The organism is Bacillus sp. FSL K6-0138 (genome assembly GCF_037982765.1).
In the GTDB taxonomy this organism is placed as follows: domain Bacteria; phylum Bacillota; class Bacilli; order Bacillales; family Bacillaceae; genus Bacillus; species Bacillus glycinifermentans.
In genome coordinates this window covers 2025560-2082796 of the sequence record NZ_CP150286.1, presented here as the reverse complement: position 1 = coordinate 2082796, position 57237 = coordinate 2025560, and the positions used below count along the sequence as shown (strand labels likewise).

The 57237-nt window shown below is 47.0% G+C and carries 62 protein-coding genes, 1 pseudogene and 1 riboswitch (2 of these 64 only partly in view); of the genes and pseudogenes, 3 read left to right on the top strand and 60 right to left on the bottom strand.

The annotated features are described in order from the left end of the window. The 36 genes from ypjB to MHB78_RS10830 all read right to left on the bottom strand — a co-directional run. Positions 1-608 carry the 5' portion of a sporulation protein YpjB gene (gene ypjB / locus MHB78_RS11005; RefSeq protein WP_046129895.1) on the bottom strand. The gene continues 196 nt to the left of window position 1, outside the view, so the window shows 608 of its 804 coding nt (coding positions 1-608); its start codon is at positions 606-608; the stop codon falls past the left edge of the window. A gap of 76 nt (positions 609-684) precedes the next feature. Further along, positions 685-1269, bottom strand: coding sequence for a DUF1405 domain-containing protein (locus MHB78_RS11000; protein WP_046129922.1), 585 nt, complete (start codon positions 1267-1269; stop codon positions 685-687). Positions 1270-1475: 206 nt separating this feature from the next. Next, positions 1476-2243 carry a menaquinol-cytochrome c reductase cytochrome b/c subunit gene (locus tag MHB78_RS10995; protein ID WP_046129894.1) on the bottom strand — a complete coding sequence of 256 codons (768 nt, stop codon included), beginning with the start codon at positions 2241-2243 and terminating at the stop codon, positions 1476-1478. Between the two features lie 33 nt (positions 2244-2276). Continuing rightward, positions 2277-2951 carry a menaquinol-cytochrome c reductase cytochrome b subunit gene (qcrB, locus tag MHB78_RS10990; protein WP_046129893.1) on the bottom strand — a complete coding sequence of 225 codons (675 nt, stop codon included), beginning with the start codon at positions 2949-2951 and terminating at the stop codon, positions 2277-2279. 2 nt (positions 2952-2953) lie between these two features. Further along, positions 2954-3460, bottom strand: a complete 507-nt coding sequence (locus tag MHB78_RS10985) for a ubiquinol-cytochrome c reductase iron-sulfur subunit (protein ID WP_046129892.1) — start codon at positions 3458-3460, stop codon at positions 2954-2956. Between the two features lie 147 nt (positions 3461-3607). Next, entirely contained in the window at positions 3608-4054 is a 447-nt protein-coding gene (locus MHB78_RS10980) for a YpiF family protein (RefSeq protein WP_046129891.1), read from the bottom strand. A 77-nt stretch (positions 4055-4131) separates the two neighbouring features. Next, positions 4132-4671 carry a ReoY family proteolytic degradation factor gene (locus MHB78_RS10975; protein WP_046129890.1) on the bottom strand — a complete coding sequence of 180 codons (540 nt, stop codon included), beginning with the start codon at positions 4669-4671 and terminating at the stop codon, positions 4132-4134. Between the two features lie 68 nt (positions 4672-4739). Next, positions 4740-6014: a tetratricopeptide repeat protein gene (locus tag MHB78_RS10970; protein WP_046129889.1), complete on the bottom strand. Its 1275-nt coding sequence runs from the start codon at positions 6012-6014 to the stop codon at positions 4740-4742. Between the two features lie 223 nt (positions 6015-6237). Beyond that, on the bottom strand, positions 6238-7524 hold the full coding sequence (gene aroA / locus MHB78_RS10965) for a 3-phosphoshikimate 1-carboxyvinyltransferase (RefSeq protein ID WP_046129888.1): 1287 nt from the start codon (positions 7522-7524) through the stop codon (positions 6238-6240). Positions 7525-7533: 9 nt separating this feature from the next. Beyond that, positions 7534-8649 (bottom strand): prephenate dehydrogenase, encoded by a 1116-nt coding sequence (locus tag MHB78_RS10960; RefSeq protein ID WP_046129887.1) that lies wholly within the window; start codon positions 8647-8649, stop codon positions 7534-7536. 48 nt (positions 8650-8697) lie between these two features. After that, positions 8698-9780, bottom strand: a complete 1083-nt coding sequence (hisC, locus tag MHB78_RS10955; protein WP_046129886.1) for a histidinol-phosphate transaminase — start codon at positions 9778-9780, stop codon at positions 8698-8700. Between the two features lie 12 nt (positions 9781-9792). Continuing rightward, positions 9793-10590, bottom strand: a complete 798-nt coding sequence (gene trpA / locus MHB78_RS10950) for a tryptophan synthase subunit alpha (protein ID WP_082094054.1) — start codon at positions 10588-10590, stop codon at positions 9793-9795. Further along, positions 10565-11785 carry a tryptophan synthase subunit beta gene (gene trpB / locus MHB78_RS10945; protein WP_046129884.1) on the bottom strand — a complete coding sequence of 407 codons (1221 nt, stop codon included), beginning with the start codon at positions 11783-11785 and terminating at the stop codon, positions 10565-10567. Before trpB ends, trpA begins: the two co-directional genes overlap by 26 nt. Next, entirely contained in the window at positions 11766-12422 is a 657-nt protein-coding gene (locus tag MHB78_RS10940; protein WP_046129883.1) for a phosphoribosylanthranilate isomerase, read from the bottom strand. The genes trpB and MHB78_RS10940 overlap by 20 nt, the downstream gene beginning before the upstream one ends. Beyond that, complete coding sequence (gene trpC / locus MHB78_RS10935) at positions 12415-13179, bottom strand: indole-3-glycerol phosphate synthase TrpC (protein WP_046129882.1); 765 nt, start codon at positions 13177-13179, stop codon at positions 12415-12417. The genes MHB78_RS10940 and trpC overlap by 8 nt, the downstream gene beginning before the upstream one ends. Then, the gene (gene trpD, locus MHB78_RS10930) at positions 13160-14188 is read right to left on the bottom strand and encodes an anthranilate phosphoribosyltransferase (protein WP_065894561.1); all 1029 of its coding nucleotides are present in this window, start codon (positions 14186-14188) and stop codon (positions 13160-13162) included. Before trpD ends, trpC begins: the two co-directional genes overlap by 20 nt. Beyond that, the gene (gene trpE / locus MHB78_RS10925) at positions 14160-15707 is read right to left on the bottom strand and encodes an anthranilate synthase component I (protein ID WP_046129880.1); all 1548 of its coding nucleotides are present in this window, start codon (positions 15705-15707) and stop codon (positions 14160-14162) included. The genes trpD and trpE overlap by 29 nt, the downstream gene beginning before the upstream one ends. A gap of 226 nt (positions 15708-15933) precedes the next feature. Then, on the bottom strand, positions 15934-16317 hold the full coding sequence (gene aroH / locus MHB78_RS10920) for a chorismate mutase (RefSeq protein ID WP_046129879.1): 384 nt from the start codon (positions 16315-16317) through the stop codon (positions 15934-15936). Beyond that, entirely contained in the window at positions 16314-17402 is a 1089-nt protein-coding gene (gene aroB / locus MHB78_RS10915; protein WP_046129878.1) for a 3-dehydroquinate synthase, read from the bottom strand. The genes aroH and aroB overlap by 4 nt, the downstream gene beginning before the upstream one ends. After that, positions 17402-18574: a chorismate synthase gene (aroC, locus tag MHB78_RS10910; protein WP_046129877.1), complete on the bottom strand. Its 1173-nt coding sequence runs from the start codon at positions 18572-18574 to the stop codon at positions 17402-17404. The genes aroB and aroC overlap by 1 nt, the downstream gene beginning before the upstream one ends. 71 nt (positions 18575-18645) lie before the next feature. Continuing rightward, the gene (locus MHB78_RS10905; protein ID WP_046129876.1) at positions 18646-19413 is read right to left on the bottom strand and encodes a protein-glutamate O-methyltransferase CheR; all 768 of its coding nucleotides are present in this window, start codon (positions 19411-19413) and stop codon (positions 18646-18648) included. Between the two features lie 150 nt (positions 19414-19563). Beyond that, positions 19564-20013 (bottom strand): nucleoside-diphosphate kinase, encoded by a 450-nt coding sequence (ndk, locus tag MHB78_RS10900; RefSeq protein WP_173427488.1) that lies wholly within the window; start codon positions 20011-20013, stop codon positions 19564-19566. 126 nt (positions 20014-20139) lie between these two features. Beyond that, positions 20140-21102 (bottom strand): heptaprenyl diphosphate synthase component II, encoded by a 963-nt coding sequence (gene hepT / locus MHB78_RS10895; RefSeq protein ID WP_046129874.1) that lies wholly within the window; start codon positions 21100-21102, stop codon positions 20140-20142. A gap of 29 nt (positions 21103-21131) precedes the next feature. Then, positions 21132-21830: a demethylmenaquinone methyltransferase gene (locus MHB78_RS10890; protein ID WP_046129873.1), complete on the bottom strand. Its 699-nt coding sequence runs from the start codon at positions 21828-21830 to the stop codon at positions 21132-21134. Positions 21831-21835: 5 nt separating this feature from the next. Further along, the gene (locus MHB78_RS10885; protein ID WP_046129872.1) at positions 21836-22612 is read right to left on the bottom strand and encodes a heptaprenyl diphosphate synthase component 1; all 777 of its coding nucleotides are present in this window, start codon (positions 22610-22612) and stop codon (positions 21836-21838) included. 139 nt (positions 22613-22751) lie between these two features. Beyond that, positions 22752-22982, bottom strand: a complete 231-nt coding sequence (mtrB, locus tag MHB78_RS10880) for a trp RNA-binding attenuation protein MtrB (RefSeq protein WP_046129871.1) — start codon at positions 22980-22982, stop codon at positions 22752-22754. A gap of 23 nt (positions 22983-23005) precedes the next feature. Next, the gene (folE, locus tag MHB78_RS10875) at positions 23006-23578 is read right to left on the bottom strand and encodes a GTP cyclohydrolase I FolE (protein WP_046129870.1); all 573 of its coding nucleotides are present in this window, start codon (positions 23576-23578) and stop codon (positions 23006-23008) included. Positions 23579-23780: 202 nt separating this feature from the next. After that, a complete protein-coding gene (gene hbs, locus MHB78_RS10870) occupies positions 23781-24059 on the bottom strand; it encodes a non-specific DNA-binding protein Hbs (protein ID WP_003183006.1) in 279 nt (92 codons plus the stop codon). Positions 24060-24441: 382 nt separating this feature from the next. Beyond that, positions 24442-25920, bottom strand: a complete 1479-nt coding sequence (spoIVA, locus tag MHB78_RS10865; RefSeq protein ID WP_046129869.1) for a stage IV sporulation protein A — start codon at positions 25918-25920, stop codon at positions 24442-24444. Between the two features lie 185 nt (positions 25921-26105). Next, positions 26106-26822 carry a hypothetical protein gene (locus MHB78_RS10860; protein WP_046129868.1) on the bottom strand — a complete coding sequence of 239 codons (717 nt, stop codon included), beginning with the start codon at positions 26820-26822 and terminating at the stop codon, positions 26106-26108. A gap of 20 nt (positions 26823-26842) precedes the next feature. Next, complete coding sequence (locus tag MHB78_RS10855; protein WP_046129867.1) at positions 26843-27046, bottom strand: DUF2768 domain-containing protein; 204 nt, start codon at positions 27044-27046, stop codon at positions 26843-26845. A 323-nt stretch (positions 27047-27369) separates the two neighbouring features. Next, complete coding sequence (locus MHB78_RS10850) at positions 27370-28410, bottom strand: NAD(P)H-dependent glycerol-3-phosphate dehydrogenase (RefSeq protein ID WP_046129866.1); 1041 nt, start codon at positions 28408-28410, stop codon at positions 27370-27372. 14 nt (positions 28411-28424) lie between these two features. Further along, positions 28425-29735 (bottom strand): ribosome biogenesis GTPase Der, encoded by a 1311-nt coding sequence (gene der / locus MHB78_RS10845; protein ID WP_046129865.1) that lies wholly within the window; start codon positions 29733-29735, stop codon positions 28425-28427. 146 nt (positions 29736-29881) lie between these two features. After that, complete coding sequence (locus tag MHB78_RS10840; protein ID WP_046129864.1) at positions 29882-30082, bottom strand: hypothetical protein; 201 nt, start codon at positions 30080-30082, stop codon at positions 29882-29884. After that, positions 30079-30978 (bottom strand): YIEGIA family protein, encoded by a 900-nt coding sequence (locus MHB78_RS10835; RefSeq protein WP_046129863.1) that lies wholly within the window; start codon positions 30976-30978, stop codon positions 30079-30081. Before MHB78_RS10835 ends, MHB78_RS10840 begins: the two co-directional genes overlap by 4 nt. Next, complete coding sequence (locus tag MHB78_RS10830) at positions 30975-31577, bottom strand: membrane protein (protein ID WP_046129862.1); 603 nt, start codon at positions 31575-31577, stop codon at positions 30975-30977. Before MHB78_RS10830 ends, MHB78_RS10835 begins: the two co-directional genes overlap by 4 nt. Positions 31578-31646: 69 nt before the next feature. On the opposite strand from MHB78_RS10830, the gene MHB78_RS10825 reads away from it, so the two are divergent. Next, the gene (locus MHB78_RS10825) at positions 31647-31778 is read left to right on the top strand and encodes a YpzI family protein (RefSeq protein ID WP_065894566.1); all 132 of its coding nucleotides are present in this window, start codon (positions 31647-31649) and stop codon (positions 31776-31778) included. A 144-nt stretch (positions 31779-31922) separates the two neighbouring features. On the opposite strand, the gene fni is transcribed toward MHB78_RS10825, so the two are convergent. From fni to MHB78_RS10740, 17 genes are all read right to left on the bottom strand, one after another. Next, entirely contained in the window at positions 31923-32972 is a 1050-nt protein-coding gene (gene fni / locus MHB78_RS10820; protein ID WP_164918189.1) for a type 2 isopentenyl-diphosphate Delta-isomerase, read from the bottom strand. 13 nt (positions 32973-32985) lie between these two features. Beyond that, a complete protein-coding gene (rpsA, locus tag MHB78_RS10815; RefSeq protein ID WP_046129861.1) occupies positions 32986-34131 on the bottom strand; it encodes a 30S ribosomal protein S1 in 1146 nt (381 codons plus the stop codon). A 219-nt stretch (positions 34132-34350) separates the two neighbouring features. Further along, a complete protein-coding gene (gene cmk / locus MHB78_RS10810; protein ID WP_046129860.1) occupies positions 34351-35031 on the bottom strand; it encodes a (d)CMP kinase in 681 nt (226 codons plus the stop codon). Between the two features lie 79 nt (positions 35032-35110). Next, positions 35111-35287: a DUF5359 family protein gene (locus tag MHB78_RS10805; protein ID WP_099047052.1), complete on the bottom strand. Its 177-nt coding sequence runs from the start codon at positions 35285-35287 to the stop codon at positions 35111-35113. A 127-nt stretch (positions 35288-35414) separates the two neighbouring features. After that, positions 35415-36767 (bottom strand): germination protein YpeB, encoded by a 1353-nt coding sequence (gene ypeB / locus MHB78_RS10800; protein ID WP_046129859.1) that lies wholly within the window; start codon positions 36765-36767, stop codon positions 35415-35417. A 16-nt stretch (positions 36768-36783) separates the two neighbouring features. After that, positions 36784-37740 (bottom strand): spore cortex-lytic enzyme, encoded by a 957-nt coding sequence (gene sleB, locus MHB78_RS10795; RefSeq protein WP_046129858.1) that lies wholly within the window; start codon positions 37738-37740, stop codon positions 36784-36786. 145 nt (positions 37741-37885) lie between these two features. Then, complete coding sequence (prsW, locus tag MHB78_RS10790) at positions 37886-38551, bottom strand: glutamic-type intramembrane protease PrsW (protein ID WP_046129857.1); 666 nt, start codon at positions 38549-38551, stop codon at positions 37886-37888. A gap of 77 nt (positions 38552-38628) precedes the next feature. Then, positions 38629-39597, bottom strand: coding sequence for an asparaginase (locus MHB78_RS10785; RefSeq protein ID WP_046129856.1), 969 nt, complete (start codon positions 39595-39597; stop codon positions 38629-38631). Positions 39598-39682: 85 nt separating this feature from the next. Beyond that, the gene (locus MHB78_RS10780; protein WP_046129920.1) at positions 39683-40651 is read right to left on the bottom strand and encodes a YpdA family putative bacillithiol disulfide reductase; all 969 of its coding nucleotides are present in this window, start codon (positions 40649-40651) and stop codon (positions 39683-39685) included. Between the two features lie 90 nt (positions 40652-40741). After that, the gene (gudB, locus tag MHB78_RS10775) at positions 40742-42016 is read right to left on the bottom strand and encodes an NAD-specific glutamate dehydrogenase (protein ID WP_046129855.1); all 1275 of its coding nucleotides are present in this window, start codon (positions 42014-42016) and stop codon (positions 40742-40744) included. Between the two features lie 192 nt (positions 42017-42208). Next, a complete protein-coding gene (locus MHB78_RS10770; RefSeq protein ID WP_046129854.1) occupies positions 42209-42793 on the bottom strand; it encodes a genetic competence negative regulator in 585 nt (194 codons plus the stop codon). Positions 42794-42946: 153 nt separating this feature from the next. Then, positions 42947-43738, bottom strand: a complete 792-nt coding sequence (locus MHB78_RS10765) for a metallophosphoesterase (protein ID WP_046129853.1) — start codon at positions 43736-43738, stop codon at positions 42947-42949. 89 nt (positions 43739-43827) lie between these two features. Continuing rightward, a complete protein-coding gene (locus MHB78_RS10760; protein WP_231592115.1) occupies positions 43828-44271 on the bottom strand; it encodes a YpbF family protein in 444 nt (147 codons plus the stop codon). A gap of 70 nt (positions 44272-44341) precedes the next feature. Next, the gene (locus MHB78_RS10755) at positions 44342-45097 is read right to left on the bottom strand and encodes a LysM peptidoglycan-binding domain-containing protein (RefSeq protein ID WP_046129852.1); all 756 of its coding nucleotides are present in this window, start codon (positions 45095-45097) and stop codon (positions 44342-44344) included. Next, positions 45039-45683: a type II CAAX endopeptidase family protein gene (locus tag MHB78_RS10750; protein WP_046129851.1), complete on the bottom strand. Its 645-nt coding sequence runs from the start codon at positions 45681-45683 to the stop codon at positions 45039-45041. Before MHB78_RS10750 ends, MHB78_RS10755 begins: the two co-directional genes overlap by 59 nt. Further along, positions 45677-47173: an ATP-dependent DNA helicase RecQ gene (locus tag MHB78_RS10745; RefSeq protein ID WP_046129850.1), complete on the bottom strand. Its 1497-nt coding sequence runs from the start codon at positions 47171-47173 to the stop codon at positions 45677-45679. The genes MHB78_RS10750 and MHB78_RS10745 overlap by 7 nt, the downstream gene beginning before the upstream one ends. Next, the gene (locus tag MHB78_RS10740; RefSeq protein WP_046129849.1) at positions 47166-48224 is read right to left on the bottom strand and encodes a helix-turn-helix domain-containing protein; all 1059 of its coding nucleotides are present in this window, start codon (positions 48222-48224) and stop codon (positions 47166-47168) included. The genes MHB78_RS10745 and MHB78_RS10740 overlap by 8 nt, the downstream gene beginning before the upstream one ends. A gap of 266 nt (positions 48225-48490) precedes the next feature. On the opposite strand from MHB78_RS10740, the gene MHB78_RS10735 reads away from it, so the two are divergent. Continuing rightward, positions 48491-48739, top strand: a complete 249-nt coding sequence (locus MHB78_RS10735) for a ferredoxin (RefSeq protein ID WP_046129848.1) — start codon at positions 48491-48493, stop codon at positions 48737-48739. Between the two features lie 83 nt (positions 48740-48822). Here MHB78_RS10735 and MHB78_RS10730 read toward each other — a convergent pair whose 3' ends face one another. Beyond that, positions 48823-49407 carry an ECF transporter S component gene (locus MHB78_RS10730; protein WP_046129847.1) on the bottom strand — a complete coding sequence of 195 codons (585 nt, stop codon included), beginning with the start codon at positions 49405-49407 and terminating at the stop codon, positions 48823-48825. A gap of 152 nt (positions 49408-49559) precedes the next feature. Further along, a riboswitch (FMN riboswitch) is annotated at positions 49560-49693 on the bottom strand. 235 nt (positions 49694-49928) lie between these two features. On the opposite strand from MHB78_RS10730, the gene serA reads away from it, so the two are divergent. Beyond that, a complete protein-coding gene (gene serA / locus MHB78_RS10725) occupies positions 49929-51506 on the top strand; it encodes a phosphoglycerate dehydrogenase (RefSeq protein WP_046129846.1) in 1578 nt (525 codons plus the stop codon). A 39-nt stretch (positions 51507-51545) separates the two neighbouring features. Here the strand turns inward: serA and MHB78_RS10720 are convergent, their stop codons facing one another. From MHB78_RS10720 to MHB78_RS10695, 6 genes and pseudogenes are all read right to left on the bottom strand, one after another. Continuing rightward, positions 51546-52367 carry a M23 family metallopeptidase gene (locus MHB78_RS10720; protein ID WP_046129845.1) on the bottom strand — a complete coding sequence of 274 codons (822 nt, stop codon included), beginning with the start codon at positions 52365-52367 and terminating at the stop codon, positions 51546-51548. A gap of 131 nt (positions 52368-52498) precedes the next feature. Continuing rightward, positions 52499-53623 carry a hypothetical protein gene (locus tag MHB78_RS10715; RefSeq protein WP_046129844.1) on the bottom strand — a complete coding sequence of 375 codons (1125 nt, stop codon included), beginning with the start codon at positions 53621-53623 and terminating at the stop codon, positions 52499-52501. Beyond that, positions 53559-54143 (bottom strand): RNA polymerase sigma factor SigX, encoded by a 585-nt coding sequence (gene sigX, locus MHB78_RS10710; RefSeq protein WP_046129843.1) that lies wholly within the window; start codon positions 54141-54143, stop codon positions 53559-53561. Before sigX ends, MHB78_RS10715 begins: the two co-directional genes overlap by 65 nt. Before the next feature lie 279 nt (positions 54144-54422). After that, positions 54423-54658, bottom strand: a pseudogene (locus MHB78_RS10705) (LytR family transcriptional regulator); the annotation flags it as partial. A 554-nt stretch (positions 54659-55212) separates the two neighbouring features. After that, the gene (locus MHB78_RS10700; protein WP_046129842.1) at positions 55213-56994 is read right to left on the bottom strand and encodes an ATP-binding protein; all 1782 of its coding nucleotides are present in this window, start codon (positions 56992-56994) and stop codon (positions 55213-55215) included. Beyond that, positions 56991-57237, bottom strand: partial view of a response regulator transcription factor gene (locus tag MHB78_RS10695; protein ID WP_046129841.1) — the 3' end only. Its footprint extends 476 nt past the window's final position; 247 of the gene's 723 nt are visible here — the last part of the coding sequence; the start codon falls outside the window, past its right edge; the stop codon is at positions 56991-56993. The genes MHB78_RS10700 and MHB78_RS10695 overlap by 4 nt, the downstream gene beginning before the upstream one ends.

Genomic DNA, 57237 nt, shown 5'->3' with positions numbered 1-57237 from the left:
TCGAGCTTGCTGCTTTCCGTCATTTGCTGAAAATCGCCGTGCTCGACGACATCGATATGGTTTGAGACGCTTTTGAGTTGTTTTGGCGGGACATCAATCGTTAAGCTTGGATAAATCGTATCATACAATGATAAGAAATGATTCCATTTTTCCTGAAACGTCAGGCCGTCTTCCTTTTGAATACCGGCTTTCAGCGCCTGAAACGAATCCATGATCGGCTTTTTCAGCGAACTCCAAAGCGGGTCATGGTCGGACTCCAACGCATCCATCAGCATCCTGAACTGAGCCGCTGCTTTAAGCTTGTCTGTTTGCTCCGTCTCTTTGTCTTCAAGGCTTTTCAGCACATCATGATATGCCAGCGTAACCTGGCGGACCTCTGTTGCGGTCATCACGCCTTCCGCTTCGCTTTTCTCCGCAGCCTTCAGCCTGTCTTCAAAATATTGGAGAATCTGGACAGCCTCTTCATATTGCGTCTGCCTTGTTAATTGGAATACGGTATCGGACAGTTCGTTCAATTCCTGCAATGCTTTCGGATCACCGCCCGCTTTCAAACCGCAGGCAGGAAAAACGAGCGCAATCAGCATGCAAAGGATCACCTTTCGTATCATTTACGGTCCCTCCCACTCCTTCTATTACAGCGTATGAAGAGAGGGACAAGGTTAGACCAAGATTGTTATCCAAAGCCTACAGCTTGAAAGCTTTCTTAGACAGGACAAGATAATACGCCAATCCGATCGAAGCGATGCTCAGCCAAAACGTAAAATAGCCGATTTGCGGCATGTATTGATCAAGCATTGAATAATTCGGCATCATCTTAAACAGGTAATCGATCACATCATTATGGAGCGTCCAAACCGCAGCCGCCGCCAAGTGCCAAGCTTTAAACCGGTAATACGGCGCATACAAAATGCCTTGCACAGCCATGGCAAAATGCGATGCGATCAGCATATACCCCGTCCAATGAAGGCTTCCCGTCGTTACAAGCACGAGTATATTCATGACGACCGCCCACAGCCCGTATTTAACGAGCGTAACGAGAGCAAGCGCTTCAAACAGGGACGCATTCCTTTTTAAAAGAAAGCCCAAAAGGACAAATAAAAAAAACAAGGTGGCCGTCGGGCTGTCGGGAACAAAGATCAGAAACTTTGCCGGGGTGTCCACCAGCTGGGGAAGGTACCAATAATATCCGTAGACAGTGCCGAGAAAGTTGACGGCCAATAGCAGGACGAGTACCGATCTTTGCCCGAGCATGTAAAGAATCCATTTCACTTCTATCAACTCACAGTCTTTTAAAATAAAAAGGGCTGCCGCTTGGGTCCTCCGCCTGGAACACATGGGCGTGTTCACGCTCTCGGAGTATAGACCCGCTGCAATTTGAAGAGGCTGCCGAATTTTTTCGACAGCCTCGAACGCTGACCTAACGTCAGCTTCAGCTCTATCATGAGTATATCTTTCCTTTTGAATCTTGACAACATTTACTTTGCAGTCGTTTCAGATATGAATTTGGACAGCTCTTTCAGCTGCTTATCATTACCCTTAAACACGCCGGCCGGCATTTGCCCCTTGCCTTCCTTGGCGATTTTCGCAATCTCTTCAGGAGATAAACCGTTGTCAACGAGAGACGGTCCTGCTGCCCCGCCCTGCATGTTATCGCCGTGGCAAGAAATACAGCCTTGTTCCTGGTAGACCTTGTAGCCCGCAGCGCTCTTGTCAATGTCAGCCTCTTCTTTGATTTTCCCTTGTTCTTCGGCAGCGGCCCAATCGTGTGTGACGACGGACTGCCATGTCAAGAAAACCGTGGCTGACAGCGCCAAAAGCATCAGCCCGACAGCAACGGGACGCTTAAACGGTCTTCTGTCAGGCCCCCTGTCGATAAACGGTGCCAGCAGAAGCGCCCCGAACGCAATCGCCGGTATGACGATTGCTCCGACCACCGTATACGGCCCGGCGGCATATTCGTATTTAAGCAATTGGTACAAAAATAGAAAGTACCAGTCCGGTAAAGGTATGTAACCGGTATCCGTCGGATCGGCCATCCGTTCAAGAGGAGGCTCATGAACGACGGTCAATACGAGAAAACCGATCAGAAAAACCGCTCCTACAAGCCACTCTTTAAGCAAAAAGTTCGGCCAGAACGCTTCCGTTTTCCCCGGAAATTCCGAATAATCTTTTGGAATATTCGGTTTTCTTTCCGCCGGTATTCTCGAATCTCCGACAAACTTCATTCCTTTTCCCCTTTTCATGCCATCCCCTCCTTCTTTCTTTTCATCACTCGTTTACAGCGGCCCGGAAATTCCTTGCTTGCGAATCATGATAAAGTGTGCAGCCATAAGCGCAAATAGAGCGGCTGGCAGGAAAAAGACGTGTATGGCAAAAAATCGCGTCAACGTCTGGGCGCCGACGATATCCGGATGACCGGCGAGCAGCGTTTTGATTTCCGGCCCGATCAGCGGCGTCGCCTCCGCGATCTGCAGACCTACTTTTGTCGCAAACAGAGCCTTCATATCCCATGGCAGCAGGTAGCCTGTAAAACCTAAGCCGAGCATGACAAAGAAAATGAGCACGCCGACGATCCAGTTCAGCTCCCTCGGCTTTTTATACGCCCCCTGAAAGAAAACCCTCAGCGTATGAAGAAACATCATGACGATGACCAGGCTTGCCCCCCAGTGGTGCATTCCCCGTACAATTTGTCCGAAAGCTACTTCATTTTGCAAATAGTAAACCGATTCCCAGGCATTTTTTATGTCCGGGACATAATACATCGTTAAAAACATGCCGGAAAGCACCTGAATGACCGTTACAAAAAACGTCAATCCCCCAAAGCAATAGACGAATGCTGAAAAATGGTGCGCCGGATTGACGTGTTCAGGAACTTCGTGATCGGCAATATCTCTCCAGAGCGGTGTGATATCAAGCCTTTCATCCACCCAGTCATAAATTTTGTTTAGCATGATCACCCATCCTTCCTCGGCTTGGCTTTCCCTAAGTAAAGATAGCCGTTTTTAACCTCTTGCTCATATCGGTCTAAAGGAGCAAGCGGCGGAGTTCCGGGTACATTGGTACCATCCTTTTCATAAAGTCCGTAATGGCACGGACAAAAAAACTTGTTTGGATTTTTTGGATCGCTGTTCCAGTTGACCGTGCACCCCAAATGCTTACAAACCGGTGATAAAGCTATGATTTCTCCCCCATGTTTGAAAACCCACGCCGACCGCGATTCTTCAGATTCGTACCAGGCATCCACTTGTTTGATCTTGAAGTCGAAGCGCTGCGGTTCGTTTGTCAGCTCGTCAACGCTTACAACCTGAACCATGTCCTGATCCTCAGTCGGTCTTAAAACCGGATCGAGCGCGAAGCGAACCATAGGCATGAGCATTCCCGCCGCCATAAAACCGCCGACCCCGGTCAGCGTGTAGTTTAAAAATTGACGTCTGGATACCCGATGTCTGTTTTCGCTCATCTTCATATCCCCCCTCAAGTCCCCAGCTACAATATAACTGAAATAGAAAAATATTCAATGAAACTAGGACACCCTCATAATATATCAATCTTTTAGGAAGGTCAACATTCCCAAAATAACTAATCTGAGGAAATGTAAGTGTTTTTATCAAGAGTTCCAATATTGTAACAAAATGTTCAATATTTGCTCAATTTGGTCATCAAAAACCTTTTGTTTCAGCGAGTCTTTCATATGTTCAAGGGGCACAGCCGGAATCCAGAGCAGCCTTTGCTCATCGCTGAGCGCATGCTTCCAGCGCTCGTCAGCCGTCAGAAAAATGGTGTGCCGAAAGTGCTTTTCGGCCATTTCTTTCAGATCGCCAAGATCCCGTGCCGATTTTTCATCAGCCTGCAAATATGTATAAGGCGGAAACAGATAGATGCGGCCCTTCAGCTGCCTCTCAAGCTCCTCAGCGAGCATCGATGTAAATTCCCCTTTTGAGACGGCTGATTTAAACTGCTCCCCCAGATCGACCGAAATCAGCGGAATGACCGCGGTATCGATGTACTCCTTGGCGTTCAGATAAACATCTGCATCATGTGCATTCCATTTCACTCGGGATATCCTCCTTTTATGACAGCGCTTCCCTCGCTGAACAAGCCTTGCGTTGGCAAGGCTTGTTAGCGGCGGGGCTATTGCAGCTGGCTCAGTTGTTTTGCTAATTTTTCGAAGCTCTCTTTATCTTGGCGGTCAAGCGCTTCGTCTATTTCCCGCAGCAGTTTTTGTCTCTGAAAAGTCGAAATGGAGTGCTCCAAAATCTGCTCGGCGACTATTTTATCTTTTTCATTTTCGTATAGGTCTTTCGGAATATGAGGGTTGGCCTCCAGTACGGCCGCGTATTCCGGCGAATTATAGGCAGAGCGGAAATTCAGCTGGATGAACAGATCCTGCTGCTTATTCAGCCGGATATCGTGAAACGATTTCTCTGCATCTGTCGTCATGACGTTTTCTTTATAAAAACGAAAAGGCACTTCTTCGACGCAGTGGGTGGACATGATAATGCCTCTCGGGCAAAATTCGGCCTGCTCGACAAAATGTACTTTCTCCATTAACGAGTCATGGCTCATTAAATAATTCAGAATCCATACACACTCTCTTCGTTTGAGCTGATAGTGGTTTAAAAACCAGCGGATAAAATCTTTTTTTTCATTGACAGAAACAGGGGTCTGCATGTTATTCCCTCCTCTATCGCATCTTGTGTACTACTTTATTAATTCCACACAAACCGATCATATCCTGCTTATTCAAAGGAATTTTCATCTTCGATTCTGAAAATCATCTCATGGACTTCCTCATTTGCGGGATCGAGTGCAACGATTTTTTTCAAAAGCGGCAATGCTTCCTTCCGCTTTCCTTCTTCAAGCAAAAATACCGCGTACTCATACAGAAAATCTCCATCTTCCCGATAATTCGAAAATGCGGCTTCGAATTCCCGGCCCGCCTTTTCGTATTCTTCGATTCCAGCGTACGCCGATGCAAGAAACCAGGTGAATTTTGGGTCATCTTCACCATATTTGCGAACGTCTTCTACGAGATCAATGATACTCTCAAAGTCTTCTTCTTCAAGATAAAGGGCAAGAAGGGTGTGAACGGCTTCGATATATCCAGGGTCAAGGGCGAGCGCTTCCTGAAGCAGGTCTTTCGCATCAGCCGGCCTTTTCGTTTTTAACGCTGCTTTTGCTGCAGAAAGATACAGCTCTTTGTTGAACTCATCTACGCGGATTCCTTCTTTCGCTGTTTCAAACGCCTCTTCATAAAGCCCTTCTTCTTCATAGCTGTTGGCCAAAGGCTTGTAGAGCGAGGAATAGGCCGGATCAAGCTCTTTAAGCTCTGTCAATTGTTTGATCGCAGTTTTAGGGTACCCCGCTTTTAAAGCGGTAAAACCGTAACCAAACAATGTATTCGGTTCCGGATTCTCCCGGACGGCTTTTTCATACCATTCCAGCGCTTCTTCAAATTCTCCTGACGAGCTTAATGACTCAGCGAGCCTCTGGTAAACGCCGACTCCTCCGATAACCGCCTTTTCACCGGCTGCTTTTTTGTATTGCGCAACCGCTTTTTTGTAGGCTCCCTGAGCGAAATACAGCTCTCCCAAAGCAAAATCGATCACCGGCTCATCAGGCAGGATGGATTTCGCTTTCAACAGCTTCTGTTCGCTGACTTCAAACAGCCCCTGCATCTGATACAGGTCAGCCATCAAAAGCAGGCTTTCCGCGTATGCCTGATCTGTTTCAGGAATCGTCTCCAGTACACGGAGCGCTTCCTCTTCCTGATCGGTTTCGATGAGGAGCTCGGCATAAAAACAGGTCAGCTCAGATTCTTCCGGGTACAGTTCGTGCAAATCGCTGACGATGGCAATGGCCTTGTCGACGATTCCCCATTCGTAATACAGCTGGGCAATAGTCGCTTTGTCTTCGTCGTGAAGGGCAGGCGTGATTTCGGCAAGTTTTTTCAATCCGCTTTCCGTTTGGCCTGCTTCAACTAATTTTATGGCTTCTTGGATCGAAGTATTCAAATCTAAACGTCCCTTTCTTTCGTCAAATCATCACCGGCGTTTTGCTCCGGCAAAACTGCTTGAGTTAGTTATTATCATAATTCACCCGGGCAGCTTCGGCAAATATGTTGCTCTTCTTTATCCCGTTCCCGGAAATATTCTTTAAGACAAGCTATGCAGCAAGCCTTCGTTTTATGTTCGCGGCCTTTTTTGAAAGGCGAAAAAGCCTGAAGCACAGAAGGCTTCAAGCTTTTTTGGCCAGCTTTTCAATATGTTCAAAAAACGTCGGATATGAGACGCTTACGGCTTCCGGACGGGCAATATCGATCGGATTTTCGCAGATGCACGCGGCAATCCCGAGCATCATGCCGATGCGGTGGTCGCCGTGGCTGGATACTTGCGCACCTCCGGTCAAAGGCGTTTTTCCGTAAATCTTCATCCCGTCTTCCGTCGGCTCGATACGCGCACCGAGTTTATTTAGTTCCGATGCCACGGTATCGATGCGGTTCGTTTCCTTCACTTTGAGCTCTGCGGCATCTTTTATCACCGTCGTGCCTTCAGCCTGTGTCGCGAGAAGGGCGATGATCGGAATTTCATCGATGAGGCGCGGAATCAGATCCCCCGAAATTTCGGTCGCCTTCAAGGATGCGGCCTTGATTTTCAAGTCGCCGTACGGCTCTCCGCTTCCGGTGTCCTTTGCTTCGATTTCAAGATCTGCGCCCATTTTTTCAAGAACATCGATGATTCCCGTCCTGGTCGGATTTAAACCGACATTTTTCAGAACGATTTCGCTGTCCGGCACAAGGGAGCCGGCTGCAAGGAAAAATGCGGCTGAAGAAATATCCCCGGGGACAAATACATCCGTTCCTTTTAACGTCTGTCCCCCGGCAATCGAAACGGATGTATCGCTTTCCTCAAGCTTCACGCCAAACATTGAGAGCATCCGTTCCGTATGGTCCCTCGATTTATGGGGCTCTGTCACGGTCGTTGTCCCGTCGGCCTGAAGACCGGCAAGGAGAACGGCCGACTTGATTTGCGCGCTGGCAACAGGCGATTGGAAATCGATCGCGGCAAGGTTTCCGCCGCGGACAGATAGCGGCGTATACTCTCCACCGGCACGGCCGTCAATTTTCGCCCCCATTTGCCGAAGCGGATCGGTTACGCGCTTCATCGGCCGTTTGGCAATGCTGTCGTCCCCCGCTACTGTGCTGTGGAACGGCCGTCCCGCCAAAATGCCGAGCATCAGCCTGATCGTCGTTCCGGAATTTCCGACATCGAGGAGTTCGCCCGGCTCAGACAGCCGATCTAAGCCTTTGCCGTATACCGTAACATCTCTGTTGTTCCGTTCGATTTCAACGCCCATTTTTTTGAAGCAGTCGATCGTGCTTAAGCAGTCTGCCCCCGGCAGAAAGTTTTGGATAACCGTTTTTCCTTCCGCAATGGCGCCGAACATGACCGATCTGTGGGAGATCGATTTGTCGCCCGGAATATGGAGCTCTCCTTTTAATGAACTGACTTTTCCTCTTTTCATGCTTCCACCTCAATCAGCGTAAAATGTCTCATATTTCGCGCGGGTTTGAATGCATTTTTCAGCGCGTTTGCGATCTTGGTCAGATTGAAAACTGATTCTGAGAACACCGTTTATCTCTTCCCGCGTTTCGATAATCCGGATGTTCGTGATGCTGATTTGTTCGTCGGCGAGAATCGCCGTAATTTCGGAGATGACCCCCGGATGGTCAGGGACATCGACATAAAGATCGTAAAAAGAAGGAATCGCGCCTTTCTGCCGTAAAGGAAGGCCATCGCGGTATTCCTTTGCCTGCCGAAAAAATTCAAACAGCCCGTCTGCATCTTCATTTTCAACAAAAGTCCGGATCCTGTCCAGCTCAAGTTTCCATTCGTCAAACCGTTCTAAAATTTTATCTTTATTGTGCAAAAGAATATCCCGCCACATCGCCGGACTGCTTGAAGCAATCCTCGTTATATCGCGGAATCCTCCAGCGGCAAATCGCTTGACGAGCGGATACTGGTCCTCAAATTTAACCGTCTGGTGCACGAGGCTGGCTGCCACGATGTGGGGAAAATGGCTGATCACGCTTGTGACGGCATCATGCTCCTCGGGAGACATTTCCACAAACTTTGCATTCGTCCCTTTCAGCAGTTCTTTCAAAGAGCAGACCGATTCTTTTTTAGCGGAACGGGCCGGGGTCAAAATATAGAATGCATTTTCGAATAATAGCTCTTTGGCGGCTGCCACGCCTGATTTGTGAGAGCCTGCCATCGGATGTCCGCCGATAAATTCATACTCTTTCGGCAGCACGTTTTCCGCGTGGGCGACAACCTTTTGTTTTGTGCTGCCCACGTCGGTTATTAACAGTTTTTTCTTCATGCCGGATGCGGCCAGCTCGTCAAGCATATGAAGCGTCTGCTCTACAGGAGCGGCCAAAAAGACCGTCGACGCTTTTTGAATGCCTTCCGAAAACGAAGCAGCAGGCTCGTCAATCACGCCGAGCTTCTGTGCAGCATTCACCTGCTCTCTGGACACATCAAACCCGATGATTCGTTTTCCGGGATGCTCTTTTTTGATGGCGAGCGCAATGGAACCGCCGATCAAGCCTAATCCGGCCAATAATATCGTTTCATTCGGTTGAGTCATCTTTATCACCTGGTTCAATAGACTAAAGAGGTGATGCAGCATCACCCCTTACAATATACCGGCCAATGTTTTCAAAAACCCTTCGTTCTGCTCTTTTGTGCCGACGGAGACTCTTAAATGCCCCGGAAAACCGAGCGCATTTCCCGATCTCGTGATATAGCCCTTTTCGAGCAATGCCTGAAACAGTTCGTCTGCATCCCGTTTCAGATCGATCAGCACAAAGTTGGTCTGGGAAGGATAATAATCGAGCCCGTGCTCATTACAGAAATCGTAGTACTGCTTAAGCCCTTCTCTGTTTTTTCTGACGCATTCTTCGATAAACGCCTGATCGCCAAGCGCGGCAAGTGCGGCAGCCTGGCCGAGCCGGTTCGTGTTAAACGGCTGTCTCGCCGGCTCGATGGAGCGTACCAGCTCTTCTGAAGCGATACCGTAGCCGACCCTTAAGGCGGCCAGGCCGTACGCTTTTGAAAACGTTCTGAGGATCATCAGGTTCGGGAAGCGCTTCAAAAGCGGGATCGTTTCAGGATAGTCTTCCGCGGTTACATATTCATAGTAAGCTTCATCGACAACGACGAGGGCGTGCTCAGGAACCTTCTCAAGAAAACCGATCAGTTTCTGCTCCGGTTCGTATGTTCCTGTCGGGTTATTCGGACTGCAAACCCAGACGATTTTCGTCTTGTCATCGATCGCCCCAAGCATGGCATCGAGATCATGGCAGCCGTCTTCAAGCAGGTCCACCTCCCGCACTTGGGCACCTTCGATAACGGCATTGTGCTTGTATTGGGAAAACGTCGGGTTCGCCATCACCGTGTTTGTGCCGGCGTCCAACAAAGAACGGGAAAGGATTTGAATGACTTCATCCGTGCCGTTTCCTAAGATGATGTTTGTCTCGCTTACGCCAAGGTGCCCTGCAAGCTTTGTCCGCAAGGCCGCACTGTAGCCGTCGGGATAAAGGGCCATTTGCTGAACCTCAGTCTGGAGAGCATCCTTGGCCGCTTCTGAACAGCCGAACGGATTTTCGTTTGAAGCAAGCTTTACGACTTGATCGAGATTGAATTCCTTTTTGACCTCTTCAATCGGCTTGCCTGGCTGATAAGGTTTTAACTGTTTTAACTGTTCTTTGATTTGCAAAATTCTGTCACCTCATTTAACCATGTACGATACGCTGAATGTTTTAGCGTATTCTTCAAATGTTTGCAAGGCTTGCTCTCTTGTCTCCGGACTTATGAGATCGTCTTTCAGCTCCTCGATCTTTCTGACAAGAGCGCTTCCTACGACAACGCCGTCCGCCAGTTCATTCATCAGCTCCACTTGTTCGGAGCCGGAAATCCCGAAGCCGACAGCAACAGGAACGGAACTCATCCCTTTTACAGACCGGACAAATGAAGAAACAGAATCATCGAATCCATCGCGAACACCCGTAACGCCGAGCGAAGATACGCAATACACAAACCCTTCCGCCTGCTGTGCGATTTTTTGGATCCGGCTTTCGCTTGTCGGTGCAACAAGGGAAATATACGTGATTCCCTGCTTTTTGCATTGCTGCTGCAAATACACGCTTTCTTCAAAAGGAAGATCCGGAACGAGAAGTCCGTCAATTTCATTTTGTCGCAGTAAAGCGAAAAAGTGATCTGTATCTAATTGTAACACAGGATTGTAATACGTAAAGAGAATTATCGGGATATCCACGCCGTTTTTTTTCATTTTTCCGCCAAGCCTGATCGCTTCAACGATGTTCATGTTATTGTCTAGCGCCCGTTTTGAGGCCCTCTGAATCACAGGGCCGTCAGCCAGCGGATCAGAGTACGGTACACCGAGTTCAAGAGCCGAGGCGCCCGCCGCCTGAAGGGATTTTGCCAGTTCGACCGTTACCTCCGGCAGCGGGTCGCCCGCTGTAATAAATGGGACAAACAGCTTATCGGACTTTTTCAGATTGAACATCTTCATTCACCTCTTCTTCCATCACCTTCATCAAGGTATGGACATCTTTGTCTCCCCTGCCTGAAAGGCATACCAGAATGCTTTCCTCTTGTTTCATGTGTTTTGCAATGTCAAACGCTTTCGCCAACGCATGGGCCGATTCAATCGCAGGTAAAATCCCCTCTGTCTCCGCAAGACGTTTTAAAGCCGCTACGGCTTCACCGTCTGTCACCGATTCGTACCGGACGCGGCCGATCTGGTGGAGATGGGCGTGTTCAGGCCCGACTCCGGGATAATCGAGACCGGCGGAAATGGAATACGGCTCGATGATCTGCCCGTACTCATCTTGCAGCAAATACGTCAAAGAACCGTGGATGACGCCTTTCGTTCCTTTTGTGATGGTTGCCGCGTGAAGCGGGGTTTCGGTGCCTTTTCCCGCAGCCTCAACGCCGATCAGCTCAACGGGTTCTTCGATGAATGAACTGAACATCCCGATCGCATTGCTGCCCCCTCCGACACAGGCAATGACCTTGTCCGGAATCTTTTGTTCGGCTTCGTAAAACTGCGCTTTCGCCTCATCGCCGATGATTCGCTGAAACTCCCGGACGATATAAGGGTATGGATGCGGTCCGACAACCGACCCGATCATGTAGAAATGATCCCGGCAGTGCTGAACCCAGTATCGGATCGCCTCGTTTGTCGCGTCTTTCAATGTTCCGTTTCCGCTGGAGACCGGCACGACTTCGGCCCCTAAAAGCTTCATCCGAAAAACATTCAACGACTGCCTTGCAACATCTTCCTCACCCATAAAAACAATGCATGACATGCCGAACTTTGCAGCGACGGTCGCCGCAGCGACACCGTGCTGGCCTGCGCCTGTTTCGGCGATGAGCTTTGTTTTGCCCATTTTCGCAGCAAGCAGCGCCTGACCGAGAGCGTTGTTGATTTTATGTGCGCCTGTATGGTTTAAGTCTTCACGCTTTAAATAAATTTTTGCTCCGCCCAACTGCTTTGTCAGCTGATCGGCGAACGTGAGGGCGGTCGGTCGTCCTGAATATTCAACTAACAGTTTTTTATATTCCTCTTGAAATGCAGGGTCATTCTTTAGACCCAGAAACGCTTTTTCGATTTCCTCCAACGGCTGCATCAATGTCTCCGGGACGAATTTCCCTCCAAAGTCGCCAAATCTGCCTTGTTCATTCGGATATGAATACATGATTGAACATCCTTTCTTCTAGAAGGTTGATCAGCTTCTCGCTTTTTTGACCATTTTCTTCGATTCCGCTTGCCAGATCGATTCCCGGGGGCTTCTGATCCAAAAGCGCTCCTATGCTGTCCGGATTGACGCCTCCCGCGATAAACAACCGCTTTCCATCTTTGGCCGCAGCTTCAATGTACATCGGCACGCTTTCCCATGAAAACGAAATGCCTGTTCCTCCCCTCATCCCTTTTACAGAAGAGTCGATCACAAACCCGTCTGCATACGGGATGAATGCTTTCAGTTTTTCAACGGTTCCGCTTCCGTGGTGAAACGCCTTCCAAACCTCACAGTCCGTCATCGTTTTCAGCCGTATGATGTCTTCTATCGTTTCGTCGCCGTGAAGCTGGATTACGTCTAAAGGTACGTCTCCGGCAATCTCAATGATGCGGCCGGTATCTTCGTTGACAAAAACGCCGACAAGCTTTTTCGCCAAAGGTCCGATCTGCCTGCACCAGCTTTTCACATCAGAAGGGTCAACCGCCCGCCTGCTTTCGGCGAAAATAAATCCGAGGTAGTCCGCTTTTGAGCCGGCCGTCGCCTTCAAATCTTCGAAAGAATGAATCCCGCAATATTTCAAGCTTGGTTTATTCATCACCCGTTTCTCCAAACAGCGCATGAATGGCTTTTTGCTGCGACGCTTCCCTCATTAACGATTCCCCGACGAGGACGGCCCGTGCTCCGCACTTTTTCACAAAACACAAGTCTTCTTTTTTGCCGATCCCGCTCTCGCTGACAAGAACGGTGCCGTCAGGAATCATTCGTGCAATCCGCTCCGTCTGGCTGACGGAAGTTTCAAAGGTTTTCAGATTTCTATTGTTCACACCGATAATCTCCGGCGTAAAAATGTTCAAGATCCCTTCCAGCGTTTTTTCTTCATGAACCTCAACGAGTGCATCCATGCCTTTTTCGGCGGCTTCTGTATACAGTTCGTAAAGCTTTTGCGGCTCGAGCGCCTCGCCGATCAAAAGGATCGCATCCGCTCCGATGCGGTTCGATTCTTCGACCTGTAAGGAGTCGATGATGAAATCCTTCCGCAGCACGGGAATCGATACTTCGCGTTTGATCGATGACAAATATTCATTTTTGCCTTGAAAAAACGGTTCATCTGTCAGGACAGACAAACAATCAGCGTTTGCCCGTTCGTACGCTTTTGCGATTTCTTCAGGCTGAAAATCGGCTTTTATCACCCCTTTTGACGGGGAGGCTTTTTTCACCTCGGCAATCAAAGCCACAAAGCGATTCGGCGACAGAAGGGCCTTCTTAAGTGAGCGCTTCACGAGCTTTACATCTTCCGGCAGCACCATCTTCGACACGTATTCCCGCTTTTTTTCAATGATTCGATTCAGCATACATCTCTTCCTCTTTCTGTTTTAATCGTTCCAGCTGTTTGAGCGCTTTGCCGCTTTTAATCGTCTCCAGCGCGGCTGAAACGCCTTCTTTCAGCCCGCCGGCCTGACCCGCGACATACAATGCGGCGCCTGCATTCAAAGCGGCGATGTGAAGCGCGGATTCAGAACTGTTGTTTTGCAAAATGTCTAAGATGAGGCGGCCGCTTTCCTCAGGGGTACCCACCTGAATGTCGCTGAGCCTGCCAAGCGGCAGTCCGGCGTCAGCCGGCTCAACAGTATATTCAAACCGTTTTCCGCCTTTCAGTTCGATGACGTCTGTCGGTGATGTGATCGACAGCTCGTCGAGTCCGTCGCGGCTTGACACAAATAAAACATGCTCCGGTTCAAAGGCTTCCAATGCTCCAGCCATCAGCCTCGCCTTTTCGATGGAGTATACGCCGATCACCTGGCGTTTGGCTTTCATCGGATTGCTGAGCGGACCGAGCAGATTAAATACGGTTCGAAACGCGAGGTCTTTTCTAACGCCCGCAACATGCTTCATTGAAGAATGATAGGCCGGCGCGTATAAAAAGCCCATATTCCGACGTTCAATGCTCCGTTTTGTTTCCTCAGGCGTCGTCTGGATCGATATCCCGAGATATTCGAGAACGTCTGCACTTCCGCTTTTGGAGGACACCGAGCGGTTGCCATGCTTGGCGATTTTGGCACCGGCCGATGAAGCGATGATGGCGGCCGCCGTCGAAATATTGAACGTGGAAACGCCGTCTCCCCCCGTACCGCACGTATCAACGACATCTCCCGGGCCGTCTATTGCCAAAGCCTTCTCCCGCATCGCTCTGACAAAGCCGGTCACCTCATCAACCGTTTCTCCCCGGTAAGCAAGAACGGAGAGAAACCCGCCGATTTCAGCAGCGCTCATGGAGCCGGTCATCATCAAATGCATGATTTCGTTCGCCTCGGCTTCGCTCAGCGTCTCCCCGTTAACGCATGATTTCAGCAGTTCGTTCATGACCGTCCTCCTCCTTTTCACAAAACACGTCTTCAGCGATTTGGATCGTTTTCAGCAGCGCCCCCGCTTTATTGCACGTCTCTTCCCATTCCATTTCAGGCGCGGAGTCGGCCACGATTCCGGCGCCGGCTTGAATCGATGCAACGCCGGCCTTGACGCTCATCGTCCGGATCGTAATGCAGGAATCGATATTCCCGTCAAACCCGATGTAAGCGATGCAGCCCCCGTACGTTTCCCGCGGTTCAGGCTCAATCTCATTCAAAAGCTGCATCGCCCTGATTTTGGGAGCCCCCGTCAAAGTGCCGGCCGGAAAGGCGCTCATCAAAGCATCGACCGGGTGAACGCCTGCTTTTAAAGTGCCGGTCACGACTGAAATAATATGCATCACGTGTGAAAACGACACGATCTTTGTAAACTCCGGCACATTTACGGACCCGTATTCGGCCACCCTGCCGATGTCGTTTCTCGCCAAATCGACAAGCATATAGTGCTCCGCCTTTTCCTTTTCGTCAGCCAGAAGCTCTTTTTCGAGTCGTTCATCTTCAGCCTTGTCAATTCCCCTTTTTCTCGTCCCGGCAATCGGATGAATTTCAAGGTGTCCGTTCTGCACATGGATCAGACGTTCCGGCGAGCTTCCGACAAGCTCGCGGTCAGGCAGCTTAATATAGTACATGTAAGGCGATGGATTGATCAGCCTCAGCACCCTGTATAATTCAAAGGAACCGACTTTCACAGGTATATCAAACCTTTGGGAAAGAACTCCCTGAAAGATATCACCCGCTTTAATGTATTCTTTCAGGCGTTCAACATCGCGCATGAATTGCTGCTTCTCGTACGTTGACCGGACATGGTCAAAGCTTGGTGCGCCGTGCCGTTCCTGCGGGAGAAAAAGCTCCTTCGCCGCTTTACGGTCCTTCAGCCTGCGTATTAGCTCTTTCAAATCTTCTTTGGCGGCATGATAGGCTTCCGCTTTTTCGTTCTCCGATTCTCCGCCGTTCAGCGTGACGTAATGAATAAAGTGGAGTTTTTTGAGTTCGTGGTCGTAGGCGATCATCGTCCGGCAGACGAACAGCTGGCATTTGGCCATGTCCGTTACCCGTTGATGTCCGGCGATGGCCGGCTCAATAAGCGGCATTACATCATAGCTTAAATATCCAACGGCTCCCCCTGAAAACGGAATATCAAGCTTCGGCGCCTTAATTGCGCATGTATCCGACATCCATACAAGCACTTCCTTCAGCTCTGGCGCCGTATAAAGCTTCTTCATTTCGCTATCCGCAGCGTGGAACCTGCCGTTTTCCTCTTTGATGGTCAAAAACGGATCGAGTCCGATGAAGGAATATCTGGACCATGAGGATGATTCGTCCTCGCTTTCGAGCAAATAGACAATGTCGTCTTTCAGCTTTTCAACCATTTGAATGGGCGTCAGCGTATCGACGGAAAAACTTTCGATAATAGGAATGGTTTTAAAACGCACAGCATCTTTCATGAAAGCGGAAAAATCGTTTTGAATACTCAAAGTTCTCACTCCTTTTCAAGAGGAGAATGAGGTAGGCACAGAGAGGCAAAAATATGTTGCGGAAAATAAACAAACCCAAAAGAACAAACGTCTTTTGGGTAGGATTTAAAAACGTATGGTCTCGGCTCATCTACACTCATTCTCAACTACCCTAATCTCAAACTAAGCTCTCATAGTAAAACCCATATACACACTCCTGTGTATTTCTAAGGTTTCTACAATCGTATTACAATTCAGTCTTTTTTGTCAATGATAAATCAGGCCTCAACGAGACGGCATTTTCCAAATATATGTGGCGGACTTCATCTTGCCGCTTTTCGGTCTGCACGGTCATCATGATCCTGATGCATTTCTTAAGGCCGTGTTCAACGTCCATTTCCTGCATGCACATAACCGGCACATGCTGCCAGCCGTCAAACGTTCTGACGACTTTTGCAGGAAAAGCGGCATGAATATCTGAAGTGGCGGATATGAGGATTTGGACCACCTGCTCGGGTTTGATATCGTTTTCTGTAATCATTTTCCCGATCAGCTGTGTCGTCTTCGCTGTAATATCCTTATCTGTGTCCTGTTCCACTGTAGTTGCTCCCCGAATACCGCGAATCATCATTCGTCTCCCTCCAATCTCCACATATTCAGCCATCGTTCGATCTCTTCTGCTTGAAAGGAGTGCAGGCGTACGCTGCCTATCCGGTCAAGCAGGACGAACTGGATGATTCCGCCGCGCGTTTTTTTATCGTTCATCATCCGGCTGATGAGCGCTTCTGTTGAAATGTCATGTTTCAACTGCCCGGGATAGCCCAGGTTTTTCAGCCATCTCGCCATCCGCTTGCGGTCAATAGGGCAATTCAGAACGTTTTCGCTGACAAACAAGGCAAACTGCATCCCAAGCGCAACAGCGTCGCCATGGGTGATCTCTCCATAGCCGTACTCGGCTTCAACGGCATGGCCCAGCGTGTGCCCAAAGTTTAAAAACGCTCTGATCCCCTGCTCCCGTTCGTCGTTTGAGACGATTGCCGCTTTAATCGAAATGCCTTTATACACCATGTCATTCAGCTGTTCATTTGTGATCTCTTCTATCGAGTTGATGTCGAGAAGATCGTTTAAAAACGCTTCATCATGGATAAAGGCGTGTTTAATGACTTCTGCGAGCCCTGACCTCATTTCCTTTTCAGGCAGGGTCCGAAGGCATTCCGTATCGTAAATGACCGCTTTAGGCTGATGAAAAGAGCCGATTAAATTTTTGCCGAGCGGGTGGTTAATCGCGACCTTTCCGCCGACTGCGCTGTCGTGGGAAAGCAGAGTCGTCGGAAACTGAACATAGTCGATGCCCCGCATAAAAGTCGATGCCACAAAACCCGCAAGATCGCCGACGACGCCTCCGCCAAGGGCGAGAATGCAGGAAGAACGGTCAAGATGAAACTCGATCGCTTCGGTCTGCAGCTTCATGAACATGTCAATCGACTTGGCTTGCTCTCCGCTCGGAACGGCAACCTTTTTGACGGGCCATTTGCTTTGGAGAAGGCGGAACAGCTCTTCTCCATATCGTTTATCAACTTCTTCGTCGGTAATCAGAAAAAGCTTTGTCATCGGAAGGTTTAAGGATGACAGAAGCTCATCCGCGTGTTTCCTGATGCCTCCTCCGATAAAAACCGGGTAAGACAGAGAAGCGGTTTCGATTTGCAATGTTTTCATTAAAATTCCCTCGCAAGCTTTCTCATCTTTTCAACGTTCTCAGCGATGCGGTCCATTTGGTCGACTCCAAATTGCTCGACGATTGCATTGGCGATTTCCCAGGCGACGACTGCTTCCGCCACGACGCTCGCAGCCGGAACGGCGCATGAGTCAGAACGTTCGATGCTGGCGCTGAACGGCTCTTTCGTTTCAATATCGACGCTTTTCAGCGGCTTGTATAACGTCGGAATCGGCTTCATGACGCCTCTGACGACAATCGGCATCCCCGTCGTCATTCCGCCTTCAAGACCGCCGAGGCGGTTCGTTGCGCGCGTATACCCTTTTTCTTCATCCCAAATGATTTCGTCATGGACTTCGCTTCCGTTCTTTCTGGCAGCTTCAAAGCCGATGCCGAATTCGACGCCTTTAAAAGCATTGATGCTCAAAACGGCAGCTGCCAGCTTGCTGTCAAGCTTGCGGTCGTAATGAACATAGCTGCCGACTCCGACCGGAACCCCTTCGACGATGACTTCGACGATTCCGCCGATGGAATCTCCGTTAGCTTTCGCTTCATCGATCGCGGCCATCATTTTTGTGCCTGCCTCATCGTCATAGCATCTGACAGGAGACTCCTCCGTCACTTTTTTCAAGTCTTCGATTGATTTGTAATTGGTCTTTTCAGCCTTTATTCCGCCAATTTCCAGAACGTGACCGGCCACTTGAATGCCAAGCTGCGACAAAATCTTTTTCGCGACGGCTCCGGCCGCCACCCGGACGGTCGTTTCCCTGGCAGAAGAACGCTCAAGCACATTGCGCATGTCCCTGTGGCCGTATTTAATCGCGCCGTTCAAATCGGCGTGACCCGGTCTCGGCCTTGAAATCTGACGCTTCATTTCGCTTTCTTCTTCCTCTGAAATCGGCTCTGAGCCCATGATTTTCGTCCAGTGGGTCCAGTCCTTGTTTTCCACAACAAGGGCGATCGGAGATCCAAGCGTACGGCCGTGCCTTACTCCGCTAGTAATGCGGGCCTGGTCTTTTTCGATTTGCATTCTGCGTCCGCGGCCGTGCCCTTTTTGCCGCCTTCCGAGTTCATTATTAATATCTTCTTTTGTGATATAAAGCCCTGCGGGCACCCCTTCAATAATCGTCGTAAGCTGCGGGCCGTGAGATTCTCCGGCTGTTAAATACCTCATGCTTTCGTTCTCCCTTCATCACATTAACGCTTTTAAGTAAAACTATAACATACCTTTTCGTAAAAAGTCAGCTAACTTTTTTGATAGAAGAACGTATCTGTCGATTGAAAGCCGTATTTCTCGGGATTAAAGATCTGCTCTGTGCTTCCAACGAACAAAACTCCTTTCTTCTTTAAGCTTTCGCTGAATTTGCGGTAGATTGTCTCCTTCGCCTCCTCTGTAAAATAGATCAGCACGTTCCGGCATACGATGATATCAAAATCTTTTTCATACGAATCGGCGAGTAGATTGTGTTTTTGAAAGCGGATGTTTTTCCGTATTTCGTCTTTTACGGTATAGCGGGTGCCGTTTTGAATAAAATATTGATCTTTCATCGCTTTTGGCACTTCCTGAAGCGACCTTTCCTGATAAATGCCTTCCTTTGCTTTTGCCAACACTTTATCATCGATATCTGTCGCGATAATTTCATAGTTTGTCAGATGTTTTTGGCGGCTTAAGATCATTGACAGCGTATAGGGCTCTTCCCCGGTTGAACAGGCCGCGCTCCAGACCTTCAGCGTTTTGGCCGGCTTGAGCAGAGGGAGAATCGTTTTCTCGAGTACGTCCCACCTTTGATAGTTTCTGTAAAATTCAGAAACATTGATCGTCATTCTGTCTAGCGTTTCTTGAAGAAGCGCATCATTTTTTTCCAGTTCGTTCGCAAACTCGCGAAAATCGCCAAAGCCCTTTTTTTCGTAAAGAGACGTCAGCCTTCTTTTCATTTGCGCCTCTTTGTACAAAGCTAAATCCACACCAGTTATTTTTTTCCATTTGTCAACGAAGAAGTTGTAGTTGTCCATTTTTTCTCTCCTAATCGATTCATGCTGATATGTGTAACATTATAGCTTGTTTTCGTGGCAATTTGTATCGTTTAAACGAAAAAACGCCCGCTGCCTCATAGGGGAAAAGGGCGTTTTTCATTTAAAAAAATCAGCCTTTCAGCTGATTTTTTAATAGATCCATTGATTGATTAACTTTTCTTCTTCAATAAGTTCATTCTCTTTAAAAAATAAGCCGATTTCACGCACTGCACTTTCAGGAGAATCTGAACCGTGAATGATGTTTTTGCCGACGCTCATGCCGTAGTCCCCGCGGATTGTGCCAGGCAGCGCTTCTTTGGGGTTCGTTTTGCCGATCAGCTGCCTGCTGATCGCAATTGCGTCTTCCCCTTTCCATACCATTGCAAAGACAGGGCCTGACGTAATAAAATCGACAAGTTCGCCAAAAAACGGTTTTTCTTTATGCTCTTTATAATGCTCGCCGGCCGTCTCTTCTGAGACTTTCATCAGTTTGGCTCCGATCAATTGTAAGCCCTTTCGATCAAATCTAGACAAAATGTCGCCGATCAGTTGGCGCTGAACGCCATCGGGTTTAACCATCACAAAGGTTTTTTCCATAATCGATTCTCCACCCCACTGTTATGTATAGGCTTTCAATACTACAACGGAAATATAACATTTTTCAAAAAATTAATCAATAAAGGGCGGAGAATATTCATACTTTTTACTTATTTTTCAGATCGGCGTTTAGAATTTTCGCTTTCCGATATATTTCGCAATTTGGCCGAGCGCCGTCCTTGCGCGGTTTTTCGGAAGCGTTTCGAGCAGGCGGAACGCTTTGTTCAAATACATTTCGCTGACTTTGAACGATTGTTCAATGGCATCGGTTTTTTTCAGCTCCTTGATCAGCGGCTTGATTTGTTCAGGCGTCGTTTCGCTGTTGACCAGCATGAGGCGCGCTTTCAGTTCGGGGGATTTCAGCGCATACAGCACGGGAAGCGTCACGTTCCCCTGCAGCAGATCCCCTCCGACCGGCTTGCCGAGCTCTTTTTCGCTTGACGTAAAATCGAGGATGTCGTCGATGATCTGGTACGACATTCCGACGTAATAGCCAAACCAGTAAAGCGTTTTGTGAATGTGTTCACCCGCTCCGGCGGCGATGGCTCCGAGCTGGCAGCTCGCCGCGATCAAAAGCGCGGTTTTCCGCTTAATCCGTCTTAAATACGTTCTCAGGTTTTGCTCCATATTATATTTATCTTTAATTTGTTCGATTTCTCCAAGACAAACTTCAACAAGCGCCTTCGACAAAATTTCGTGGGCTTTCGGCTCGTTTATTCTGGTCATCGATTCAAGCGAACGGGCAAATAAATAATCGCCTGTATACATCGCAATTCGATTGTCCCATTTTGCCTTAATCGTCGGCTTTCCCCTTCTGAGTTCGGCATCGTCGATGACATCATCATGGACGAGCGATGCCATGTGCATTAATTCCAATGAAACTGCGACATTTTTAATTTTGTTGATGTCGTATTCCCCGAACATGCCGCTCAGCAGGACAAAAACCGGCCTGATCCGTTTCCCCCCGGCCTGCAGCAAATGCAGGCTCGCTTCACTCAGCAAAGGGTAGTCGGAGTGTACGGTCTTTTCCAGCTCTTTTTCTATTAAATCAATATCCTCATTCAAAAAAGAATATAACGTTGTCAATTTCATATCGATTCACCCGAGTATTCCTGTAGTCATCATCGCTTCCAACCGACATGTGTAGCTGCTACACCGCCTGTGAACGGATGATATTGAACATTTTCTAACCCAGCCTTTTCAAATAAAGCGGCAAGCTCTTTCATACCCGGAAATTCCCTGGCGGATTCCTGCAGCCAGGAATACTCTTTGAAACTTTTGGCAAAGAGCTTTCCGAATGCAGGCATGATAAACCGGAAATATAAATAGTAAAGCTGCTTGAAACCGATCATTTCCGGCTGGGATGTTTCAAGGCACACAACCTGGCCTCCGGGTTTCACCACGCGCGTCATCTCTTTTAATACGGTTAAATAGTCAGGGACATTGCGGAGCCCGAATCCGATGGTGACATAGTCGAACGTATTGTCTGCAAAAGGCAGCTCCATTGCATTGCCGTGGATCAATTCGATCTGGCTGTAGCTCTCTGTCTTTTGCTCTGCAATCGTCAGCATATTTTTGCTGAAGTCAAGGCCTTTGACCTCGCCCGACTTTCCGGCGGCCTCCGCGAGGGCGATCGTCCAGTCCCCGGTTCCGCAGCACACATCCAGCGCCTTTGCCCCTTCATGGACATTCATGATCTGCATCGTTTTGTCGCGCCATTTTTTATGCTGCCTAAAGCTGATCACGGAATTCATCCGGTCATAGTTTTTGTAGATTTTTTCAAAAACGCTGTGCACGCGCTGTTCTTTTGACTGCTCCATGAATGTTACCCTTCTTCCACTTTCTGATGATAGGCCGGTTTTCCCGGTTTAATGGCTTCAAGCCGCTCCAAGAGCCATTTTTGAACGTCGGGCCGTTTGATGGGGCACCGGCTGATTTGAAGCTTTGCCTTTTCATAAGCTGCGACAGTCAATTGTTCGCATGAAGCCTGATCTTCCGGAAATTCCTCTTTTAAAATCGTCTCCAGCAAACGCGAATCCGTCCCTTTTTCTTCGGCGGCAAGCCGCTTATATACAAGAAAATCATTGGCTGCGGTCTTCCAGTGAGGCAAATAAAAGTGGTCGGCAAGATGATGAAAAAGTGCAGCTTCCACAATGCTGACGCTTTTTTCCAGGCTGGCTAAATCTTTTGCGGAATGATCATACAGCCTGATTTTGTGTTCGTTGATTTCTTTGATGGCCGCTGCCAGCGTCCGGATCATATAAATGTCCTTCATACCCGAAAGGAGGGAATAGTACATCCCGCTGAAATAATCCCCGGCCAAAACCGTCAGCTGACGGTTTTTATAGTCGTCCTGCTTTATCGAAGCTGCGGTCGTGACTTCATCATGGGTATCAAGGGCTGTTTGAACAAGCATCGCCGTTAAAATGTAATTTTCCTTGTCAACCTCTTTTACATCTGTTTCATCAAACAGAGCATAAAAAAGAAGCAGCTTATCCTCATCAACCTTCGGAGCGGTTAAATGCTTGGCTAAGTAAGGATGTGAAAGCTTTTTATTCAGCTCGATTTTCAAATGAGATAAACGTCCGTAGATGTCTTGCAAAGATATCACCCTTGTCCCAAAATTCGCAGTTTTTCTCTTGATTGCTTATGTATCTTTTTTAAGCGGAGAAAGTTTAATTATATCATAATATGATGAAAATGAACGGCATATGCCTATCGGGAGCGGATTAACGGCCGAACTATTTTCTGGATTCGCTCTTCATTTCGCCGTAAGCCGATTGAATGACGGCTTCCCCGCGGACTTTTATGGCTGAGGTATGCTCTGTAAACTGGCAGATCATCACTTCACCCTTGTCAAGTTTTTCGGAATGATGAAACCTCGTATCCGTGCCTCTTGTCAGACCGATCACGTTTACGCCGTCCTCGACGGCTTTTATCACGACAAAATCATTCGTTTGATTATTGATCATGTTCATCGCACACCTTTTCATTTTTAATCATGATGCTTAATAAGCTCCAGCACTTCGGAGCGGGCGGCTACGTCTTCCCTGAACGTTCCTCTTACAGCTGAAGTGACCGTTTTAGACCCCGGCTTTTTAACACCGCGCATCGTCATGCACATATGCTCCGCTTCTACGACCACCATCACGCCGTGCGGTGACAGCGATTCGACAATGCTGTCCGCAATCGTCGACGTAATCCGTTCCTGCAGCTGCGGACGCTTGGCAACCGCTTCGACGGCTCTCGCCAGCTTGCTGAGGCCCGTCACCTTTCCGCCCTTCGGAATATATGCGACATGCGCTTTTCCGTAAAAAGGAACGAGGTGATGCTCACACATTGAATAAAAAGGAATGTCTTTGACGAGAACAAGCTCTTCATGGTCTTCGCCAAACACCGTTTTGAAATGCTCTTTCGGGTCTTCGTTCAGGCCTGCGAACACTTCCGCGTACATTTTTGCGACCCGTTTCGGGGTGTCAAGAAGACCTTCGCGGTTTGGATCTTCTCCGATAGCTTCCAATATTTGACGAACAGCTTGCTCGATCTTTTCTTTGTTGATTTCGCTCATGTTTATATCCTCCAGAAACGCATACATTTAATTCAGATTCTAGCACACATCAGCTTAGAAAAGCAAAATGAAAGGCTTTAACCGCCGAAAAGAGTACCGCCTGAAATATGCTTTTAAATATGAAAAGCCCCTTCTAAAAGGGGCTTTCCTGTGAAGAAATAATACGGTATGTATAACGCGCAAAACACGACCTATACATACATTATTTTCCTGCTACAGCGTCTTTAAGCGCTTTACCTGGTTTGAAAGCAGGTACTTTGCTTGCAGGGATTTCGATTTCTTCACCAGTTTGAGGGTTGCGACCTTTACGAGCTGAGCGCTCACGCACCTCAAAGTTACCAAAACCGATCAATTGAATTTTTTCACCGTTTTTAAGTGCATCTAAAATTGTATCAAAAACAGAATCAACTGCTTTAGTAGCATCTTTTTTAGATAGTTCGCTTGCTTCTGCAACCGCATTGATTAGTTCTGTCTTGTTCATGCCTTTCACCTCCTCCCAAAAGGTATCAATCAATAGATTATCATCATTTCTTCACAGTTCAACCTGTTTCTATACCTGTTTGAACAGAAATTTCAAATAAATATAGAAAAGGCGATTCACGGCTTTCGGCGAAAATCTTACGTTCAGAGGAACGATTGTCCAATAAAGTGAAGATTTTCTGTATGTAGATTAACACATATGATAAGCCATATCAAGCATTTTAAAGCTATGATCCCTTATTCGTCAAGGTTTAAGCACAATCATACGAACAAATATTCCTGTTTTTCCTTTTTTCATCATTTTCTTGACTAAATTTCCAGCTGCCTATCCGTCCTTTTTCAAGCCAAAAAAAGACCTCCCGTATGATAAGAGGCCTTCCTGTTTATAAGATGATCGCAATCAAGCCGCCCGAGCCTTCATTGATGATTCGTTCGAGCGTCTCCTTCAGCTTGTATCTTGCGTTTTCCGGCATAAGGGACAGCTTCGCCTGAATGCCTTCTCTGACGATGGAGCTCAAGCTTCTTCCGAAAATGTCAGAATTCCAGATCGACAGCGGATCGTCTTCAAAGTCCTGCATTAAATACCTGACGAGCTCTTCGCTTTGCTTCTCCGTTCCGATGATCGGCGCGAATTCGCTTTCGACATCGACTTTAATCATATGAATCGAAGGCGCTACCGCTTTGAGCCTTACTCCGAATCTCGATCCCTGCCTGATGATTTCCGGCTCGTCAAGGCTCATGTCGGTCAATGCCGGTGCAGCGATCCCATAGCCGGTTTGCTTCACCATTTTCAAAGCATCGGACACCTGGTCATATTCCGTCTTCGCATGGGCGAAATCCTGCATCAGCTGCAAAAGGTGGTCTTTCCCCCTGATTTCGACGCCGACGACTTCCCTTAAAATTTCATCGTACAAATAGTCCGGAGCGTATAAATCGATCTCTGCGATCCCCTGCCCCATCTCAATGCCGGCGAGGCTCGCCCGCTCGATAAAATCGAATTCGCTGAAGTGGCCGACGACGCGGTCGACGTCTCTTAATCTTTTAATATCTTTGACGGTTTCTTTCACGGAATCCTGATAGTTTTCGCGCAGCCAGTGATTTTCCTTCAGCACCATAACCCAGCTCGGCAGATTGACATTGACTTCGAGAACCGGGAATTCGTAAAGGGCTTCTCTCAGAACGCTTAAAACATCCGCTTCTCTCATGCTTTCCACGCTCATAGCAAGGACGGGGATGTCATACTTTTCCGTCAGTTCGCGTCTGAGCGCTTCGGTTTCCGGATGATACGGGCGGACCGAATTGATAACCATGATAAACGGTTTTCCGACTTCTTTTAGCTCATCGATCACCCTTTCTTCAGCTTCGATGTAATCCTGCCTCGGAATCTCTCCGATGGTGCCGTCGGTCGTAATGACCACACCGATTGTCGAATGCTCCTGAATTACTTTTCTCGTGCCGATTTCGGCCGCTTCGTGGAACGGAATCGGCTCCTCGTACCAAGGCGTGTTGATCATCCTCGGTCCGTTCTCGTCTTCATATCCTTTTGCGCCAGGGACCGTGTAGCCGACACAGTCAACAAGTCTTATATTCACATCGAGTCCGTCACTGACATGAACTGACATCGCCTGATTGGGAACAAACTTCGGTTCTGTTGTCATGATGGTTTTGCCAGCGGCGCTTTGGGGGAGCTCATCTTGCGCGCGCGCCCGGTCTGCTTCATTGTTGATATTCGGGAGCACCACTAGCTCCATAAATTTTTTAATAAACGTAGATTTTCCTGTGCGGACAGCTCCTACGACACCTAAGTATATATCGCCTCCTGTTCGTTCAGCGATATCCTTGAAAATATCGACCTTTTCCAAGTGATCCCCTCCCGGACTTCCAATCCTTTTCAATTTTTCACTTCTTCATCATTCAAAAACAGGACACTACATTGTATGACGTTGTCCTATTTCAATATGACAGCTCAGGGAAATTTTTTCGGCAGGCATGAAAAAACCTTTCTCCTTATTGTATGCAATGGAGAAAGGTTCATGACTAATTCATTCTACTGCAAAAAAACCGGCTCATTCTTGTCATTTACTGTATATTTCACCGAAAACGCAGGTACAAAGGGGCTTTCTTTCCAGATCAGGTCCTGGATCTCCTCGCCCGGCTTGACGGTCTTCCCTGATTTTTCGATCAGTTTGGCTAAATCCACTCGGTAATCCACTTGGATGTCGCCGTTTTGATCGACGAGAAGAGGAAGGGAGGTGCCCGTTAATGGACTGGTGACCGAAGGCGCGTCCTTCAGCCCCAGTTTTTTATAATCAAGCATAAATAAATGTTCGGCTACGACTTTTTGATAGGGAGGATACCGGTGCTGTTCTTTGTACATGTCGACCCGGAGCTTCAGGTCGCGGATTGCTTCGGACATTTTGACGTCTATGAGCTTCACAGTCGGGTTGTGTTCCACGTCTACGAGAACATACAAATATTCCCCTCCGTTTTCGTAGGAAGTGCCCGGCGGTTCAGCCAAATAGCGCGGAGACAGCCTGTTAAAATCGATAGGGTATTTTTGATAGATTGGAACTGACATATCTCTCGTTTTAATCGGGAGAAGCCCTCCTGTCGCCTTTCTGAACTCATCTACCGCCGCCTGCACCTCGCTCAGCTGCTGTTCATAGGGGACGCTGTTTTGCGCCTTTCTTTCTTCAGGGTATAAACACCCGCTTAACAATATTGCTGTGAATATAAATGCGAGCAATGCGTTTATTTTTTTCATATGGATCTTCCTTTTAAGCATTAGTCATTGACAGGGCCGCTGAAGACAACGATAAAGACGATGACGCCGGATATGAGCATGCAGGTATACGCCAGGAACGAAGCGGCGATTTTCAAAAAACGGTTTTTAAATTTATACCTGCTGATGTAAATGGCGATCACCGCTAAGAACATCAGGCCCATCGATCCCAGGGCAAACCACATTTTTAACATGCCGACACTCACGCGAATAGCCCTCCTTCTCTATCATTCTCTTGCGATGTAAGCGTTATATTTCATTTTATATAAGAAAAACCAGAAGTTCAACAGCTTTTCCAATTTTTGAAGCGCAACAAAAACCGCAAAAAAAAGCCTGAAGCAAAGAGGGGGACTTTGCTTCAGGCTTGATAATGATGACTATATAACCCAAATGATAAGATACAGCTCTTCCAGACTTCGATTCTATTTTATGCAAGCCTTCGGACAAATGTATCCTCTCTTGCCCAGGTCTCCAAAATGTTTCAGTTTTTAAAACAAACTGCAGGAGAGCGGAAAATATGGTGTGCCGGTCATTTCATTTGGTTTTCGAATGTATTCACAAGATCTTCCATCTCGTGGGTTTTGACTCTTGCCATTAATGATTCGACAGCAGTCTCAACTTTTTTGCCGTCAAACAAAACCTTGTGCAAGGCTTCTGTAATCGGCATATTGACATGATACTTCTTTGCAAGCTGATATGCCGCCTTTGTTGTGCGTACCCCCTCAACGACCATCCCCATTTCATTCAGAACTTCTTCAAGTTTGAAGCCTTTACCCAGCATATTACCGGCGCGCCAATTTCGTGAATGGACACTCGTGCAGGTGACGATCAGGTCTCCGATTCCCGTAAGTCCGGAAAACGTTAGCGGATTTCCGCCCATTTTCGTGCCTAAACGGGCAATTTCGGCCAGGCCTCTCGTAATCAACGCGGCTTTCGCATTATCACCGTACCCGAGGCCGTCTGCGATTCCCGCGGCAAGGGCAATGACGTTTTTTAATGCGCCGCCGATCTCAACGCCGATGATATCCGGATTTGTATAAACGCGAAAATTCTGATTCATAAACATATCCTGTACCGCCTGGGCAGATTCAAGGCATTTCTTCGCCGAAACGGTTACAGTTGTCGGATGTCTCAATCCGACTTCTTCGGCATGGCTCGGGCCGGAAAGGACGACGATATCCTCCCTCATGTCCTCAGGGATTTCCTCTTCCATCATCTCCGAAATTCTCAGCAGCGTATCAGGCTCGATTCCTTTTGATACATGGACGAAAATTGCCTTTTGTTTGATAAAAGGAATCGCCTTTTTTAGAACTTCGCGGATCGCTTTCGTCGGAACGGCGACGATGATCGTTTTCACATCGGTCAATGCCGTTTGCAAGTCCGTCGTTCCGCAAACCTTTTCAGGCAGTTTGACGCCTGGCAGGTAGTCTTTGTTTTCATGCTGTTCATTGATTTGCCGTATCAGTTCTTCGCGATGCCCCCATACGCACACATCGTACTGGTTGTCCGCCAAAACGAGCGCCAATGCTGTTCCCCAGCTTCCGGCCCCTAGCATTGCTACTTTAGTCATTTCATTACACCTCTTTATTTTCTTGCTCTTGCAAAAATCTTGATGGGTGTTCCTTCAAAACCGAATGCGTCCCGTATCCGGTTTTCCAAAAACCGTTCATAAGAAAAGTGCATAAGCTCCGGATCATTGACAAAAACGACAAAAGTCGGAGGCTTGACCGACACTTGGGTCGCATAATAAATCTTTAGGCGCTGCCCGTTGTGGGTCGGCGTCGGATTCATGGCGACCGCATCCATAATAATATCATTAAGGATGTTGGTTTGCACCCTCATCGCGTGGTTTTCGCTTGCCGTGACGATGGCGGGCATCAATGTATGGATCCGCTTTTTGGTCAATGCGGACATGAACAAAACAGGCGCATAGTCTAAAAATTGAAAATGTTCCCTGACATTTTGTTCAAATTCCTTCATCGTACGCTCGTCTTTTTCCACAGCGTCCCATTTGTTTACAACGATAACGACGGCTTTCCCGGCTTCGTGGGCATAGCCGGCAATCCGCTTATCCTGCTCAATAATGCCTTCCTCGCCATCCAAGACGACAGCTACGACGTCTGAACGGTCGATCGCCTTTAACGCCCTGAGAACGCTGTATTTTTCTGTTGACTCATATACCTTTCCTTTTTTCCTCATTCCGGCGGTGTCAACGATGACGAATTCGCGCTGATTGTACGTAAATTTCGTGTCAACGGCGTCCCGCGTCGTTCCGGCAATATTGCTTACGATGACGCGCTCTTCCCCAAGCATGGCGTTGACAAGCGACGATTTGCCGACGTTCGGACGTCCGATCAGGCAAAATTGAATCACTTCATCATCGTATTTCGTCTCAGGCAAGTTTTTAAAATGCTCGCTGACAGCGTCAAGCAAATCGCCGAGACCGAGACCGTGCGTACCGGAAATCGGATACGGCTCGCCAAAGCCGAGCGAGTAAAAATCGTAAATGTTCGCTCTCATTTCCGGGTTATCGACTTTATTGACCGCCAGAACGACCGGTTTTTTTGTCCGGTATAAGATCTTGGCCACCTCTTCATCGGCCGCTGTGACACCCTCGCGTCCGTTTGTCATAAAAATAATCACATCGGCTTCCTCGATGGCGATTTCAGCCTGGTGGCGAATCTGCGCCAAAAACGGCTCATCTCCGACTTCGATTCCGCCGGTATCAATCAGATTAAAGTCATGGTTCAGCCATTCGGCCGAGCTGTATATCCGATCCCGGGTCACACCGGGTGTATCTTCCACAATCGAAATTCTTTCACCCGCAATCCTGTTAAAGATTGTGGACTTCCCAACATTGGGCCTTCCAACTATGGCTACGACAGGTTTTCCCATAGTACCCTTCCTTTCAAGTCTCTTCAAAGCATTCTTTTCAATGATCGTGTTCTCATATTCATCGTGAAGAAAGAAACCCTTCTTTTCTTATACAGAAGGGCTTAACTCATATATTATATCAATTTCTAAAGAGATCACAACTCTAATTAAAAATGTTTCACAATCAAAAAGAGGTCATCTCCTATCCCGTGAGCGATTCCGTCTAGAATGGCTTCAAGATTTTTGGCATACTTGTTCATTTCTTCGGCATCATCGCAATAAAACACGGCTGTTCCGCCAATGACGCGGTCCTTCCTTGTCGTGACGACCGCCAAAATATAGTTTTGAAGTGAAATCGAATCGCTCATCGGATCACCTTACCATGCTTTTCTTTTATAAACTCCATCGGGAGGCGTATCGCGTTTTCCAGCGTCGGAACGTCCCCGATCACCCTGATGGCCGTCTTTTTATCCTTAATGGCAGGAAGAACGAAAATCGCAACCCGTCCGTCATTTAAATCCCTTTTTGCCAAAGGCGTAAGGGACGGCTCGCCAGAATCGCGGTACACCCCGAGCACATTTGACACATCAAACAAGATAGCCTGCCGCTGTCCGAGATTTGCGAGGGTGACGGCTGAATTAAAATTTTTCGGTTTCAGGACAAAGCCCATTCCGTGCTCCAAAATGAGCTTTTGCTTTTCGGGAATCCCGATGTTCATAATGTAAATATCGTCTACATAAAGCCCCTGGCCGTCAAAGTGCAACGGTTTATGTTCAATGTCTGCAATATGCTTAATAAAACTTCCTGACATCAAGATTCGGCCGATGATAATACAGATGAGCGCCGTCCCAAGCCCGGCCCATACGGATTTAAAAAGGATGTATGCCAAAGTCGTCAGAAGCGATGTAAAAATGACGATGTAATTCCTGCTTTCAAAAGCGATCGCAATCCCTTCTATGTACGTGCTCCCTCTTGATACGAGCTCATAGCCGTCGAGCTGTGTCAAGGTTTCCCTTTCCATATTGCGGACATCCCGGAATTGGGTCGCAGCCAGCGTCAAAAACGTAATGGCTGTATAATCCGATTTTAAAATGGACGGAATGATGACCGCTCCGATTGCAGCAGCGATCATCGCCTGGGCAATATGTATCGTTTTCCCATGAAGATAAGTCGGATACTGGCGGTAATCCGTCCTCAGCATATACACTCTGACGACAATCCCGGCGATAATACCGAGGATGATCGGATAGGTAAATTGACTCATGACATTTTTGTTGCTCCTTTGTTCAATCGCTTCCATTTTTGGTGAATCTGATGGACGAGACGTTCGTACTGGGAGACGCCGTAAAGCAAAACAATGCCCGCCGAACACATTGAAAGCCACGAATATCCTCCGACAACCATGCCATCATAAAGCTTCCTAATGATGAGCGAATACAGCAGCTCTCCCTGGCACATTCCGAGCACAAACAGCGCCAGGCGGTTCACGAAGCTTTTTTCAAATGCCGCGGTCATGATCACAAACAGGATGATGATCAGCCACTCAGGCTTTAGGATAAACCAAACAGGATCATATAATGCAAAAAGAAACAAAAATCCGTAAGCAAACACCATTGAAAGATGCAAAAGCAAGCACCTCATGTTTTTATGGATCGCCGCATACCCGCCGAGCATATAAGCACCGGCGTAAAACAGCAAATAGGCGGCATTAAAAAACAAGACGAGTCGCACCTGATACATACTTAAAATGATGTTGAGCAAAATAAATGCCGAGGTAAAAAAACGGGTTTTGTTTTTCTCAAGAATAAAAGTGGTCAAAACCCACAAAAACCACATCGACCAATAATAATAGAATTCTTCCATCATTTCATCCTCCATGTTTAGTATGGGGGGATGAAAGACATTTTAAACATCGATAAGGAGGGTCATACGTTGGGAAAAGACAGGCAGGAAAAGAAATTGAAGAAACAAAGGCGCACCGAATCTGACCGCGATCAGTCCATCAGCCATAATGGGGCTACCGCTCTTGAAAGCGCAGAAGAAGCGCGCAGGCGAAATCCATAAACGGCCGACGTCCTAAGGTTTGATCCGCCCGTGATGACAGGCAGATTCCTTATGCGGTTCCGATAAACAAAAAAACTCCTCCGTACGCTGCTTTGCCTCTTGTCAGCGCATGGAGGAGTTTTACAATGTCTCACGGTACACGGCTTAACGCATGCTGTAGGTTGAAGGGTCGATTCCCCTTGCTTTCAGCCAATGATACGTATCCCCTTTTAAAACGAGAGGGGATTTTTTTAGCTCTTCTATCGTTCGGCAGCCCAATACCGTCATGATTCTTTTGAGATCCTTTATGAGGCCGGCGATTTCTTTAACTAAAGCATCCTCGCCGGACGATGTCAGCACTTTAAGGAAATATCCGGCCATTCCGGCCGCCGAAGCTCCTAAGGCGATCGATTTTGCAAGGTCAAGGGCGTTTTGAATTCCTCCTGAGGCGATCACCGCCCGGTTCTGAAAAGCGGAACTCACCTCTGCAATGCTGGCAGCCGTTGATATGCCCCATTGGTTAAAAAAATCAACCGCTTTATCCCTGCGCAAATTTTCGATTTCAGAAAAATTCGTTCCGCCGTAGCCGCCGACATCAACCGCAGCAGCCCCCGCCTCAAACAGCTTGGCGGCTGTTTCCCTGCTCATCCCGAATCCGACTTCCTTTACAGACACGGGGACGCCGACAGTGCTGCAAATCTCCTCAATTCGGCGCAGTCGTCCGGAAAAGCTGCGGTCACCTTCCGGCATCACGATTTCCTGAATGACATTGAGATGAATCTGAAGCATGTCTGCTTCGATCATATCTACTGCTCTTTGCGCCTGTTCTACCGTCGCTTCGCTTCCTAAATTAGCGAAAACGAGGCCCTTCTGGTTTTCCTTTCTGACAACCTCATAAGAAGGCCGTTCGCCGGGGTCTTTCAAAGCGGACATTTGCGATCCGACAGCAACCGGTATGTTCGTTTCTGCAGCGGCTCTAGCCAGCGCTCTGTTGATCTCAAGCGTAGTCTGTCCTCCTCCGCCTGTCATCGCATTGATAAAAATAGGCGAACTTAAGAACAGTTCGCCTATTTTTGTTGCGGTATCAATTTGTGACAATGCCGTTTCCGGAAGGCTGACGTGAACAAACGTGATATCATCGAACCCTGTCAGGCGCTTTTGTCCCGTGGACAGGGCGTGTTCAATGTGTGCTTTTTTTCTCTCTGCTCGCGTCACCATCATCACCAATTTATTTTAGTTTATTCAGCTTATCTCCGAAAATTTCTCCGAGCTGGAAGCCTGAAGACTCTTCCTTCGCCTGGTATTGGCGGTAGTCTTCCTGCTCTGTCTTATCGTTTTCTTCGAGCTCTTTCATGCTTAAAGAAATCCGCTCTTCCGCTTCATTGACGTCAAGAACTTTGACTTTCACGTCTTGACCCTCTTCAAGCACTTCGTGAGGCGTTCCGATGTGTTTATTTGAAATTTGGGAAATATGAACGAGTCCTTCAACGCCAGGAAGCACTTCTACGAATGCCCCGAAGCTTACCAAGCGCTGAACTTTTCCGTCAAGAATGTCTCCCGGCTTCACTTTTTCACCGATATTGGCCCATGGTCCGGGAAGCGTTTCTTTAATGGACAGCGAAATCCGTTCGTTGTCGCGGTCGACGGAGAGCACTTTCACTTTTACTTCCTGTCCTTCTTCAACGACGTCTGACGGCTTTTCAACATGGGAATGTGAAAGCTGGGAAATATGAACAAGTCCGTCAATGCCGCCGATGTCAACGAAAGCACCGAAGTCTGTCAGGCGCTGAACCTTTCCTTCAAGAACCTGCCCTGCTTCAAGCGTTTGCAGGAATTCCTGTTTCTTTTCTGACTGTTCTTTTTCAACAACCGCACGGTGTGACAAAATCACGCGGTTTTTATCTCTGTCAAGCTCAACGACGATCAGCGAAAGGGTCTTTCCTTTATAATCCGTAAAGTCTTCCACAAAATGCGCTTCGACAAGTGATGCAGGAATAAACCCGCGCACGCCTATATCAACGACAAGACCGCCTTTGACGACGTCTTTTACTTCGGCTTCAAAAACTTCTTTTGACTCAAACTTTTTCTCTAGGTCTTCCCAAGCGCGGTCTGCATCAACAGCACGTTTAGATAAAATCAAAGCGTCGTCTTCCACTTTTGTTACTTTTAATTCAAGCTCATCGTCTACCTTGACGACATCTGATGCTTTTTCAACATGAAGACTTGATAATTCACTGATTGGAATAATGCCGGTTTGTTTGCAGTTGGGAATGTCAACGTCAACATGCTTGTCCTCAACTTTTGTCACAATTCCCTTCACCACATCTCCAACCTCTGGTACTTGAACATCAATTTGATTCATTTCCTCTGTCATTTCAATAACCTCCTTGGTCCAAACCTGCACAGCTTTTGTAAAACGGTTATACCGAACTGAATGTCACATCAATCCGGACAGCCGAATATGTATTAAAGAACCATTCAAAAATGGATATTTTGAATGTTCTATAAAATGATTTATTATTACTAACTTCTAATAAAAGCATGTGTTTGTCAAGTCAAAACATGCGGACAAAAAATAATTTGCCCGATTTTTTTATTTTTGAGCCTTTTTGTCTACAATTTGCAGGATTTTCCCGGCCACTTCATCGATGGACAATGAAGTCGTGTCGATTTCGAGCGCGTCATCCGCTTTTTTCAGCGGGGAAATCTCCCGCTCGGAATCGAGTTTATCGCGCCGCCGGATCTCCTCTGCAAGCGTTTCATAATTCACATTGTACCCCTTTTTGACGTTTTCTTCAAAGCGGCGTTTTGCCCGTTCTTCGACTGATGCCAGCAGGAAAATTTTCACCTCTGCATCAGGGAGGACGTGGGTTCCGATATCGCGGCCGTCCATGACGACTCCGCCTTTTTCGGCAAGCTGCTGCTGCCTTTTCGTCATCTCTTCGCGGATTCCTCTGTGCTTGGCGACAATGGAAACCTGGTTGCTGACTTCGTCCGTCCGGATCGCTTCAGTTACATCCTCGCCCGCAATATATACCTTCTGCGCCCCATCTTCGGAAACCGTAAGATCGATTGCCGATTTTTGGAGCAGCTCTGTCAAGGCTGCCTCATCATTCAGATCCACGCCTTTTTGCAGCGCCAAATACGTAATGGCCCGGTACATGGCGCCGGTGTCGATGTAAACATAAGACTTTTTGCGGGCCACGATTTTTGCCACGGTGCTTTTTCCGGCTGCGGCTGGACCGTCGATTGCGATACATAATTTCTTTTCCATAATTCCTCTCCTTGCTCTCTGGTACTCCTTATAGGATTGTATCATGTTCTAAGCGAAAAAGGGGAGATTTTCATACGAATTACGGCTTAAATGTCTCGATCCATTCGCCGATATTCGTTTTATTTACGCCTTCATACTGCACAACCTTCGACAAATACGGTTCAGCCTGTGAAAAATGAAAAAGAAGCTGTACGCATAATAGAACAACGCCTTGAACGACGAGCAGTTTTAATAATAAACGCTCAAATGTTTTCATAGAATTCCTCCATCGAATATCGCAGGGCCGTTAACGGGCCTCCATACCTTCAGTATGGAAATGTTCAGGGCTAATTATTCCGAATGCCAAAAAGGAAAAGGCACCTGACCGCCTTTTCCTTTCGTTTTTACAAACTTTTATATATCGGTTCTACATTTTTCATCTTTTCGATTTTTTCTTCAGTGCCGTCATTCGCATTGAGGAACATGCGGAATGTGTCGTTTTCGATCGTCCCGAGAAATTCGTAGCACAGGACTTCCTGGGAAGCTTCATTTGTAATCAGGGCAAGGCGCGTTTCCTGAACCTTTACATTCGAATTCAGCTTCGCTTTCGCTTTTTCCGGCGTTAATTTCGGTTTCGGAAGATTCCTTTTTCTGTGGGCAGTCAGAAAATCCTTCGCGGAAAAACCGACGATTTCCCCGTCGTCGAGTGCGACCTTCATGCGGATGCTGTCAGGATAGAGCCACACGCCGTTTTGAACGGGAACGAATGAAAAAACGCCGACACCGTCGTATTGCGAGCTTTCATCCATTTTGAGATCGCGTGTCTCATAGCCGTTCTTTTTCAAAAATTGAAGCGCGCGGTTTGATGCATCGTTCAAACTGATTTTTTGATCTTTGATTTTTTTGTTTTGAATCAGGTAAACAGGATATCCGCCTTTTGCGGTGATGTCCATATAAATATCGGATTTTTGGTCGGGATCCTGCATGCTGACCGTGTAGACGTCCTTGTTCGTCCTCTTGCCGCTTTTCGCTACTTTAATGTTATAGTTTTTATCCGGTGCAAACTTTTGCGCAATCTTTTTCGCCTCGGCTTGGGTTATTTTATTCCCTTTTAAATGGTTGTACCCTTGTTCTTCTTTTTTCACGTTTGTCATCGTTGCCGGGCCAAAATCGGATTCTGAGAACCCGTTTGCGGTTTTTTCCACCGTTTTGAAGCCGTCAATAATCGTGTTGTCGCTTTGTTTTTGGCCTGATGCAAGCGCAAGCTCAACGTCCATCCACCTCAAATTATTGCCCATGATCTTATGCTGGACACTGCGCAGTTCGTCCTGGATATCTTTCGATTTTTCATAAAGCTTGTTTAAAGATGCGTACTCTTTTTTATTCAGCGGCTCTTTATCAAGGTCGCGCACCGCTGTTTTATAGCTGAAATCCCCTACGCTCGCCAAAAAATCTTCCGTTTTGTTAAACGGCATTAATGTAAGGGGAAGCTGGCTGACGTTGTTGTGCGCTTCAGACGTCGTTCTCCAGACTTCCGCCAATGCAGGGGAAAGGGTTTTTTTGCTGTTCATGGCAAGCGTGCTGCCGATTTGATCGTGGAGCTTGTCCACCTGATACGTTAAATCGTGGAATGCCCGCTGATAATTGTTTTCGGCATGTAACAGAACAGCGTCTTTCTCCTGGTGTTCTTTATAGCCCCAGTAGCTCGTTCCGACGATGGCGACTCCTAAAATGGCGATTAAAATCCCTCTGATCATTTATAACACCTCGCTTTTATTCACAGAAAATGTGTTTGCCTATCCGTTTAATTTGCGGTCTTCCCCATATCCACGGACTTGTGGCCGTGTCAGGGTTGAAATAGTATAAGGCATTTTCTGAAGGGTCCCATCCATTGATGGCATCCAACACGGCTTTTTTCGCGGTTTTATCCGGCGTCATATAGATCTGACCGTCGGCTACGGAAGTGAAGGCAAGCGGCTCGAAAATAACGCCAGCAACCGAATCCGGGAAAATCGGACTGTTGATCCTGTTTAAAATAACAGCCGCAACCGCAACCTGGCCGTCGTACGGCTCACCGCGTGCCTCGCCGTAAACCGCCTTCGCCAACAGGTTGATGTCATTGCTTGAAAAACCCCCCGGCATGTTGGCCGCAGCGGCATCGTATTTTTTCGGAGCCGCCTGTTTTTTCTGCTGCTTTGGCGCTGCCTGCTTCGGCGCCGGTGCCGCCTGCTTCTGCTGCTGTTTTTGCGCCGCATACTGCTTCGGCGCCGCCTGCTGGCGCTGTCCGGCCTCCGCTCTTTTTCTCGCCTGCTGCTGCACCTCTTTCGAAGGCTTCGTCTGGTATTTCAGCGGAATGCTACCGTAATGCGTAAACTTATTCCCTTTTCTAATCTGCTCATGCACATAAGCGCTGTAGTATTTTGTCGTATTGACTAAATGTTGTTTTGTTTTCGGTCCGACAAGACCGTCTGTTTCCTTTAATCCAAACCGGTCCTGAAAATTCCGGACAGCCCAGTAAGTCGCCCATCCGTACACACCGTCGATTTTGCCATTATAATAGCCGTTATATTGAAGCCTTGCCTGAAGTTCGATCACATCATCCCCTGTCGCCCCCCGCTGTATAACCTGTTCAGTAAAGGCGGAGCTTTTTTGACTGAATGGAAGTGAAAGACTTACTGCCATCATCGTACAAAAAATGACATTCAAACAAAAAGAACCTTTCGACTTCATGTTTAAGCCTCCTCCAGCATTTTTGTACCCATATCTTTTGTAGAGAGGCAGATTTTATACACGCTTTCCTTTCTGTTTCAGCACCATTAAAATCTGGTGATACTGTTTGTTTTGCAAAATAAAAAAGCCGCCTCTATCAGGCGGCTTAAAGATCGAGCGGACGCTCTCCGACATTGACGGAACGTGCTTTTTTTGCTTTTCTGAGGCCGAACCACCAGAGAAACGCCATAAAGGGAAGCATAAAATAAATCCAATTTCTGAGGGCCAGCAGGATGTAGTCATAGAGACCGTGAAGCGCGGCAGGTATAAAAAGCGACAGACAAAGCCACTCGGCCTGCTTCTTCCTTTTTGAAAAACGGGCTTTGCCGATATAAAAGCCCATAATAACGCCGAATAAAGCATGGCTTGATACAGGAAGCAGCGCTCGCATGAACGCGTGTTCGACGCCGTTTCCGATTAAGTACAGAATGTTTTCCAATGTGGCAAACCCGAGCGAAAGGCTTGTCCCGTACATGATTCCATCATAATGTTCATCAAAATTGGCATGCTGGTAGACGCTGAACATGAGCAAAAACCATTTTAAAAATTCTTCCAAAAATCCGGAAGATAAAAAAATAACAAAATTGCTCTCAGAAATATTTTCTTTTTCCAAAACATACTGGATAAACATCGTCGGAAAGACGAGCAAAACCCCTACTATAAAAAGGCGTATGACCATTTGAATAGGCTCTGTTTCGTACTTTTCCTTTAAGTAGAAATACATCAGCAATGCGATTCCGGGAGCGACGCCTGCGGAGATAATTCCGAACATGAGAAACCTCTTTCCTTTTCTTCTCATTCTATCCTACCATGATTCACAATGTTTTGAAATCGATAAGGATTCAGCGGCTAATAACAAAACCTGTCTTTAATGCCGCTGTCATAGCTGGCCAAAAGAACCGCCAATTTTATTCTCGCTTTTTTGCTATCGTAATCTTTTCCGAGAATGACGCCTTTTTTCACCAGATCATAGCTGCTGCCGACATAGTCGTATGTCGTATAGACTTCTCCTTCCTCCGCGCTCGTCGTGATCACGATATGAATGCCCTTGTTTAAAGCAGCCTCTATATCAGCCACCATTTCCGGGGTGACCTGTCCCCTTCCGACGCCTTCAAGGACGATTTCGGCAGCACCTTCTTGAGCGGCAGCACGTATGAATTTCCCGTCCGCGTCAAGATAGCTTTTCACGATGTCGACGACAGGGAGAGGTTTTTTTAGACGATGGACGTCCCGCCTTAGCGGTTTCTGATAGACGTACACTTTGTCATTGTCAATGATCCCAAAGTATCCGAATCCGAATACGTCGAAGCCTTGAAGGTTTGACGCATGAACCTTTTTGACATAGCGTGCATTGAAAATCCGTTCATTGAAAACGACAACCGTTCCGGCTCCTTTTATATCCTGACTGCATGCCGTATAAACAGCATGCCTGATATTCGTATATGCGTCGCTGCCCTGCTCTTCCGGCGGCCGCTGCGAGCCGGTGACGACGACCGGACGGTCATCGCTGATCGTTAAATCGAGAAAGTAGGCGGTTTCTTCAAGCGAATCAGTTCCGTGCGTGACGACGGCTCCATCATACGTTTCGTCTTCGAAAGCCTTTTCTATCGTGCTTTTCAGCTTCAGCAGGTCGTGAAATGTAATGTGCATGCTCGGAAGCTGCAATGCCGGATATACGTCAACTTGTACATCTTCCGGAAGCTTGCAGATCCGGGCCAGCTCCGTCCCGCTTATGGCGCCTGCCGCAAGCCTCCCGCTTTCGGTTTTCCGGCTTGCGATCGTTCCGCCTGTCGTAATGAGAGCGACTTTATGTTTCATCTTCGGATGCCCCTTTGCGTCATAATCTGTGCTGCTGCAAAAAAAGAGAGAGCACATCTAAATATAGAATATGCTCTCTTCCTTTTTATATCCGTTTGGCGATTTCTGCAGCGATCAGTCCGCCGTGGAAGCGCCCGTTTTCGATAAAAATTTCGTTTGCATTGTTTCCGGCAGCGATGACGCCGGCGATGAAAATGCCTTTTTCATTCGTTTCCATCGTTTCTTCATTGAAAAACGGACGGCCTGATTCTGCATCAATCTGAACCCCCATTTTCTTTAGAAAACTGTGATCCGGATGATAACCCGTCATCGCAAACACAAAATCGTTTTTGATGGTGATTTCTTCTTTTGAATCAATGGTAAAAGTCAGCTGATCCTCTGTAATTTCCTTGACGACCGCACGAAACTCCATCCGTATTTTCCCGTGATTGACAAGGGATACGAATTCGGGAAGAATCCACGGCTTAATGCTTGAGGAGTATTCCGTTCCCCTGTATAAAACGGTCACGCGCGCACCGGCTTTGACCAGCTCCATTGCCGCGTCAACGCTTGAATTTTTTCCGCCGATGACTGCAACGTCTTTATCAAAATAAGGATGAGCTTCTTTAAAATAATGAAAAACCTTAGGCAGATCTTCACCCGGCACGTTCATATAGTTCGGGTTATCGTAGTATCCCGTCGCCACGATGCAAAACGAGGCCAAATACGCATCCTTCGACGTCTCGACTAAAAACCGGTTATCTTCCGTTTTTGTTACGGAATGAACTTTTTCGAAAGCATTGACTCTTATATTTTTCCGTTTGGCAACTTCCCTGTAATAGGACAGGGCCTGATTTCTGACCGGTTTGCGGTTTTCGGTAATAAATGCAACATCTCCGATCTCCAGCTTTTCGCTGGAGCTGAAAAAGGTTTGATGCGTAGGATAACGGTAAATGCTGTCCACAATATTTCCCTTTTCAATAACGAGGGGCTCTATTCCGATTTGCTGCATCGCGATGGCCGCTGAAAGCCCGCAGGGGCCGCCGCCGATAATGATCACTTTTTCTTCTTTCATGTTCCGTTCAACTCCTGTCATGTCCGGCAAATCAAAAAAATCTCCTATTTTATGATAGGAGATTTTTTGCGTTGTTGCAAATGGTTGGGCTTAGATCCAGCCTCTGAATCGGGATGCCTCCGCCATTTTGCGGACGCCCACCATGTAGGCGGCAAGCCTCATGTCGATTCTGCGGTTTTGCGCCATTTCGTAAATGTTGTTAAACGATTTGACCATCATTTTTTCCAGTCTTTCTTCGACTTCTTCCTCAGTCCAGTAGAAGCCCTGATTGTTCTGTACCCATTCGAAGTAGGATACCGTTACACCGCCGGCGCTTGCCAGCACATCTGGAACGAGGAGAATACCGCGGTCAGAAAGAATTTGCGTCGCTTCAAGAGTCGTCGGGCCGTTGGCGGCTTCCACGACGATTTTCGCTTTTATGTTATGCGCGTTTTCTTCTGTAATCTGGTTTTCGATCGCAGCCGGCACCAAAATGTCACAATCAAGTTCAAGCAGCTCCTGATTTGTAATCGTGTCATTGAAGAGCTTTGTGACGGTTCCGAAGCTGTCGCGGCGGTCTAACAAATAATCGATGTCAAGACCCTCAGGGTCATATAAGCCGCCGTATGCATCAGAAATGCCGACAACTTTTGCACCTGCGTCATGCATAAATTTCGCAAGATAGCTTCCCGCATTTCCGAACCCCTGCACAACGACAGAAGCCCCTTTAATATCGATGTTTTTCTTTTTCGCCGCTTCTTTAATACAAATCGTAACCCCTTTTGCTGTCGCAGATTCTCTGCCGTGAGAACCACCTAAAACGAGCGGTTTTCCGGTAATGAAACCCGGAGAATTGAATTCGTCGATTCTTGAATATTCGTCCATCATCCATGCCATAATTTGAGAATTGGTAAATACATCGGGAGCTGGCACGTCTTTTGTCGGTCCGACAATTTGGCTGATCGCTCTGACGTAGCCTCTGCTTAAACGTTCAAGTTCAGGAAAGGACATATCCCGCGGATCACAGATGATCCCGCCCTTTCCGCCTCCATATGGAAGGTCAATGATCCCGCATTTCAGACTCATCCAAATAGAAAGCGCTTTAACTTCTTTTTCAGTGACTCCCGGATGAAAGCGGATGCCTCCTTTTGTCGGTCCTACTGCATCATTGTGCTGCGCACGGTACCCCGTAAAAATTTTCACTGATCCATCATCCATGCGAACCGGAATTTTAACCGTTAAAAAACGAATCGGTTCTTTTAATAATTCATACACTTCTTCTGGATACCCCAATTTTTCAAGCGCCTTATGTATCACCGTTTGCGTTGATTTTAAAACATCGTGTGCATTTTCCTCAGTATGACCGGTGTTTTGATCGGCTACCATGATAAGTTAACCTCCTAAAGTCTTTCTGGCATGTTGTCCTTTCAGAGAATAGTATACACCCTTGCACTAATCATGCAAAGGACAAACAGCCCGTTTTCATAAAAAATATTCGAGAAAAATCATTTTTGTACATTCTTATTTTCGACAAAAAAAACTGCTGTTTAACACAGCAGCACATCTTTTGACATCCAACTATTTAAAGTACGTCTGAATGGTCTGAACGGCGTTGTTGTCCATGATTTTCTTCCCGTACTCCTGAAGTCTGTAGATCGTTAAGGTCGTCGGATTTCCGTACTCGGCCAAAATCGAGATCACGCCGTCAACGGAATGGGAATCGAAATCATCGAGGCTCAAAAAATACCGGCCTTCATAATGATAGACCGTACCGCCCTGGATTCCGATCCTGTCGAGATTTTTGGACAGCTCAATCAGATGTTCAAACGTTTGAAATTCATATATAATGTCAACACTTTCGCCAAGCTTGACCTGCATTTCTATATAATCCTCATCATACTCATTATCGTCTTCATCCGCTTCCTGGTTTTTCGTGACAATGATGACCATTCCTTGTGCTTGAAGAGAATACACTTCAACAGCAATTGGGCCATTTGCTTCAAACCCGAGCTCTGTATTCGCTTCGTTCATCATGTCTTTAAACAGCTGCTGAACTTTAAATGAGTCTTTCCAAAGGTCTTCTTTAGTCAGCCCCCGGTCTGTCAGATCGTCAAGTGTCAGAAAGATTTTAATCTTATTATAATTTAGACGCTCAAGCCGCATAACGTTCCCTCCTGCCTCTTCTTGCACACATCATTTATCTTATTATATGGAGATGATGAGTTATAGGTTCTTAATTTTGATACCAGTTTACACCGTGTTTCAGCGGAAGACAAGCACTATGCCGTCTTTTCGGAAAAAAAGCCGATACGGCGCCTATCCGCAACCGTCTGTCTGCACTGGAGCCAGTTTGATAAGATGTGTTTCCGGCCTAGCTCCGAGCCTCAAAGGAAGCCTTGTCGTTCCATAGCCGTTGCTGATCAGATAGCGGGTCCTATGAATCGTTCCCGTCCCGCCTTCTTTATATAGTCCGAATCGGCCGATGCGAATCTGGCCTCCGTGCGTATGGCCGCTGAGTATGATGTCAATCCGGTCCTCCTCATGTATTTGATGGTGTATTCCAGGATTGTGTGACACTAAAAGAGTCGGAGCGCCGGGATGAATATTCCGCACCGCCTCCGGCAAGTCGGCAAATCCGATCCTGAGGTCATCCACGCCGCAAACATTCACGATCTGCCCGCGGTGGTTGAAAACAGCCGATTCATTGCGCAAAGCGGTCACACCGTATGTTTTGAACAGGCGAACAAGCCTTGCCTGATTGATCTCGTAATCGTTGTTTCCCCACACAAAAAACGTTTTTCCCAAACTTGTCAGCCTTTTGATATTTTCTTCAATCCTCGCGAACGGAACGCCCCGCTCTGCCAGATCTCCTCCAATCACGACGAGATGAACGCCGTGCTCCTTCACCTTTTGAATGATTTCCCTGCTGACCGTGCGTCTGTGGATGTCAGAAATAAAAAAGACGTTAAGCGGATCTTTTCCGCGCAAGCGCCCGAGCGAAAAACCTGCGTGCATTACACGGTCTTCTTTGGCGATGGCTGACATTTTCCAGATCAAAGCGGATAAGCAGACGAAAACAACGGAAATGAAACTGACGAAAAAGATCATATGAATACCCCATTCTTGTTTTCTTTCTTATATAAGACGCCTGATAAAAAAAGACGTTTCTCTTCACAAAAGAAAACGTCAGCCCTTTTTTATTTGCTTTCAAAATACAAATTGATATCATAGTGCTGTTTCATCACTTTAAAGACCGTTTCCCTCGATTTCCATTCCTCGGGCTGGGGCCATAAATCGGTGCTTTTCTGAATAATCTCACACCTCAGTTTATGAAAATCCCCTTCCGCTTTCTCTTCCTTCTTTTTAAAATAATGTGCCGTACTGTATGCGAAAGCGGCAGCCAATATCCAAAACAGGTAAATGGAATCGTTCAGCAATTCGGCAAGGATGCCGTTTCGGCCAAGCCCTTTTCCAACTGCGAACAGGCAGAACGATACGGCGCAAACCGCGGCTGCCACGAGCCACTTAAGCGATTGCTTTCGATAGTTTTCATACTTTTCTTTTCTTTTGATTAAGCCGCGGAGCATTTGCTTTGTAGGTTCATCGGTAAAACGGTCCAGCTGATCAAGCGCGCTTCCCACATTCCTCACACCTTGTCCGATTTGTTTGTACAATATATATGAACGGGTCGGCGCATTCATGCAGGGAGCCTTAATAAAAAGGAATTTTCAGCACCTGTCCCGCATACACGTTATTGCCGGACAACTGATTATAACTGCGGATTTTTTCCTCGCCCGACCGGTCTTTATAATATTTCATGGAGATTCTGTAAAGGGTCTCCTTTTCTCCAACGGTATGCTGAATCACCTTTTTCGGTTCGGGCGCCTTTTGAACCGGCGCTTTTACGACATTTTTCTTTTCTATTGCGGTCTTCTCCCCGGCTTTTTTCTCTGCTGCAGCAGGTTTATGAACTTTTTTTTCTACTTTTGACGGCTTGTCCTCAGTTTTTTTCTCGTCTTTTGGCCGCTCTTCAGCCGCTTCTTTTTTTGGCTGGTCATCAGCTTTTCCCTCTGTTTGATCAGCCTTTTCCTCCTGAAGAGCGGCGGCTTGATCTGTTGAGTCCGCCAGTTGATCAGCCGCCTGGTCATCTAGAAAGCTTGTATCTTTCGATTTTTCATAAAATACATCGTCATATTGGTCAGGATTCGTATCGCTTTGATTCATCATGTACATGAACACCAGGAAGACGATGATTGGAATGAATAAAAATATGACTGCAAGCGAGGTAAATAAAGGATTCCTTTGTTTATTCTTTTTTTTCCCGTTTTTCTTTTTTTCACGATAAGACTGTCTGGAGGGGAGCTCTTCTTCGGGGAATTGCGGCTCTTCTTGCGCTTTTAGGGCAAGTTCAGCCTGAGCCTTTTCCCGCTCCATCTTCTTTCTCTCTATCCTCGACATCTCCGCCATGTAATCTCCTCCTTACGTGTTGAAAACGAATCTGAAACGCACTTGCAGCATCGATCAGGAAATGTGCCGTGACAGGGACGAATAAATTATCCGTCTTTAAAAAACTGATCCCGAGCAAAAAGCTGATCAGAACAACCATGACAAAGAGCAGCCATTTTCGCAAATAACGAAAATGCAAAAGCGCAAAAATGATGCTTGCCGCCCAAATGCCGAGATGAGTCTGGACGATCCCTCTGAACAATATTTCTTCAGTGAACGCGATGAAAAGGGTGAGCACGACAATATGAAAGTATGAACGGCTTCGAAAAAGCTTTTGATTTATCCCTTCATCGTCATACATATGCTCGGGAACCCATTTCATCACTGCAAGGTCAACGGCAATGACGAAAACAGCAAGCGGCACGCCGAAAGTGAGAATTCTGATGTCGCGTACGTTCCACAGCGAGAAAAAATCATTGATATCATCGAACAAAAAGACGCCCGTCAAGACCGCCGTACAAAGCATCAGAAGCTGGGAAAAATAAAGCTGCCTCAACATTTCCCTGTCTGACAGCCGGCTGATGATTTCCGTCTGCTTTTTCAGCATATCCGATCACGGCTGGCAGCAAATATCGTATCCAATTCCTCTTCCCATGCTGTTAGTTGGTTCATAAATGGATGATCTCCTTTAGTTTCATAATCTTCAAGATTTAATCCGCAGTGCGTGCAGCATGCCGTGTTACCGCTTTTTCCGGCGCTTAAGGTTTCATTAAAATAAGAAAGCAGCCCTTCCCGAAAGCACCCTTTGCTTTCTGTGATCTGCGCGAAGCCTGCCATTTTGTTTAGTTTTTGCTGTCTTCTAAAGTCCATTTCCTGATAAATAAGCTCTCTCGCCTTATTCCCCAAATGGCGAAATTTGAAAAACAAATGGGAGAAATGCCGGGCCTGTGTTTCCGTTAAGCCGGATTGCTCAAGGCTTTCCCTTGCGCCGCGTTCGTCCCGGACATCGGCAAGTTTTTCGTATAAAAAGTCGATTGTCTGTCTGGTGAGAGCTTCTGTCTGAATGAGCTGTTCCTGGATTCCCCTATCTCCCGGAGCCTTCAGCAGGATGCTGACGCTCTGTTTCCCATCCCGGCCCGCGCGCCCGATTTCCTGCATGTATGCTTCGATCGTTTGCGGAAGGTTGACATGGATCACATATCTGACATCAGGCTTATCAACTCCCATGCCAAACGCGTTTGTGCAGCAGACGATGTCAAGCTGATTGCGGATAAACTGCTGCTGAATCAGCATTCTGTCGCCAGCGTCCATTCCGCCGTGGTAAAACTCCGTTCTCATCCTCGTCTCTTCGGCGATCTTTCCGGCCAGTTCTTCGGCCCATTTTCTTGTCGGACAATAGACGAGGCCGGGGCCTTGAAGCTTGCGGACAAGTTCAATCAGCCTTTCGTTTTTTCCGGCGGTATCCTGGACCTCCTCGAGATGAAGGGCGATGTTCGGCCGATCGACCGAATGAATGAGATAGCGGACTTCGTTCAGCCCGAGCATGCGCGAGATGTCCTTTAACGTCTCTTCTGTCGCCGTCGCTGTAAGCGCCAGTGTGACGGGGCTATCAAGCTTTTTTTTGATGTCTCCGAGCTTCGAATAATCAGGCCTGAAATCATGCCCCCACTGCGAGATACAGTGGGCTTCGTCGACGACGAAAAGGCTGATTTTCATCGTTTGCAGCCGCCTTACCATCTGCTCAGACTGGAGAGCTTCCGGCGATATATAAAGAAATTTAAGCCTGTGGAGCTGTTTTAAAATGTATTCTTTTTCCTGATGGGTTAAGGCGCTGTTATAGGCAGCCGCCCTTTTCTCTCCCCGCATTTTCAATTGCTGCACCTGATCTTCCATTAAAGAAAGGAGAGGGGAAACGATCAACACCGTTCCGTCCGTCAATAGCCCGGGAAGCTGGTAGCACAGCGATTTTCCTCCCCCGGTCGGAAGCATCGCAACCGTATCCTGCCCTTCAAGCACGCTTTTCACGATTTCTTCCTGTCCTTTTTTAAAAGAGGTGTAGCCGAAATGGCGGCGGAGAGCCTCATGAAGCTTATCCATGCCGCGTCACCGTTTTCGACAGGGCGAGACGGATTTTAAAATAGCTGTATCTGCCCCCGAGCCCTTCTTTAATTTGCCTGATTTTATTCGTTTGATTGCGTTTTGCATAATCTGCAATGATTCTTTGTTCCTCTTCCGGCACGTATGTTTCAATTGAAAAAGCCGGATCGTGAATCGCGATTTCGACGATGTGATCCTCGATCGTTGCCGTTTTTAATTTTCGGATTTCCGCGATCCGCTCAATCGATTTTCCTTCTTTGATGAGAAACAGCGTTTTCCTTGTCGACTGCGTGAGCCCGTCTTTAAATGGTATGTCTTTGATCAGCGTTTCAAAAAGCGGGCTTTCACCCTTTTGAACGGATTGAATAAAATAGTGCAGAACATCCCAAAACAGAGCATATATGTACCATTCATCCTCACGCATCTTTTCCGCAAGCTGTTTACACGTAAAGCCGATCTTGGCAGCCGATGTCAGGGAATGTACAAAGACGGCGGCCTGCCGGTCGTCATCTAACGCTGACAGCTTTTCCTTCAATTCCGTATGAAAATGCGCTGCCAACTCATCGGCATTCCGGTTTCTTAAGTACCGCCTGACCCAATTTTGAATCTGGTAATCTTTTGTGATCGGCAAATAAAACCGCTCCCGATACCGTCTGTTTGACAGCACTTGAATCAAAAGGGACATCCTTTGCCACATGATATTTGCAGCCGCCTGATAATAGGCGCCGTGAAAATGCCGGGGCCAGGGATGGATGCGGAAGCAGCGTTCCAGTTCCTTTTCTCCTCTTTCAGTGACGGCAAAAGCGCCCGTCTCGTGTTTTTCGGTAATGAAAGATTCCCGCAGCAATTTTTGAAAACTGCCATTCAACCGATCTCGGGAAAGGGACGTACAAAAGCCGAAATACTTTGAGACGGCAAATAAACCGGCGTCCTGAATCGTCTGTGATGACCTTTTCCCTTTTAATAAATGATATACGGCGCTCGGCGACCGTTCTCCCCGCATTGATGTGAGAATGTCCAGCACAACGGCGTCAAAAAAATGAACCGACATAGCATCACCTACATTCTTTTAGGACAACATTCGATATTTTCTTCTTATTATTTTAACAGATTTTGCAGAGAAATCGACGTTTAAAGTCATCTAAAAGGGGCATGTTAGCAGTAGAACCCTTGTGTGATAAGCATTCTCAATATTTTTAAGTTGAAATGTAGGATTAACACCATTACAATAAGGAATGGGAATAGGTTTCATATCGGACCGATAGAGGGTTAAAACCATTTGTTCCAACGAAGAACCATCTGGGAGGTTTTTTATTTATGCCAAAATATACAATTGTAGACAAAGATACGTGTATCGCATGCGGCGCTTGCGGTGCAGCGGCTCCTGATATTTATGACTATGATGATGAAGGAATCGCGTATGTCACGCTCGATGACAACCAAGGCGTCGTAGAAGTGCCTGATGTCCTGGAAGAAGACATGATGGACGCATTTGAAGGCTGTCCTACTGACTCGATTAAAGTTGCGGATGAGCCGTTTGAAGGCGACCCGCTGAAGCACGAATAGAAAAAGCAATATCCGGCGAGAGTGTCTCCGGCCGGATATGTTCATGAAAAAGCCCGGCGAATGCCGGGCTTTTGTTGTATTAATTAATGCTGTCTTGCCACCTGTACATTTTCTTTCAGCCAAGGTCTCAGCTGAAGGAAAATCGGTGTGGACACCAATGTCACGACAAGGCCTTTAATGAGATTAAACGGCAGAATGCCTGCTATAATCGTCGTTTTCAGTGCGCCCCCTGATAATGCTGGAGCATGTAAGAACCAAGTGTATGCAGGGATAAACAGAACATAATTCAAGATGCTCATCAGGGCGGCCATTAAAACCGTACCCAGAACAAGAGCAGCTGCAAACCCTTTGGCAGAGTTCGTTTTTTTCAGCATAAAAGCGGCCGGCAGTATAAACAGCGTTCCGGCGACAAAGTTCGCTGTCTGATCGATCGGTACGCCTGATGCGCTTCCCGCAATGAAGTAGTTCAGCACGTTTTTAATCGCCTCAACGGCAATTCCGGCGCCAGGGCCGTATAATATGACAGCAAGCAATGCCGGGATATCGCTGAAATCGATTTTTAAATACGGATACGCCCCCAAAATCGGAAAGCTCAGCATCATTAATACGAATGCAATACTGCTCAGCATACTGATGGACACTAGACGTCTTACTCTGTTGTGCTTCATTTGTCTCTTTCTCCTTTTCGATCACATCTCACGAAAAGAGGAATGGTTCTAGCCCCCGTCCACAAACAAAAAACCCGCTTTTTGCAAAAGCGGGGCCGTTTACAGACAGGTCAAATAAACGTTTCGAAATATGTATTTCAAAACGCAGGAACCTCCATCTTCTCCCATCCAGACTATACTGTCGGCTTCGGAATCTCACCGAATCCTGCCTCATAAAGGCTCGCGGGCTTAGAGCAAAAAACTCATCACCGCCGGTAGGGAATTTCACCCTGCCCCGAAGATTGATCATATTAAATTTTATTTTCGATATTATTATAGTGTAGTTGTGAAGAAATGTACAGATGAAAGCTCAAGTCTCTTTCATCAGCAGAATGCATTACCCGCACACCGTCTAAAATCCGCACATTCACACTTTTTTCATTTTTAATTTTCGTCTTTTACACTTGAAACTCATTGACACCATTCTCGTAATATGGTAAATTATCAGATATTTATGACGTTTATTTAGGAGGAAATCTTACATGTTTCGAGTATTGGTCTCAGATAAAATGTCAAGCGATGGACTTGCACCATTAATGGAAGCAGATTTTATTGAAATTGTTCAAAAAAATGTCGCGGAAGCGGAAGACGAGCTGCATACCTTTGATGCTCTTCTGGTAAGAAGCGCAACAAAGGTAACGGAAGAGCTGTTTAAAAAGATGACCTCATTGAAAATCGTCGCGAGAGCGGGAGTAGGCGTTGACAACATTGACATTGACGAAGCGACGAAGCACGGCGTAATTGTGGTGAACGCGCCAAACGGAAACACCATCTCAACGGCGGAACATACATTTGCAATGTTCTCTGCACTAATGAGGCATATTCCGCAGGCGAACATCTCCGTCAAATCGCGCGAATGGAACCGTTCAGCTTTTGTCGGGTCAGAGCTTTACGGAAAAACGCTCGGCATCGTCGGAATGGGACGGATCGGAAGCGAAATTGCGAGCCGCGCCAAAGCGTTCGGAATGACGGTCCACGTATATGATCCGTTTCTGACCCAGGAAAGAGCGGACAAACTCGGAGTCAATGCCAACAGCTTTGAAGAGGTGCTCGCCTGCGCGGATATCATCACAGTTCACACACCGCTGACGAAAGAAACGAAAGGCCTCTTAAACAAGGAAACGATCGCAAAAACGAAAAAAGGCGTCCGTCTCGTCAACTGCGCAAGAGGCGGGATCATCGATGAAGCGGCCCTTCTTGAAGCGCTTGAAAGCGGCCATGTCAGAGGGGCGGCGCTTGACGTTTTTGAAGTCGAGCCTCCTGTGGATTCCAAATTGATCGATCACCCGAACGTGATTGCCACTCCGCATCTGGGAGCTTCGACAAAAGAAGCCCAGCTGAATGTAGCGGCGCAAGTATCGGAAGAAGTTCTGCAGTATGCGCAAGGAAACCCTGTAATGTCAGCGATCAACCTTCCGGCCATGACAAAGGACTCTTTCCAAAAGATCCAGCCGTACCATCAATTTGCCAATACGATCGGAAACCTTGTATCCCAATGCATGAATGAGCCTGTGAAAGATGTGGCCATCCATTATGAAGGATCCATTGCAAAGCTAGAAACATCATTTATTACAAAAAGCCTTTTGGCCGGATTCCTGAAACCGCGCGTTGCTGCAACGGTCAATGAGGTCAACGCCGGAACCGTCGCGAAAGAGCGCGGCATCAGCTTCAGCGAAAAGATTTCTTCCAATGAATCCGGTTATGAAAATTGCATTTCAGTTAAAGTAACAGGCGATCGTTCGACGTTTGCTTTAACTGCAACGTACATTCCGCACTTTGGCGGACGCATCGTCGCTTTAAACGGATTTGATATCGATTTCTATCCAAACGGTCACCTTGTCTACATTCATCATCAGGATAAGCCGGGGATGATCGGTCATGTCGGCCGGATTCTCGGCGATCATAACATCAATATTGCGACAATGCAGGTGGGACGGAAAGAAAAAGGCGGCGAAGCGATCATGATGCTTTCATTCGACCGCCATCTTGAAGACGATATTTTAAACGAACTGAAAAACATCGACGATATCGTTTCGGTTAAGGTCATCGACCTGCCGTAGCAGCCGGCGGAGCCCTGAAGCAATCAGGGTTCCGTTTTTTTACGACGAACGGTCCACCCTGATAAGGAGCGGCTGCTGCGGGTAGATGGTCTCCCCTTTCAGTCCGTTCCACTCTTGAATTGCTCCGGCGGTCACGCCCATTTTTTCGGCAATGCGGTAAAGCGTATCACCTTTTTGAACAATATAAGTGCGCTGCTTTTCCCGGCTTTCGTCGAGACGCAACGTCTGACCGGCGTAAATATTCGGGTTTGCAAGGCCGTTCATCTCCATCATTTTCTCGACGGATAACCCGTTTTCCCGGCTGATCTTCCATAGCGTGTCCCCTTTACGAACGGTGATCTCGCTTTTTGTCTCAGCGCTTCCTTTATTTACATGAACCGAACTCGGACGGAACGCCTCCTCGCTGTATACGGTCAGCGGGTTAATCGCGTTTTTCTTATTCTCAGTCCAAGCGCCTTGATGGATTTCAAAGTGAAGATGCGTTCCCGTCGATATTCCGGTATTTCCGATGATTCCGATTTCCTCTCCTTTTTTCACGCGGTCACCCTTTTTCTTTAGCCGTTTGTTCAAATGGGCATAGACGGTTTCATACCCGTTGTCATGTTTGATGAAAATGACTTGGCCGTATGAGTTCGATGCATACGATTTACTTACGGTTCCATCTGCGGCAGCTACCACCATTTCTCCCTCAGGAGCCGCGATGTCGAGTCCCTTGTGTTTGCCGCCCCTTGTGCCGAACTTATCCGTTATTTCCCCTTTAATCGGTTCGGTCCAACTGCTTTTAGTTGCCGATGCAGACGGAACCGCGATGCAAGGCCATGTGATCAGTAATACGCAAAATAGGTATCTGAACGGTTTCAAGTGTTCTGAATCCTCCTCTGATGGTGCCGGCTGTTTTAGCTTTCTTTTACGACAGCTTAGTATAATTCCAAATGACGGTATTTTATACATTTTATTCATCAAAAAAGAGACTCCTCATCAGAGTCTCTTTTTCAGCCTTTTATCGTAATCGGGTTCGGCGCGTACGGAACGGGAATCGATTTTGTCAAATCATAGCTGCCGATCTTATCGGTGTTCGCATTCGTAAATTTTACTTTTGTATAGCCGAAATCTTTTGCCGTCAGGAGCAGGCCTTCCAGCATTAAAATATCATCGGATTGATTTTGAATGTCCGCAGACGGTGAAAAACGAATGATCAGCTCTTTTCCGTTTTCTTCAACAGCCTGAATCGCACGGTCGCCCGATAAAATGGATTTGATATGAGAGCCGCTTTCTCCGTGCTGCATCTGGCTGATCGCTTCATTTATACTTTGATACGATTCGCGTGACGGCACAAGAAACTGCTCACCGTCAGAATCTTCATATAGGAAATAGCCCCTTTTGGTCTTCTGCTCGATTGACAGATCCATAAGAAGTCCGTATGAATCAATAGTAACGCCCGGTTCGCCGTTTGAGACAAACTGAACAGTGTCGCAGGAACCCCATTTAAAGGTTTCATTAATCACTTCTTTCATCAGCTCGAAATCGTCCGTGGAGATTCCAGAAATGTCCTTATTCACTTGCAGGGTGACCGAGTGGCTTTCCGTTTGCTCACTGAATGTCACATGTTGAAAATAAGATGTGTCCAATGGCTCAAACTGATCGGCATCAAGCCGGGCGTATTCGTTGAGCGCGTCTTCAACCGTCTTCATGCCGGCTTTTTTCCTAATGCTGACCGGCACGACGACCGACTTCGAATCATCGGGAAATGCAAAGGTGATATAGTTGTCTTTTTGATCGCTTGGAACGACATATGTATTTGCGGGTTCAGACCGGTCGGCAGCCGTCTTCGTTTCCTTATGCTTAGCTTCCACTTTGCTTTGGCTGCCGGAAGCAATGTCAGGATTTTCACCGTTTTGCTTTGTCTGGTCAACCAATTGAGGAGTTATCAGCATAAGAAGAAAGAGAACGCAAACTGATGCAGCAAATGCCCCGAACCGTTTTTTTGAGGGAGTTTTTTTCGGCTGTGCGTGAAGCAGCTTTTGATAGATTTGATACGGTGAACGATCATCCTTAACCGTTGGAAGTTGGCTTAGTAACATCTTTAGCCGTTCTTCGTTCCATTCTGACTTCTTCATTCCTTTGCTCCTCCTTCAAAAGCTCCATCTGTTTGCGAAGTACCTTCAGACCGCGATGCTGAGTCGTTTTCACCTTGCTTTCAGAAAAATGTAAAGCTTGGGCTGTTTCTGCAATCGAATACCCTTGAATAAACCGAAGCACGATGACAGATCGTTGATCCAATGTACATTTATCAAGCGCTTTAAAGATTTCATTAAGATTTTCATTCTGCATCAAAATGTCCTCAGGCAAGGGTTGCCGGTCTTTTACATCCTGCTTCTCCCAGTCAAACGTCCCCATGATCCGCTGGCGGATCGTCTGCTGTTTTCTGAACCAATCGATGGCGACATGCCTTGCGATTGAAAGAAGCCATGTTTTTTCGCTGCTTCTGCCTTCAAATGTTTCATACGAATGCAGAACGCGGATATAGACTTCCTGGACTAAATCTTCAGCCTGGCTTTTGTCTTTTACCATATAAAATAAAAACTGAAATAAATCTTGGTGATATGTATCATATATTTTCTGAAAGGTTTCTTCCACTTGAAACCCCTCCGTTCAATTTATTGTCGTTTGTCAATCATAAAAAGTTACATTACAACTATTACAACTATATTACGAAAATATGAAAATGGGAAGGGAATTTCCCTAAAGTTAAACTAAAATTTAACTATACCACATTATAAAAGCACCTGCTCTAAATGAACAGGTGCCAACGATTACAACCGCCCTTCAATTAGGCTTTTGTTCTTGCGGACGGCGTTGTTGATCTTGACAGCAAATAAGGTTAATTCTTCCTGGGATTGACTGATTTTCATCGTGCTATGATTTTAAGTTCAATTGCCGGCGAAGCTTTTTCGAGATCTCCTTTCTCTTTTCGTCGGTTACAACATGGAACCATAAGCCATCAATTTTTTTATCTTCACCTTCAATTTCGAATTGTTTAATATCCTTAGCAGCTTCTTTATAAGAGCTTTGATATCGATCATGTTGTCCAGCGTCAAGTTCGTTTTTACGTTTTTTTCTAATGCAGTTAAAATCTCTTAATAGTTTGTTAATCCCTTATGAAGGCAGGGCAATCGGTTCATCATCTTCAATAAGCAGTATTCTGATTTTATCCACAAAAAATCATCATTCCCTGTCTCATGCTTTATATTTATCTAGATATCTCTTATGTATATATTACAGCTCATTACTCAACAATTTAAATTTGTTAGATATTTATTATTTTAGTTTCATGACCGTCTTCACTATGATAAATTCATTAGTGACCCCACCGGCATATGTTTTTGCTTCGTTTATCCGAACAATTCTCCAAGTACTTTCCTATATTCTTTCCGCCGGAAACTGTTGGACATCTACGGTCTCTGCAACAATTCCCCTGCATTCAGTATTGCTAGATTAAATGTTTTTCCGCCCGAGTTAACAAACAGGCATTTATGCTTTTGATGACTAACATGCTGCTTCCTGGTTCTAACTCTCAACCTAGGTTCTATACGTCCATTATGGGGAAGTTACTTTTCCATCAAATTGCATGGTTTGCTTCCGAATGACTGAGCACCTGTTCTGGATGAACAGGTGCTCTCTGTTTCTTATGGAACAATATTCTTCGTCAAATTTGGCCAGCATCTTTCTTTTTTCTTGGAATGTAGAACGTAAATGCCGTGCCTTCGTTCAGCTTGCTGTGGACGGTGATCGAACCGTTATGGGCATCGACAATATTTTTGACGATGGCAAGTCCGAGGCCTGTTCCGCCTTTTCCTCTCGTTCTCGCTTTATCCGCTTTATAAAAACGCTCGAAAATAAACGGCAGATCTTCCTCGGGAATGCCGCTGCCCGAGTCTTTCACGGCGACTTTCAAGCCGCTTTCGACGGATTGGACATCAACGTGGACGTTCCCGTTTGGATTGGTGTGACGGATGGCGTTATCAATTAAATTGGTCAGCACCTGCTCCATTTTATCCGGATCAAACATGAATTTGGCTTCGTGCAAATCCAGGTGATGGGTAAGGCTGATCTCTTTTTCTGCGGCTACGCCGTAAAACTTTCTGAACACCCTTTCGAAAAACTCCCTGAGATCCACGTTTTCAACGTTTAATGAAATATGCCCTGCTTCCATTCTTGCGAGGTCGAGCAGATCGTTGACAAGCCTCCCCATCCTCAGCGATTCGTCATAAATGACCTGGGCAATTTCCTTTTTCTCTTCCTCGGAACTCGCAATATCATCGACGATCGCTTCGCTGTATCCTTGGAGCATTGAGATCGGCGTCCTCAATTCGTGGCTGACGTTGGCGATAAAGTCTTTTCTCAGCTTATCGAGCCGCCTTTCCTCGGTCATGTCCCGCAGAACGGCAACCGCTCCGCGCACATGGGACTGATTGTAGAGCGGGCTCATTAACAGCACCCACGTTCTTCCCTGCAGCGTCATTTCGATCATTTGCTCTTTTTCCGTGCTGACGGTGTTTTGGAACAGCTCCCGCGCTTCAGGAGGAAGTTCATCCCCCTCCTTTACATTCATGTGCTGCTCATAATACCATGCCTGCAAAAACCGTTCGGCAGGAGGGTTTGTAACAAGGATCGTTCCGTCGATGTTGATGGTGATGACCCCGTCAGCCATACTGCTTAAAATATTTGACAATTGTTCTTTTTCCTGATTCAAAGCCGTAATGTGGAATTTAAGCTGACGTCCCATCTGGTTAAAAGCGATGGCCAGTTCCCCGATTTCATCCTGTGTTAAGATCGGGATTTTCGTATCAAATTTTCCTTTTGCCAGGTCCTGAGCGCCTTCCCGCATTTTTCTGAGCGGATAGGTGACCCGGCTTGACAGGAAGAAAGCGAAGAACGTCGTTAACACGATGGCGATCGCAGCGGCAAAGAGAACATATCTTGTCGTATGTTCTGTCGTATCCTTGACCGCGAGAAGCGACTGGGAAAGAAACACCATCCCTTCACCCTTCCCTTTTCCATAAGGCACGCCGACGATCAGCTGGTCGTTCTTCTGGTTTTTCAAGGACAGCCTTTTTTGCACCTTTTCATGATTGGCGAGCGCGCGGCTTAAATCAGGGTCGCCTTTGATCTCCTTCAGCGTAATGGAAGACAGCTTTTTATCCTGATTCGGCGAATACCAATATTCGTTCTCGTTTTTAATGATGGCGATCGCTGTCATCTCGTCAGCAAGCTCCCAGGTGATCGATCTGGCGACTTTCTGATCGTCATGGTTTTCAATAATGACAGCCACTTTGTTGGCGAGCTTCGTCAAATCCGCCTCGGCTTCCTGGACATGATAGTTTTCGATAAATTCAAGCAGAAAAAAGGTTAAAATAATCAGAACTAATGAGACTAAGAGAAGGATGGTAAACCATAGTTTACCAACGACGCTTTTCCAAAACTTCATTCGTTTCCGACCTCAAATTTGTAACCGACACCCCAGACCGTCACGATTTTTTTGGCCGCTTTCGGAGAGACTTTGTTCAGCTTTTCACGTAAACGTTTGACATGAGTATCTACCGTTCTTAAATCCCCGAAAAACTCGTACTGCCAAACTTCCTTCAGCAGCTTTTCCCGATCGTATACTTTGTCAGGCGTTTTCGCCAAAAAGTAGAGAAGCTCGTATTCCTTAGGCGTCAGGCTGACTTCG

Bases quoted from the DNA above. Each gene is read 5' to 3' on its own strand.
- trpB (WP_046129884.1), bottom strand. From the start codon at position 11,785: ATGTATTCATATCCGAATGAACAAGGCAGATTTGGCGACTTTGGAGGG.
- MHB78_RS10780 (WP_046129920.1), bottom strand. From the start codon at position 40,651: ATGAAAGAAGAAAAAGTGATCATTATCGGCGGCGGCCCCTGCGGGCTT.
- MHB78_RS10890 (WP_046129873.1), bottom strand. From the start codon at position 21,830: ATGGAGCAGTCAAAAGAACAGCGCGTGCACAGCGTTTTTGAAAAAATC.
- MHB78_RS10860 (WP_046129868.1), bottom strand. From the start codon at position 26,822: ATGAAAAAAATAAACGCATTGCTCGCATTTATATTCACAGCAATATTG.
- prsW (WP_046129857.1), bottom strand. From the start codon at position 38,551: ATGTTCGGAATTATCTCCGCAGGCGTCGCTCCCGGAATCGCATTGCTG.
- serA (WP_046129846.1), top strand. From the start codon at position 49,929: ATGTTTCGAGTATTGGTCTCAGATAAAATGTCAAGCGATGGACTTGCA.
- MHB78_RS10700 (WP_046129842.1), bottom strand. From the start codon at position 56,994: ATGAAGTTTTGGAAAAGCGTCGTTGGTAAACTATGGTTTACCATCCTT.
- sleB (WP_046129858.1), bottom strand. From the start codon at position 37,740: ATGAAGTCGAAAGGTTCTTTTTGTTTGAATGTCATTTTTTGTACGATG.
- MHB78_RS10805 (WP_099047052.1), bottom strand. From the start codon at position 35,287: ATGAAAACATTTGAGCGTTTATTATTAAAACTGCTCGTCGTTCAAGGC.
- trpA (WP_082094054.1), bottom strand. From the start codon at position 10,590: ATGTTCAATCTGAAAAAGTCCGATAAGCTGTTTGTCCCATTTATTACA.
- MHB78_RS10715 (WP_046129844.1), bottom strand. From the start codon at position 53,623: ATGAAGAAGTCAGAATGGAACGAAGAACGGCTAAAGATGTTACTAAGC.
- qcrB (WP_046129893.1), bottom strand. From the start codon at position 2,951: ATGCTAAACAAAATTTATGACTGGGTGGATGAAAGGCTTGATATCACA.
- MHB78_RS10850 (WP_046129866.1), bottom strand. From the start codon at position 28,410: ATGACTAAAGTAGCAATGCTAGGGGCCGGAAGCTGGGGAACAGCATTG.
- hepT (WP_046129874.1), bottom strand. From the start codon at position 21,102: ATGAAATTGACAACGTTATATTCTTTTTTGAATGAGGATATTGATTTA.
- aroA (WP_046129888.1), bottom strand. From the start codon at position 7,524: ATGAAAAGAGGAAAAGTCAGTTCATTAAAAGGAGAGCTCCATATTCCG.
- cmk (WP_046129860.1), bottom strand. From the start codon at position 35,031: ATGGAAAAGAAATTATGTATCGCAATCGACGGTCCAGCCGCAGCCGGA.
- folE (WP_046129870.1), bottom strand. From the start codon at position 23,578: ATGAGCGAAATCAACAAAGAAAAGATCGAGCAAGCTGTTCGTCAAATA.
- MHB78_RS10830 (WP_046129862.1), bottom strand. From the start codon at position 31,577: ATGGAAGAATTCTATTATTATTGGTCGATGTGGTTTTTGTGGGTTTTG.
- MHB78_RS10940 (WP_046129883.1), bottom strand. From the start codon at position 12,422: ATGAATAAACCAAGCTTGAAATATTGCGGGATTCATTCTTTCGAAGAT.
- MHB78_RS10745 (WP_046129850.1), bottom strand. From the start codon at position 47,173: ATGGATAAGCTTCATGAGGCTCTCCGCCGCCATTTCGGCTACACCTCT.
- mtrB (WP_046129871.1), bottom strand. From the start codon at position 22,982: ATGATCAATAATCAAACGAATGATTTTGTCGTGATAAAAGCCGTCGAG.
- MHB78_RS10835 (WP_046129863.1), bottom strand. From the start codon at position 30,978: ATGAGTCAATTTACCTATCCGATCATCCTCGGTATTATCGCCGGGATT.
- MHB78_RS10730 (WP_046129847.1), bottom strand. From the start codon at position 49,407: ATGAAGCACAACAGAGTAAGACGTCTAGTGTCCATCAGTATGCTGAGC.
- hbs (WP_003183006.1), bottom strand. From the start codon at position 24,059: ATGAACAAGACAGAACTAATCAATGCGGTTGCAGAAGCAAGCGAACTA.
- MHB78_RS10985 (WP_046129892.1), bottom strand. From the start codon at position 3,460: ATGAGCGAAAACAGACATCGGGTATCCAGACGTCAATTTTTAAACTAC.
- gudB (WP_046129855.1), bottom strand. From the start codon at position 42,016: ATGGTAGCCGATCAAAACACCGGTCATACTGAGGAAAATGCACACGAT.
- MHB78_RS10750 (WP_046129851.1), bottom strand. From the start codon at position 45,683: ATGCTGAAAAAGCAGACGGAAATCATCAGCCGGCTGTCAGACAGGGAA.
- MHB78_RS10995 (WP_046129894.1), bottom strand. From the start codon at position 2,243: ATGAAAAGGGGAAAAGGAATGAAGTTTGTCGGAGATTCGAGAATACCG.
- trpD (WP_065894561.1), bottom strand. From the start codon at position 14,188: ATGAACGAACTGCTGAAATCATGCGTTAACGGGGAGACGCTGAGCGAA.
- MHB78_RS10765 (WP_046129853.1), bottom strand. From the start codon at position 43,738: ATGATCTTTTTCGTCAGTTTCATTTCCGTTGTTTTCGTCTGCTTATCC.
- aroB (WP_046129878.1), bottom strand. From the start codon at position 17,402: ATGAAAACATTGCAAATCGAAACCGCTTCTCTGTCTTACCCGGTTTTT.
- ypeB (WP_046129859.1), bottom strand. From the start codon at position 36,767: ATGATCAGAGGGATTTTAATCGCCATTTTAGGAGTCGCCATCGTCGGA.
- MHB78_RS10785 (WP_046129856.1), bottom strand. From the start codon at position 39,597: ATGAAACATAAAGTCGCTCTCATTACGACAGGCGGAACGATCGCAAGC.
- aroH (WP_046129879.1), bottom strand. From the start codon at position 16,317: ATGATGATTCGCGGTATTCGGGGAGCAACTACAGTGGAACAGGACACA.
- MHB78_RS10840 (WP_046129864.1), bottom strand. From the start codon at position 30,082: ATGAGCGATTCGATTTCACTTCAAAACTATATTTTGGCGGTCGTCACG.
- rpsA (WP_046129861.1), bottom strand. From the start codon at position 34,131: ATGACAGAGGAAATGAATCAAATTGATGTTCAAGTACCAGAGGTTGGA.
- MHB78_RS10960 (WP_046129887.1), bottom strand. From the start codon at position 8,649: ATGACTCAACCGAATGAAACGATATTATTGGCCGGATTAGGCTTGATC.
- MHB78_RS10740 (WP_046129849.1), bottom strand. From the start codon at position 48,224: ATGTCGGTTCATTTTTTTGACGCCGTTGTGCTGGACATTCTCACATCA.
- trpC (WP_046129882.1), bottom strand. From the start codon at position 13,179: ATGCTGAATCGAATCATTGAAAAAAAGCGGGAATACGTGTCGAAGATG.
- MHB78_RS10755 (WP_046129852.1), bottom strand. From the start codon at position 45,097: ATGGCGGAGATGTCGAGGATAGAGAGAAAGAAGATGGAGCGGGAAAAG.
- MHB78_RS10905 (WP_046129876.1), bottom strand. From the start codon at position 19,413: ATGGACAACTACAACTTCTTCGTTGACAAATGGAAAAAAATAACTGGT.
- MHB78_RS10770 (WP_046129854.1), bottom strand. From the start codon at position 42,793: ATGCGGCTTGAGCGTCTAAATTATAATAAGATTAAAATCTTTCTGACA.
- der (WP_046129865.1), bottom strand. From the start codon at position 29,735: ATGGGAAAACCTGTCGTAGCCATAGTTGGAAGGCCCAATGTTGGGAAG.
- MHB78_RS10975 (WP_046129890.1), bottom strand. From the start codon at position 4,671: ATGCAGACCCCTGTTTCTGTCAATGAAAAAAAAGATTTTATCCGCTGG.
- MHB78_RS10735 (WP_046129848.1), top strand. From the start codon at position 48,491: ATGCCAAAATATACAATTGTAGACAAAGATACGTGTATCGCATGCGGC.
- aroC (WP_046129877.1), bottom strand. From the start codon at position 18,574: ATGAGGTATTTAACAGCCGGAGAATCTCACGGCCCGCAGCTTACGACG.